General features: G+C 69.0%; 55 protein-coding genes (1 of these 55 only partly in view). 27 read left to right on the top strand and 28 right to left on the bottom strand.

Annotated elements, in window-relative coordinates; translation table 11 throughout:
- Nucleotides 1–273: 273 nt before the first annotated feature.
- Entirely contained in the window at nt 274–1143 is an 870-nt protein-coding gene (locus ACXRVZ_RS08075; protein ID WP_457423918.1) for a flagellin N-terminal helical domain-containing protein, read from the bottom strand.
- Between the two features lie 45 nt (nt 1144–1188).
- On the opposite strand from ACXRVZ_RS08075, the gene ACXRVZ_RS08080 reads away from it, so the two are divergent.
- Nucleotides 1189–1320 (top strand): hypothetical protein, encoded by a 132-nt coding sequence (locus ACXRVZ_RS08080; RefSeq protein ID WP_348009977.1) that lies wholly within the window; start codon nt 1189–1191, stop codon nt 1318–1320.
- Between the two features lie 56 nt (nt 1321–1376).
- On the opposite strand, the gene ACXRVZ_RS08085 is transcribed toward ACXRVZ_RS08080, so the two are convergent.
- Nucleotides 1377–2240: a flagellin N-terminal helical domain-containing protein gene (locus ACXRVZ_RS08085; protein WP_458232288.1), complete on the bottom strand. Its 864-nt coding sequence runs from the start codon at nt 2238–2240 to the stop codon at nt 1377–1379.
- Between the two features lie 439 nt (nt 2241–2679).
- Here ACXRVZ_RS08085 and ACXRVZ_RS08090 point away from each other — a divergent pair, with 439 nt between their 5' ends.
- The 14 genes from ACXRVZ_RS08090 (at nt 2680) to ACXRVZ_RS08155 (ending at nt 16110) form a co-directional block, all read left to right on the top strand.
- Nucleotides 2680–3162, top strand: coding sequence for a hypothetical protein (locus ACXRVZ_RS08090; RefSeq protein ID WP_457423914.1), 483 nt, complete (start codon nt 2680–2682; stop codon nt 3160–3162).
- Between the two features lie 217 nt (nt 3163–3379).
- Entirely contained in the window at nt 3380–3700 is a 321-nt protein-coding gene (flhD, locus tag ACXRVZ_RS08095) for a flagellar transcriptional regulator FlhD (RefSeq protein ID WP_457423912.1), read from the top strand.
- Between the two features lie 46 nt (nt 3701–3746).
- Entirely contained in the window at nt 3747–4283 is a 537-nt protein-coding gene (gene flhC, locus ACXRVZ_RS08100) for a flagellar transcriptional regulator FlhC (protein WP_457423910.1), read from the top strand.
- Between the two features lie 22 nt (nt 4284–4305).
- Nucleotides 4306–5067 (top strand): class I SAM-dependent methyltransferase, encoded by a 762-nt coding sequence (locus ACXRVZ_RS08105; RefSeq protein ID WP_457423908.1) that lies wholly within the window; start codon nt 4306–4308, stop codon nt 5065–5067.
- Nucleotides 5068–5157: 90 nt separating this feature from the next.
- Nucleotides 5158–6015 (top strand): flagellar motor stator protein MotA, encoded by an 858-nt coding sequence (gene motA / locus ACXRVZ_RS08110; protein ID WP_457423906.1) that lies wholly within the window; start codon nt 5158–5160, stop codon nt 6013–6015.
- 15 nt (nt 6016–6030) lie between these two features.
- Nucleotides 6031–6981, top strand: coding sequence for a flagellar motor protein MotB (gene motB, locus ACXRVZ_RS08115; protein WP_457423904.1), 951 nt, complete (start codon nt 6031–6033; stop codon nt 6979–6981).
- 54 nt (nt 6982–7035) lie between these two features.
- Entirely contained in the window at nt 7036–7428 is a 393-nt protein-coding gene (gene cheY / locus ACXRVZ_RS08120; protein WP_233371843.1) for a chemotaxis response regulator CheY, read from the top strand.
- 26 nt (nt 7429–7454) lie between these two features.
- Nucleotides 7455–8090: a protein phosphatase CheZ gene (locus ACXRVZ_RS08125; RefSeq protein ID WP_457423902.1), complete on the top strand. Its 636-nt coding sequence runs from the start codon at nt 7455–7457 to the stop codon at nt 8088–8090.
- Between the two features lie 194 nt (nt 8091–8284).
- Nucleotides 8285–9460 carry a flagellar biosynthesis protein FlhB gene (flhB, locus tag ACXRVZ_RS08130; protein WP_457423900.1) on the top strand — a complete coding sequence of 392 codons (1176 nt, stop codon included), beginning with the start codon at nt 8285–8287 and terminating at the stop codon, nt 9458–9460.
- The gene (flhA, locus tag ACXRVZ_RS08135; RefSeq protein ID WP_457423898.1) at nt 9457–11547 is read left to right on the top strand and encodes a flagellar biosynthesis protein FlhA; all 2091 of its coding nucleotides are present in this window, start codon (nt 9457–9459) and stop codon (nt 11545–11547) included. Before flhB ends, flhA begins: the two co-directional genes overlap by 4 nt.
- Nucleotides 11544–13199, top strand: coding sequence for a flagellar biosynthesis protein FlhF (flhF, locus tag ACXRVZ_RS08140; RefSeq protein WP_457423896.1), 1656 nt, complete (start codon nt 11544–11546; stop codon nt 13197–13199). The genes flhA and flhF overlap by 4 nt, the downstream gene beginning before the upstream one ends.
- Before the next feature lie 8 nt (nt 13200–13207).
- The gene (locus tag ACXRVZ_RS08145; RefSeq protein ID WP_457423894.1) at nt 13208–13987 is read left to right on the top strand and encodes a MinD/ParA family ATP-binding protein; all 780 of its coding nucleotides are present in this window, start codon (nt 13208–13210) and stop codon (nt 13985–13987) included.
- A gap of 20 nt (nt 13988–14007) precedes the next feature.
- Nucleotides 14008–14721 carry an RNA polymerase sigma factor FliA gene (locus ACXRVZ_RS08150; RefSeq protein ID WP_457423892.1) on the top strand — a complete coding sequence of 238 codons (714 nt, stop codon included), beginning with the start codon at nt 14008–14010 and terminating at the stop codon, nt 14719–14721.
- Nucleotides 14722–14763: 42 nt separating this feature from the next.
- The gene (locus ACXRVZ_RS08155) at nt 14764–16110 is read left to right on the top strand and encodes a methyl-accepting chemotaxis protein (RefSeq protein WP_457423890.1); all 1347 of its coding nucleotides are present in this window, start codon (nt 14764–14766) and stop codon (nt 16108–16110) included.
- On the opposite strand, the gene ACXRVZ_RS08160 is transcribed toward ACXRVZ_RS08155, so the two are convergent.
- Genes ACXRVZ_RS08160 through ACXRVZ_RS08175 form a run of 4 tightly spaced genes read right to left on the bottom strand, consistent with a single transcriptional unit; the run spans nt 16100 to nt 21218 of the window.
- Nucleotides 16100–16765 carry a substrate-binding periplasmic protein gene (locus tag ACXRVZ_RS08160; protein ID WP_457423888.1) on the bottom strand — a complete coding sequence of 222 codons (666 nt, stop codon included), beginning with the start codon at nt 16763–16765 and terminating at the stop codon, nt 16100–16102. The two genes, ACXRVZ_RS08155 and ACXRVZ_RS08160, sit on opposite strands and share 11 nt — an antisense overlap.
- Nucleotides 16762–18609 carry a GGDEF domain-containing protein gene (locus tag ACXRVZ_RS08165; protein WP_457423886.1) on the bottom strand — a complete coding sequence of 616 codons (1848 nt, stop codon included), beginning with the start codon at nt 18607–18609 and terminating at the stop codon, nt 16762–16764. Before ACXRVZ_RS08165 ends, ACXRVZ_RS08160 begins: the two co-directional genes overlap by 4 nt.
- 7 nt (nt 18610–18616) lie before the next feature.
- Nucleotides 18617–20839 carry a putative bifunctional diguanylate cyclase/phosphodiesterase gene (locus ACXRVZ_RS08170; RefSeq protein WP_457423884.1) on the bottom strand — a complete coding sequence of 741 codons (2223 nt, stop codon included), beginning with the start codon at nt 20837–20839 and terminating at the stop codon, nt 18617–18619.
- A 10-nt stretch (nt 20840–20849) separates the two neighbouring features.
- Nucleotides 20850–21218 (bottom strand): Hpt domain-containing protein, encoded by a 369-nt coding sequence (locus ACXRVZ_RS08175; RefSeq protein ID WP_457423882.1) that lies wholly within the window; start codon nt 21216–21218, stop codon nt 20850–20852.
- 143 nt (nt 21219–21361) lie between these two features.
- Here ACXRVZ_RS08175 and ACXRVZ_RS08180 point away from each other — a divergent pair, with 143 nt between their 5' ends.
- Nucleotides 21362–22690: a sensor histidine kinase gene (locus ACXRVZ_RS08180; protein WP_457423880.1), complete on the top strand. Its 1329-nt coding sequence runs from the start codon at nt 21362–21364 to the stop codon at nt 22688–22690.
- A 1-nt stretch (nt 22691) separates the two neighbouring features.
- On the opposite strand, the gene ACXRVZ_RS08185 is transcribed toward ACXRVZ_RS08180, so the two are convergent.
- The 7 genes from ACXRVZ_RS08185 to ACXRVZ_RS08215 form a co-directional block, all read right to left on the bottom strand.
- On the bottom strand, nt 22692–23291 hold the full coding sequence (locus tag ACXRVZ_RS08185; RefSeq protein WP_457423878.1) for a response regulator: 600 nt from the start codon (nt 23289–23291) through the stop codon (nt 22692–22694).
- Nucleotides 23292–23299: 8 nt separating this feature from the next.
- A complete protein-coding gene (locus ACXRVZ_RS08190) occupies nt 23300–25738 on the bottom strand; it encodes a PAS domain-containing protein (protein WP_457423876.1) in 2439 nt (812 codons plus the stop codon).
- 100 nt (nt 25739–25838) lie between these two features.
- Nucleotides 25839–27020, bottom strand: coding sequence for an EAL and HDOD domain-containing protein (locus tag ACXRVZ_RS08195; protein WP_457423874.1), 1182 nt, complete (start codon nt 27018–27020; stop codon nt 25839–25841).
- A 240-nt stretch (nt 27021–27260) separates the two neighbouring features.
- Nucleotides 27261–28562 carry a flagellar hook-associated protein FlgL gene (gene flgL, locus ACXRVZ_RS08200; RefSeq protein ID WP_457423872.1) on the bottom strand — a complete coding sequence of 434 codons (1302 nt, stop codon included), beginning with the start codon at nt 28560–28562 and terminating at the stop codon, nt 27261–27263.
- Between the two features lie 8 nt (nt 28563–28570).
- The gene (gene flgK / locus ACXRVZ_RS08205; RefSeq protein ID WP_457423870.1) at nt 28571–30550 is read right to left on the bottom strand and encodes a flagellar hook-associated protein FlgK; all 1980 of its coding nucleotides are present in this window, start codon (nt 30548–30550) and stop codon (nt 28571–28573) included.
- A gap of 20 nt (nt 30551–30570) precedes the next feature.
- A complete protein-coding gene (gene flgJ, locus ACXRVZ_RS08210) occupies nt 30571–31449 on the bottom strand; it encodes a flagellar assembly peptidoglycan hydrolase FlgJ (protein WP_457423868.1) in 879 nt (292 codons plus the stop codon).
- A 1-nt stretch (nt 31450) separates the two neighbouring features.
- Nucleotides 31451–32557, bottom strand: coding sequence for a flagellar basal body P-ring protein FlgI (locus ACXRVZ_RS08215; RefSeq protein ID WP_457423866.1), 1107 nt, complete (start codon nt 32555–32557; stop codon nt 31451–31453).
- 220 nt (nt 32558–32777) lie between these two features.
- Here ACXRVZ_RS08215 and ACXRVZ_RS08220 point away from each other — a divergent pair, with 220 nt between their 5' ends.
- From ACXRVZ_RS08220 to ACXRVZ_RS08255, 8 genes are all read left to right on the top strand, one after another.
- Complete coding sequence (locus ACXRVZ_RS08220; protein WP_457423864.1) at nt 32778–33179, top strand: hypothetical protein; 402 nt, start codon at nt 32778–32780, stop codon at nt 33177–33179.
- A gap of 382 nt (nt 33180–33561) precedes the next feature.
- On the top strand, nt 33562–34608 hold the full coding sequence (locus ACXRVZ_RS08225; RefSeq protein WP_457423862.1) for a glycosyltransferase: 1047 nt from the start codon (nt 33562–33564) through the stop codon (nt 34606–34608).
- Nucleotides 34609–34771: 163 nt separating this feature from the next.
- Nucleotides 34772–35695, top strand: coding sequence for a glucosamine inositolphosphorylceramide transferase family protein (locus ACXRVZ_RS08230; protein WP_457423860.1), 924 nt, complete (start codon nt 34772–34774; stop codon nt 35693–35695).
- A gap of 52 nt (nt 35696–35747) precedes the next feature.
- Nucleotides 35748–36167 (top strand): GntR family transcriptional regulator, encoded by a 420-nt coding sequence (locus ACXRVZ_RS08235; protein WP_457423858.1) that lies wholly within the window; start codon nt 35748–35750, stop codon nt 36165–36167.
- The gene (locus ACXRVZ_RS08240; RefSeq protein WP_457423856.1) at nt 36164–37006 is read left to right on the top strand and encodes an ABC transporter ATP-binding protein; all 843 of its coding nucleotides are present in this window, start codon (nt 36164–36166) and stop codon (nt 37004–37006) included. Before ACXRVZ_RS08235 ends, ACXRVZ_RS08240 begins: the two co-directional genes overlap by 4 nt.
- Nucleotides 37003–38340, top strand: a complete 1338-nt coding sequence (locus ACXRVZ_RS08245) for a hypothetical protein (protein WP_457423854.1) — start codon at nt 37003–37005, stop codon at nt 38338–38340. The genes ACXRVZ_RS08240 and ACXRVZ_RS08245 overlap by 4 nt, the downstream gene beginning before the upstream one ends.
- Nucleotides 38337–39698, top strand: coding sequence for a hypothetical protein (locus ACXRVZ_RS08250; RefSeq protein WP_457423852.1), 1362 nt, complete (start codon nt 38337–38339; stop codon nt 39696–39698). Before ACXRVZ_RS08245 ends, ACXRVZ_RS08250 begins: the two co-directional genes overlap by 4 nt.
- A 47-nt stretch (nt 39699–39745) precedes the next feature.
- The gene (locus ACXRVZ_RS08255) at nt 39746–41002 is read left to right on the top strand and encodes an amidohydrolase (protein ID WP_457423851.1); all 1257 of its coding nucleotides are present in this window, start codon (nt 39746–39748) and stop codon (nt 41000–41002) included.
- 3 nt (nt 41003–41005) lie between these two features.
- Here ACXRVZ_RS08255 and ACXRVZ_RS08260 read toward each other — a convergent pair whose 3' ends face one another.
- From ACXRVZ_RS08260 to flgB, 8 genes are all read right to left on the bottom strand, one after another.
- Nucleotides 41006–41731 (bottom strand): substrate-binding periplasmic protein, encoded by a 726-nt coding sequence (locus tag ACXRVZ_RS08260; RefSeq protein ID WP_457423849.1) that lies wholly within the window; start codon nt 41729–41731, stop codon nt 41006–41008.
- Between the two features lie 88 nt (nt 41732–41819).
- On the bottom strand, nt 41820–42488 hold the full coding sequence (locus ACXRVZ_RS08265; protein ID WP_457423847.1) for a flagellar basal body L-ring protein FlgH: 669 nt from the start codon (nt 42486–42488) through the stop codon (nt 41820–41822).
- A gap of 11 nt (nt 42489–42499) precedes the next feature.
- Nucleotides 42500–43282: a flagellar basal-body rod protein FlgG gene (flgG, locus tag ACXRVZ_RS08270; RefSeq protein ID WP_457423845.1), complete on the bottom strand. Its 783-nt coding sequence runs from the start codon at nt 43280–43282 to the stop codon at nt 42500–42502.
- Nucleotides 43283–43284: 2 nt separating this feature from the next.
- Nucleotides 43285–44010, bottom strand: coding sequence for a flagellar basal-body rod protein FlgF (gene flgF / locus ACXRVZ_RS08275; RefSeq protein ID WP_457423843.1), 726 nt, complete (start codon nt 44008–44010; stop codon nt 43285–43287).
- A gap of 25 nt (nt 44011–44035) precedes the next feature.
- Nucleotides 44036–45352 (bottom strand): flagellar hook protein FlgE, encoded by a 1317-nt coding sequence (flgE, locus tag ACXRVZ_RS08280; RefSeq protein WP_457423841.1) that lies wholly within the window; start codon nt 45350–45352, stop codon nt 44036–44038.
- A gap of 61 nt (nt 45353–45413) precedes the next feature.
- Nucleotides 45414–46055: a flagellar hook assembly protein FlgD gene (locus ACXRVZ_RS08285; RefSeq protein WP_457423839.1), complete on the bottom strand. Its 642-nt coding sequence runs from the start codon at nt 46053–46055 to the stop codon at nt 45414–45416.
- Nucleotides 46055–46471 carry a flagellar basal body rod protein FlgC gene (gene flgC / locus ACXRVZ_RS08290; RefSeq protein ID WP_457423837.1) on the bottom strand — a complete coding sequence of 139 codons (417 nt, stop codon included), beginning with the start codon at nt 46469–46471 and terminating at the stop codon, nt 46055–46057. The genes ACXRVZ_RS08285 and flgC overlap by 1 nt, the downstream gene beginning before the upstream one ends.
- Nucleotides 46472–46482: 11 nt before the next feature.
- Nucleotides 46483–46896 carry a flagellar basal body rod protein FlgB gene (flgB, locus tag ACXRVZ_RS08295; RefSeq protein WP_457423835.1) on the bottom strand — a complete coding sequence of 138 codons (414 nt, stop codon included), beginning with the start codon at nt 46894–46896 and terminating at the stop codon, nt 46483–46485.
- 146 nt (nt 46897–47042) lie between these two features.
- Here flgB and flgA point away from each other — a divergent pair, with 146 nt between their 5' ends.
- From flgA to ACXRVZ_RS08310, 3 genes are all read left to right on the top strand, one after another.
- Entirely contained in the window at nt 47043–47741 is a 699-nt protein-coding gene (flgA, locus tag ACXRVZ_RS08300; RefSeq protein WP_457423833.1) for a flagellar basal body P-ring formation chaperone FlgA, read from the top strand.
- A gap of 138 nt (nt 47742–47879) precedes the next feature.
- A complete protein-coding gene (gene flgM / locus ACXRVZ_RS08305; protein ID WP_457423831.1) occupies nt 47880–48209 on the top strand; it encodes a flagellar biosynthesis anti-sigma factor FlgM in 330 nt (109 codons plus the stop codon).
- A 4-nt stretch (nt 48210–48213) separates the two neighbouring features.
- Nucleotides 48214–48606, top strand: a complete 393-nt coding sequence (locus ACXRVZ_RS08310) for a hypothetical protein (RefSeq protein WP_457423829.1) — start codon at nt 48214–48216, stop codon at nt 48604–48606.
- A gap of 118 nt (nt 48607–48724) precedes the next feature.
- Here ACXRVZ_RS08310 and ACXRVZ_RS08315 read toward each other — a convergent pair whose 3' ends face one another.
- The 7 genes from ACXRVZ_RS08315 to ACXRVZ_RS08345 form a co-directional block, all read right to left on the bottom strand.
- Nucleotides 48725–49084 (bottom strand): hypothetical protein, encoded by a 360-nt coding sequence (locus ACXRVZ_RS08315; RefSeq protein ID WP_457423828.1) that lies wholly within the window; start codon nt 49082–49084, stop codon nt 48725–48727.
- 244 nt (nt 49085–49328) lie between these two features.
- A complete protein-coding gene (locus ACXRVZ_RS08320; RefSeq protein ID WP_457423826.1) occupies nt 49329–49760 on the bottom strand; it encodes a DUF1841 family protein in 432 nt (143 codons plus the stop codon).
- Nucleotides 49761–49787: 27 nt separating this feature from the next.
- A complete protein-coding gene (locus tag ACXRVZ_RS08325; RefSeq protein ID WP_457423824.1) occupies nt 49788–51068 on the bottom strand; it encodes an adenylosuccinate synthetase in 1281 nt (426 codons plus the stop codon).
- Complete coding sequence (locus ACXRVZ_RS08330; RefSeq protein WP_457423822.1) at nt 51061–52041, bottom strand: VWA domain-containing protein; 981 nt, start codon at nt 52039–52041, stop codon at nt 51061–51063. Before ACXRVZ_RS08330 ends, ACXRVZ_RS08325 begins: the two co-directional genes overlap by 8 nt.
- Before the next feature lie 24 nt (nt 52042–52065).
- Nucleotides 52066–53007 carry a protein kinase family protein gene (locus ACXRVZ_RS08335; RefSeq protein WP_457423820.1) on the bottom strand — a complete coding sequence of 314 codons (942 nt, stop codon included), beginning with the start codon at nt 53005–53007 and terminating at the stop codon, nt 52066–52068.
- Between the two features lie 60 nt (nt 53008–53067).
- Nucleotides 53068–53913: a hypothetical protein gene (locus tag ACXRVZ_RS08340; RefSeq protein WP_457423818.1), complete on the bottom strand. Its 846-nt coding sequence runs from the start codon at nt 53911–53913 to the stop codon at nt 53068–53070.
- Between the two features lie 114 nt (nt 53914–54027).
- A protein-coding gene (locus tag ACXRVZ_RS08345) for a hypothetical protein (protein ID WP_457423816.1) crosses the window boundary here: on the bottom strand, nt 54028–55083 show its 3' portion. It continues 513 nt past the right edge of the window; the window shows 1056 of its 1569 coding nt (coding positions 514–1569); its start codon lies beyond the right edge, outside the window; the stop codon is at nt 54028–54030.

A 55083-nucleotide genomic window follows, 5' to 3' on the forward strand; every position in this document is an offset into this window, starting at 1 on the left:
GGAGGCTGTCGGGCTTTGGGATGGGTGCGCGCCGGGGCGAGTTGCCATGCCAGACAAGGCGCAACCGCCGCCGTGGGGCCTCACCCCACAAGGTGGGTGCAACGCCGGATGGCGTGGCAAATCGCCCCGGCCCTTCGGGTTGGCCCGTCTTGGGGTCGCATGCGGCGCTGCAAATGCTCGCCGGGTGTGCAACCCGACTCCGCTTTGCGCCTTGCCTGCGGCCCCATGGCGGGCCAACGCGCACCCATCCCAAAGCCCGACAGCCTCCCTAGCTCAGCTGCGCAGCAGAGCCAGCACTTGCTGGGGCAACTGGTTGGCCTGCGCCACCATGGTGTTGCCGGCCTGTTGCAGGATCTGGGCGCGGCTCAGGTTGGCGGTTTCCTGGGCGAAGTCGGCGTCCATGATGCGGCTGCGCGAGGCGCTCTGGTTCTCCACCGCCACTTGCAGGTTGGAGATGACGGCGTCGAAGCGGTTCTGCGAGGCGCCGAGCGTGGCGCGCTCGCCGTTGACCTTGTCCAGGGCCGCGTCGATGTTGGTGATGACGGTGTCGATCGCGGTGCCGACGGCCGTGTTGTCGATGACGGCGCGGCCGGTGCCGGCGTTGTCCGTGCCGGCCACGATGGTGATCGCCGCATCGGTCGTCATGTCGGTGGTGACGATGTCGATGCGGTCATTGGCCGTCGTGTTGGCGCCGACCTGGAAGGTCTGGGTGCCAGCGTCCGACGTCGCCAGCACGGCCTTGCCGTTGAAAGTGGTGCCGCCGAGCACGCGCTGGATTTCCTTGGCCAGCTCGCCGAACTCCTTGTCGAGGGAATCCTTGTCGGCGTTCGTGTTGGTGGCATTGCGACCCTGGACAGCCAGTTCACGCATGCGCTGCAGCGCGTCGCCCACCTTGGACAGCGCGCCTTCAGCGGTCTGGGCCAACGAGATGCCGTCGTTGGCGTTGCGGATGGCGACTTGGGAGCCGCGCACCTGGGCGTTCATGCGCTCGGCGATGGACAGGCCGGCGGCGTCGTCCTTGGCCGAGTTGACACGCAGGCCGGAGGACAGACGCTGCATGGCGACTGCCAGCGACGATTGCGTCATCGCGGTGTTGCGCTGGGCATTCAGCGAGGCGAGGTTGGTGTTGATGACTTGGGGCATGGCTCAATCCTTTCGTTGACGGGGCGTCTGGTACGTAGTCCGCGAATGATTCGTGAACCCGTTGAGATGCTTATCGTCGGCACGATGGATCGACTTGAATCCTTTTTGCACGGCGCCTTGAAAAACGCCCTCCGTCGTGACGGAGTGGCGTTCAAGGTGCTTGTGCTGGTGGCGTGAGGATTTCTGTCTTCAGAGTGGACAGGTCACTCAGGGCCAGCGGTGCTGGCCCGGCGTCATCGAAGCAATGACAGGACCTGCGAAGGGATCTGATTCGCCTGGGCAATCATCGCGTTGCCAGCCTGCTGCAGGATGCTGGCGCGGCTCAGGTTGGCGGTTTCCTGGGCGAAGTCGGCATCGGTGATGCGGCTCTTGGCAGCGCTCTGGTTTTCCACCGAGATCTGCAGGTTGGAGATGACCTGGTCCATGCGGTTCTGGGCAGCACCCAGGTTGGCGCGCTCGGAGCTGACCGTGTTGATCGCGGTGTCGATGTTGCCGATGACGGTGTCGATCGTGGAGCCCGTGGCCGTGTTGTCGATCACTGCGCGACCAGCACCGGTGTTGTCGGTGCCGGCAACGGTCGTGATGTCCGTCGAGGTCGTCATGTTCGTCGTGATGACGTCGATTCGGTCGTTGCTGGTCACGTTGGCGCCGACCTGGAAGGTCTGGGTGCCGGAGTCGGTGGACAGGATGGCGCGGCCGTTGAAGGTCGTGCCGCCCAGCACGCGCTGGATTTCCTTGGACAGTTCACCGAATTCCTTGTCCAGCGAGTCCTTGTCGGCGTTGGTGTTGGTGGCGTTGCGGGCCTGCACCGCCAGTTCACGCATGCGTTGCAGCGAGTCGGTCACCTTGGCCAGTGCGCCTTCAGCCGTTTGCGACAGCGAGATGCCGTCGTTGGCGTTGCGGATGGCGACGTTGGAGCCGCGCACCTGAGCGTTGAGACGCTCGGAGATGGCGAGACCGGCGGCGTCATCCTTGGCGGAGTTGACGCGCAGACCTGAGGACAGGCGCTGCAGCGACGTGGCCAGGGAAGCCTGGGAGTTGGAGACATTGCGCTGCGCGTTCAGCGACAGCAGGTTGGTGTTGATGACCGAGGCCATGATTTGCTTCCTTTTGCTAGATATACCGGCAAGCCGCCGGACGAAGGACCCGAGTGCCCGGGTGCGGCACCCGTGCTTTTCCGCTCCAACGCGCTTGGGTAAGCGCGCCTTTGCGGCGACGCCCGACGCCAGTCAACCTCTGAAGCCGTGTCACCACCCGGGAGCGGAGTCACAACACTTCGGCCTTCTAGCCGGACCACGGTACTGAGATCAGCGCCGTTGAGTTGGCTATCGGTGTGGCGGCGATGTTTCTTAAGCTCGATTTGTCAAGGCCGTGATCTTTTGAATAAAAGGCGTTGCAACGGCTTGTTCGTTGGATCGACCCCCGGCGCGAAAAGCGCGCCGGAAAGCCCGGGCTTTTCAAGGGATCGGCAGGCGGGCCGGTTCCTAAAGTGCGGTTCATCCCGGCCGAACCCCTGCGCCGGTCCGGAGTTCCGCGATGCGTGCCCAATCCAACACCGCCAAGACCGCCCCGCGTACCCCGCGCGAAGGCCACCGCCCCGTCATCGTGCCCAGCAACGATCCCAAGATGCTGCTGGCGCGTGCCCGGAACGCGGCTTTTGCCGAAGCCTCCAAGGGCAACCTCGGCGGCGGGCTGGGTATGCTCTATGACGCGCTGCAGGACGAACCCATGAGCCACGAGCTGATGGCCGACATGGCGGCGCTGCTGCTGGCCGCCGGCAAGCTGGAGCACGCGGCGGCCTATGCAGACCGCGCGCTGCAGGCCAGCCCGCTGCACGGCCCCAGCCTCTACACGCTGGCCTTCGCGCTGTCGGGCCGGGGCGAGCTGGACCGGGCCTTTGGCGTGCTGACCGAGTTGCAGCGAGGCGCCGGCCGCGACAGCCTGCAGGCCGAGGCGCCCGAACTGGTGCCGGTCGCCATGATCGAGCTGGAACGCCTGCGCCGCCTTCGCACCGCCTGATTTCGCGACGCATTTCACACCCCGAGGCCCCGGCCAGCGCAAGCTGCCGGGGCCTCGGTGCTTCTGCCCGACGCCCGTGTAGGAGTTTGGATGACACGCCCTTCCTGCCAGCGTGACAGCGGGTACCGACGCAGCCTGATATCGCCGAAGAAGGCCGGTCAACACAATCCGTTTCACTGATCCGCAACACCCCTCTACCTCTGAAACGGAAGCCGCCATGAACACCGAACAAATGCTCGCCGAGATTCGTGAAGCCAATCTCTCCTACCTGATGCTGGCGCAGAGCCTGATCCGTTCGGACCGTGATCAGGCCCTGTACCGCCTGGGCATCAGCGAAGACACAGCCACCCTGATCGGCACGCTCAGCCCGGCCCAGATCATGAAGATCGCGGCCGGCAACACGCTGCTGTGCGCCTTCCGCATGAGCGACGACCTGGTGTGGGGCCTGCTGACCAACCACAGCAAGCCGGGCGCGAACGAGTCGGTGTCCCGTCTCCATGCTTCGATCCTGATGGCCGGCCGTCACGAGCACGCCTGATCGTCGTCTCGCCTGCCAACTAACTCACAGATTCCGAAAGCCCACCATGCGCGTCAAGAGCATCCTCACCGAAGCCAAGCAGATCGACCGTGCCGTTCAGCTGATCCACCTCGGTGCGCGCCTGCAGGTGCTGGAATCCGAAACCGACTTGTCATACGAGCGCCTGCTGCGCCTCTATAAAGAAGTGAGCGGCAAGTCGCCCAGCAAGGGCCAACTGCCCTTCTCGACCGACTGGTTCATGACCTGGCAGCCCAACATACACGCCAGCCTGTTCATGAACATCCATGAATACCTGAACAAGGCTGCGGAGATGGACGAGATCGACACCGTCATCAAGGCCTACCAGCTGTATCAGGAGCAGACCCAGGCCCAGGGCCTGGAAGCCATGTTGTCGGTCACCCGCGCCTGGCGCCTGGTGAAGTTCGTCGACAACGGCATGTTGACGCTGACCAAGTGCTCCAAGTGCAACGGTCATTTCGTCACCCACCCGCATGAAGTGGCGCGCCACTACGTCTGCGGCCTGTGCAACCCGCCCGCACGCGCCGGCAAGGGTCGCGCCCAGGGCTCCATTCAAATGCACTGACGCCAAGGCGACACTGTTCGCCATGTGGATCACCCGTTGGCCGCTACCGGCTCTGCTGAGCTGGTTGGCGGCCTGGTTCATTTATGCAGCCGCAATTGCTGCCGGCCTGGCCTCCGGCCCCGCGCTGGCGGTGGGTGCTGCTGTCGGCGCCGCGCTGGGCTGGCTGCACGACCAGCGCTGGCGACGGCTCATCATTGCGCTGGGCTTTCCCGTCTCCGTGCTGGCCCTGGGCTGGCAAGGCGGGCAGGGCGTGCTCGGCGGCCTGCTGTGGCTGGCGCCGCTGGCCCTGCTGTGGTGGCTCTACCCGCGGCGGACCTGGAGCGAGGCGCCGCTCTTCCCCACGCCGCGCCATGCGCTCGATGAATTGCCCAGGCTGGCGCCGCTGCCACCGGGCGCCCGCGTGCTGGACGCCGGCTGCGGCGTGGGCGACGGCCTGCGTGAACTGGTTCACATCTACCCGCTCGCCCGCGTCGAGGGCGTGGAGTGGAGCCGGCCGCTGGCGCTGCTGGCGCGCTGGCGGGTTCGCCGTGCCACCGTGCGCCAGGGCGACCTCTGGGCCGACGACTGGGCGCCGTTCGCACTGGTCTATGTGTTCCAGCGGCCCGAGTCCATGCCGCGCGTCTGGGCCAAGGCATGCACGGAGCTGGCGCCCGGCGCCTGGCTCGTCAGCCTGGACTTCGCCGTGCCCGACGTGAAGCCGGCGGCCAACTGGCAGCTGCCCAGCGGCCAGTTCGTGTGGCTTTACCGCCAGCAGGCTAATGCAGCGTCAAAGCTGCCCAATTGATGCGTTCACCAACCTTGCAGCGCGGCATACTTTCTTCAGCCCCCCGGCATCGGGCCGATAAGGCCTGAACACCCCCAAACCCCACAGCGCATGTTCGTCATCATTGGCTGGGCCATCTCGATGGTCTGCATCTTCGGCGTGTTCATCGCTCACGGCGGGAACATCGGCGTGATCCTGCACGCCTTGCCGTTCGAGATGATCACCATCTTCGGCGCGGCCATCGGCGCCTTCCTGGCCAACAACCAGATGAAGGTCGTCAAGGCCACGGCCGCCGGCCTGGGGCTGTGCTTCAAGGGCAGCAAATACAGCAAGGCCCGTTACATGGAGCTGCTGGCGCTGATGTACGACATCCTGCAGAAGGCGCGCAAGGAAGGCCTGATGTCCATCGAGAAGGACGTCGAGGAGCCGCACAGCTCGCCGCTGTTCCAGAAATACGCCGTGGTGGGCAACGACCACCACGTCACCGAATTCATCACCGACTACCTGCGCATGATGGTGTCGGGCAACCTGAACGCGCACGAGATCGAATCGCTGATGGACAGCGAGATCGAGACCCATCACCAGGAAGAGCATGCGGCGGTTGCCGCATTGCAGCGCCTGGCGGGCGGCCTGCCGGCCTTCGGCATCGTCGCCGCCGTGCTGGGCGTGGTGAACACCATGGGCTCGGTCGGCCAGCCGCCGGCGGTGCTGGGCGGCATGATCGGCTCGGCGCTGGTCGGCACCTTCCTGGGCATCCTGCTGGCCTACGGCTTTGCCGAGCCGCTGGCCGGCCTGCTGGAGCAGAAGGTGGAAGACGCCGGCAAGGAATTCCAATGCATCAAGACGACGCTGCTGGCCAGCATGCAGGGCTACGCCCCGCAGGTGGCCATCGAGTTCGGCCGCAAGGTGCTGTTCTCCGGCGACCGCCCGAGCTTCACCGAGCTCGAAGGCCACGTCAAAAAGAAATGACGACGGCGCACTGACATGGCGGGAGACGCAAAGAAACTTCAGCCCATCATCATCAAGAAGGTGAAGAAGGGCGGCCACTCGGCCCATGGCGGCGCGTGGAAGATTGCCTACGCCGACTTCGTGACGGCCATGATGGCCTTCTTCCTGCTCATGTGGCTGCTCGGCTCCACGACCGAGGGCGACAAGAAGGGCATTGCCGACTTCTTCCAGTCGCCGCTCAAGGTGGCCATGACGGGCGGCTCGGGCTCGGGCGACTCGTCCAGCGTCGTCAAGGGCGGCGGCAAGGACCTCACGCGCGAGACCGGCCAGGTTAAGGAAGGCGAGAGTGCCGCCAGGCGCGCCAGCTACACGCTGCGCGCCTTGAAGGAAGAACAGCGCAAGGCCGAGAAGTCGCGGCTGGAGCAGCTCAAGACCAAGGTCGAAGAGGTGCTGGCCGAGAACCCCAAGCTCGCTGCACTGGGCGGCCAGATCCGCCTGGATATGACCAAGGAAGGCCTGCGCATCCAGATCGTCGATGAGGGCAACCGGCCCATGTTCGACAGCGGCAGCGCCGTCGTGAAGCCGTACATGCGCGAGCTGCTGCGCGAGCTCGGCAACGTGCTGACCGAGGTGCCCAACCGCCTCACGGTCGAGGGCCACACCGACGCCCAGGCCTTCCCGGGTGGCGACAAGGGCTACAGCAACTGGGAGCTGTCGGCCGACCGCGCCAACGCATCGCGCCGCGAGCTGGTGGCGGGCGGGCTGTCGGAGGCCCGCATGCTGCGGGTGCAAGGTCTGGCCGCCAGCAAGCTGCTCGACGCCAAGGACCCCAATGGCGCCTTGAACCGGCGCATCAGCATCATCGTCATGAACCGTGACGCGGAGGACGCCGTGCTGAAGAATGTGGCTGAAGAGCCAGAGGCCGATGCGTCAGGCGCTGAGATCGGCAAAATGCCGCAAACTCCGCCGTCGACCCCGGCGCGCTAGAAACTAGACTGCGTGCTGACCTGAAATCCCCGCCTGCACAGAGAGAGGATCGCCATGAGCGCTGACATGAAATTCCTGGTCGTTGACGACTTCTCCACCATGCGCCGCATCGTTCGCGGTTTGCTCAAAGAGATCGGCTACAACAACTGCGAAGAGGCCGAAGACGGCGTCGAAGCGCTGAGCATGCTCAAGGGCGCCAAGTTCGATTTCGTCGTCAGCGACATCAACATGCCCAACATGACGGGCTTCGAGTTGCTGAAGGCCATCAAGGAAGACCCCAACCTCAAGCACCTGCCGGTGCTGATGGTCACCGCCGAGGCCCGCAAGGAAGACATCGTGCTGGCCGCCCAGTCGGGCGCCGCCGGCTACATCGTCAAGCCTTTCACCAAGGCGACGCTGGAAGAAAAAGTTCTGAAGATCATGCAGAAGCTGGCCGCTGCGGCCTGACAACAACCAATAAAAAGGGGACTGCCATGTCAATGGAACAGTTGGACAAGCTTGCCGGTAGTGCCGAGCCGCTGCTCGTCTCCCCCGAGGTCTTCCAGCAACTCGGCACGATCACGCGCACGCTGCACGACACCATGCAGCGCCTGGGCGTCATGCCCAAGCTGCAGGTGGCCACCGACGGCCTGCCAGACGCGCGCAGCCGCCTCAGCTACATCGCCGAGAAGACGGCGGCCGCTGCGGAGAAGGTGCTGAACTCGGTCGACCAGGCCAAGGCCGAGCACGCCGGCATCAGCCAGGCCACCAAGGAACTCGCCGCAGCAATAGTCGCCGACCCGGTCCGGGCGGTGGCCAGCGGTGCGGTGATGAACTTCGTCAAGGATGTCGAGGGCCGCACCCAGAGCATTGACAACCACCTGACCGACATCATGCTGGCGCAGGACTTCCATGACCTGACCGGCCAGGTGGTGGCCAAGGTCGTCAAGCTCGCCAACGACCTGGAAGACAGCCTCGTCAAGTTGCTGGTGCAGGTGGTTCCGCCCGAGCAGCGCGAGAAGGTCGACCCGACCATCTTGCAAGGCCCGGTCGTCAATGCCGAGGGCCGCACCGACGTCGTCACCAACCAGGGCGAGGTCGACGATCTGCTGGCAAGCCTCGGGTTCTGAGGCCCCAAGTCTTCTCCCTCCTGAAAAGCCGGCGCGTGCGCCGGCTTTTTGCTTTTCGGCACTCCTCCACGGCCCGCCGGCGATGCCGCGCCAGGGCTGGGAATAGCGGGCCAAGCACCCCGCTTTTCTCGCTCAAGTTTTAGGAGCCACCTCGAACAATTCGGTCCAGCGCCCCGACTGGGGCGAACCACGCCATGGCCGACCAAGACGCACAGGACCGCAACCTACCCGCCTCACCCAAAAAGATCGAAAGATCCCGGGCTGAAGGCCAGCTGCCGCGTTCGCGCGACCTGCCGCATTTCGTCATGATGGTGGCCGGCGGCGCGGTGCTCAGCGTGGGCGGGCCGCAGATCGTCGACAAGCTGAGTCGCATGATGAAGACCGGCCTGCACTTCGATGCCGCGCTGCTGGCCCGACCCGGCTTCATGGGCGAGCGCCTCGTCGAGATGACGCTGGCCTTCGCCCTCGTCATGGGCCCCATCGCCGCCGTGCTGGTGATTGCCGGCATTGCCGCCAACCTGGCCAGCGGCGGCTGGAACTGGACGTTGAAGCCCATCGCGCCCAAGTTCACGCACCTGAACCCGCTCACCGGGCTCGGCCGCCTCGTCAGCGGCCAGGGCCTGGGCACGGCGCTGAAGGCGGTGCTGCTGGCCCTGGTGCTGGGCATCGTCGGCGCCATGGTGCTGAAGGACCGCCTGGCGGCCTACGTGAGCATCATGTCCGTGCCGCTGCCGTCGGCCCTGGCCTATGCCGGCCAGCAGCTGATGGGGGCCCTGGGCTTGCTGGCCATTGCGCTGGCGCTGTTTGCCGCCATCGACGTGCCGCTGCAGCGCCAGCTCTGGCTGCGCCGCATGAAGATGACGCGCGAAGAGGCCAAGCAGGAAATGAAGGAGGTCGAGGGCAACCTCGAGATCAAGGCCAAGATGCGCGCCATCATGCGCGAGATGTCCAAGCGCCGCATGCTGGCCGCTGTGCCGCAGGCCGACCTGGTGGTCATGAACCCGACCCACTACGCCGTGGCACTGAAGTACGAGGAAGGCAAGATGGCCGCGCCCAAGGTCATCGCCAAGGGTGCCGACCTGCTGGCCATGAAGATTCGCGATCTGGCCAAGGAATCCAAGGTGCCGGTGCTGCAGCAGCCCGTGCTGGCCCGCGCCCTCTACGCCCACGCCAAGGTCGACCACGAGATCCCCGCCGCGCTGTTCGGCGCCGTGGCCCAGGTGCTGGCCTATGTCTACCAGCTGCGCGCCGCCATGGCCTCGCGCAACGTTGCCCGCCCAGATGTGCCGCACCCGCATGTGCCGCCTGAACTCGACCCGCACAACAAGCCAGGCTGGGCTCCCGAGCCTGACGAGGACTTTGCCGAATGAACCCCTTGATCCAGAAGCTGCAAGGCATGCTCGGCCCGCGGGCCGGCATCATCGCGGCGCTCGGCGCCCCGATCGCGGTGCTGCTGATCCTGTCCATGATGGTGCTGCCGCTGCCGCCCTTCGTGCTGGACCTGCTGTTCACCTTCAACATCGCGATGGCCGTCATGGTCATGATGGTGGCGGCCCACATGGTGCGGCCGCTGGACTTCGCCGCCTTCCCGAGCGTGCTGCTGCTCACCACGCTGATGCGCCTGTCGCTGAACGTCGCGTCCACGCGGGTTGTGCTGCTGGAAGGCCACACCGGCACGGGCGCGGCCGGCAAGGTCATCGAGGCCTTCGGCCACTTCCTGATCGGCGGCAACTTCGCGGTCGGCCTGATCGTGTTCGCCATCCTCGTCGTCATCAACTTCATCGTCGTGACGAAGGGCGCCGAGCGCATCGCCGAAGTCGGCGCACGTTTCACCTTGGATGCGATGCCCGGCAAGCAGATGGCCGTGGACGCCGACCTGAACGCCGGCCTCATCAACGAAGCCGAGGCCAAGCGCCGCCGCGCCGAGCTGGGCGACGAGGCTGACTTTTTCGGCTCCATGGACGGTGCCAGCAAGTTCGTCCGCGGCGACGCGGTGGCCGGCATGCTGATCCTGGCCATCAACATCGTCGGCGGCTTCATCATCGGCGTGGCCCAGCACGGCCTTTCCGCCGGCCAGGCGGCCGACAGCTACATCCTGCTGGCCGTCGGTGACGCGCTGGTGGCCCAGATCCCGGCCCTGCTGATCTCGGTCGCGGCGGCCATGGTCGTGTCGCGCGTGGGCACGGACAAGGACATCGGCAGCCAGATCGGCAAGCAGGTCTTCGGCTCGGCCAAGTCGCTGGCCATCACGGCCGGCGTCATCGGCGCGCTGGGCCTGATTCCTGGCATGCCGCACCTGGTGTTCCTGCTGATCGCCTCCGGCATGGGCTATCTGGCCTGGTGGCTGCGCAACAAGGAGCAGCAGCTCGAAGCCGCCAAGGCCGTCAAACCCATCATGCCCAGCAGCGAAGGCGCCGGCGAGGCGAGCTGGGAAGACCTGGTGCCGGTGGACACGCTGGGCCTGGAGGTCGGCTACCGCCTCATCACGCTGGTCGACAAGAGCAAGGAAGGCGACCTGCTGAGCCGCATCAAGGGCGTGCGCCGCAAGTTCGCGCAGGAGGTCGGCTTCCTGCCGCCGCCGGTGCACATCCGCGACAACCTGGAGCTGCGCCCCAGCCAGTACCGCATCTCGCTGCGCGGCGCCGTCGTCGGCGAGGCCGAGGCCTTCCCCGGCATGTGGCTGGCCATCAACCCGGGCCACGCGACGCAGAAGCTCATCGGCACCGCGACCACCGACCCCGCCTTCGGCCTGCCGGCGGTGTGGATCGAAGAACGCCAGCGCGAGATGGCCCAAATGAGCGGGTTTACGGTGGTTGATTGCTCGACTGTCGTGGCCACCCATCTTTCACACTTGATGCAAGTGCACGCGGCCAAGCTCCTGGGTCGCGTGGAAACGCAATCGCTGGTGGAACACCTCACCAAGCAGGCGCCTCAACTGATCGAAGACGTGATTCCCAAGATGGTCGGCATCGCCACACTGCAACGCGTTCTCCAGCTGCTGCTGGAGGAGGGCGTGCACATCCGCGACATGCGCTCCATCGTCGAATCCATCGCCGAGAACGCGGCCACCGTGACCGACCCGGCCGAGCTGGCCCGCCGCATCCGCACCCACATCGCGCCGGCCATCGTGCAGCAGATCTATGGCAGCGTGAAGGAGCTGGACGTCATCGCGCTGGAGCCCGAGCTGGAGCGTCTGGTGACCCAGGCCCTGAACTCACCGCATGGCGCCGCGCTCGACCCCGGCGTGGCCGACACGCTGGCCCGCAGCGCCGCCGAGAACGCCCAGAAGCAGGAAGACCGTGGCGTGCCCGCCGCCCTGCTGGTGCCCGACCTGATCCGAGCGCCCATGGCCCGCCTGCTCAAGCGCGCCGCGCCCCGCCTCAAGGTGCTGGGCCACAGCGAGATTCCTGAGACCCACACCATCCGCATCGGCTCCATCATCGGAGGCACAGCATGAACGTCCGCAAATTCACCGCTCGCACATCACGCGAGGCGCTCGCCCTGGTCAAACAGGCCTTTGGCGCAGACGCGGTGGTGCTGTCGAACAAATCGGTGCCGGAAGGCGTCGAGGTACTCGCCATGGCGCCGGAAGGCATGGGCCAGATCGAGCAGATGTCCCAGAGCGCGCCGCGCACCGTGGCCCGCCCGGCGGTGCAGCAGCCGCAGCAACCGTCGCCGCGCGCTCCCTTCACCGACCGCGCCCGCCAGGAGCCCAGCTTCGGCGCGCCCGAGGTGCAGAGCGACGTGGAGCAGCTGGCCATGAGCACGCTGAGCTTCCAGGACTATGTGCGCGAGCGCGTGCTGCGCCGCCGCCAGGCCGAGATGAGCGGCCAGCCCGATCCGGTCGCCGCACGCCCAGTTGCCGCACCGCAGCAGCCCGCAGCAACGTCGCTGGATGCCGCCCGCGCCCAACGCGAGCAACGCGCCGCCGAAGCGATGGCCGCGCTGGCGCCCAAGCGCGCTGCCGCACCAGCCCAGCCCCAAGCTCGGCAGCCGCGCCCCGCGCCGCCGGTGCTGCGCGACGAGATCCGCATCCCCACCGCCGCCACGGCCGCAGCCAGCCAGCAGCGCAGCGTGCCCCAGCTCAGCGGCATCGGCGCCGAGCCCCAGCCGCTGCCCGGCCAGCCCAACGCCAACCAGCGCAACCAGATGGACATGGCCTCCGAGCTGCGCCAGATGCGCGGCCTCATCGAGGAGCGCTTCTCCTCGCTGGCCTTCATGGAGAAGCTGCAGCGCCAGCCCGTGCAGGCCCGCCTGACGCAGAAGCTGCTGGAGCTGGGCTTCAGCCCGGCCCTGGTGCGCAAGCTGGCCGAGAGCTGCCCCTCCGACTTCAAGGCCGGCTCGCCGACCGACCCCGCCGATGAAACCGCCTGGGCCGCCCATGTGCTGTCGCGCAACCTGCAGACCGACGAGGCCGCCCCGGCCATCGAAGACCGTGGTGGCGTGTTCGCGTTGATCGGTTCCACCGGCGTCGGCAAGACGACGACGACCGCCAAGCTGGCCGCCCACTTCGCCACCAAGTACGGTGCCGGCCAGTTGGGCCTCATCACGCTGGACGCCTACCGCATCGGCGCCCACGAGCAGCTGCGCGCCTACGGCCGCATCCTCGGCGTGCCGGTCCACACCGCGCATGACCGCGCCTCGCTGGACGACCTGCTGGACCTGCTGGCCAACAAGAAGCTCGTGCTCATCGACACCGCCGGCATGGCCCAGCGCGACAGCCGCACGCAGGAGCTGCTGGAGATGCTGGCCCACCCCAGCATCAAGAAGCTGCTCGTCATCAATGCCGCCCAGCAGGGCGAGACGATTGAAGACGTCGTCTCCGCCTGGAAGGCCGCCGCCTGCGAAGGCGTGGTGCTGAGCAAGCTCGACGAAGCCGTCAAGCTCGCCCCGGCGCTGGACACACTGATCCGCCACAAGCTCAAGGTGCTGGGCGTGGCCAACGGCCAGCGCGTGCCGGAAGACTGGCACCGCCTGCCCAGCGTGGGCCTGGTGCAGCGCGCGCTCAAGGGCGCCGCCTCGGGGGCCTGGCGCATGGACAACACCGACGTGAACCTCATCTTTGCCGGTGCACCGCTGACCGACGCCGGCCTGCGCGCCATCCACTGAGGATGACGATGCTTCAAGATCAAGCCCACGGCCTGCGCCGCTTGTTCGCGGCGTCCAAGACGCGCTTCGTGCCCGTTGTCAGCAACCCGCGCGTGATGGGCGCCGGCGTGCTGCTCGAAGGCCTGTGCGCCGCCTTTGCCGAGCTCAACCTGCAAACGCTGGTGGTCGATGCCGGCGAGCATTCGCCGCAGCCGTCCGAGCTGGCGCAGGTGGACCTGTCCAACTGCATCGAGCGCCTGTCGCCCAAGGTCACGTATCTCGCCGCGCGCGGGCTGGCGCTGCGCTACATCAATGCCAACGGCTCGGCCGCCGCCTTCCTCGACGCTGTGGCCGCCGCCGCACCCGAGGCCGACGTCATCCTGCTGCACGCGCCGGCCGCCGAACTGGCTCGCATCGTCGCCCAGCGCGAGGTGCGCCCGCTGCTGCTGGCCGACACCGACCCGCATAGCGTGACGGAAGCCTATGCGGGCATGAAATGGCTCACACAACGCGCGGGGCTGATGGTCTACAGTCTCCTGATGGCCTGCCACCCCCAGCTGCGCGTGGCCACTCGCATCGCGCAACAGCTTCATTCCTGCGCCGACGGTTTCCTCGGCGCGGTGCTGCGTGACTGGGCCTGTCTGGACCCCCGCGCATCCCAACACGCGCCGCTCACGCCTGAGCTGCGCCACCTGGCCCGCGAGCTGCTGCTCGCCGCGCCTCCGGGAGCAGCGCTCGACGCCTCCTCCGACGCGACCCCGCTGCGCCCGGCGCGCACGATGTCCAACTCATTAATCGCAGCGCATTGATCTCGTCGCCGGAGTTCACCATGTACACGCCCAAAGGCCGCCTCGACAACAGCACGCTGATCAAGCAGTACAGCCCGCTGGTCCGACGCCTGGCGCATCAGATGATCGCCAAGCTGCCGGCCAATGTGGAGCTGGACGACCTGATCCAGGTCGGCCTGATCGGGCTGACCGACGCGCTGTCGCGCTTCGATATCGAACAGGGTGTGCAGTTCGAGACCTTCGCCACCCAGCGCATCCGCGGCGCCATGCTCGACGAGCTGCGCGGCGGCGACTGGATGAGCCGCGGCACGCGCCGCCAGCAACGCGAGATCGAGACGGCCGTGCACAAGGTCGAGCAACGCCTGGGCCGCGCGCCGCACGAGGCCGAGATCGCCGCCGAGATGGGCCTCACGCTGGCCGACTATCAGGACCTGCTCGGCAAGGTGCGCGGCACCCAACTGGTCTATCTGGAAGACATGTCGGGCGACGATGGCGACAACGACTACCTGGACCGCCACGTTGCCGATGACAACGCCAATCCGGTCGCCCAGCTGCAGGACCATCGCATGCGCGAGGCGCTGGTGGCCGCCATCAAGAACCTGCCCGAACGCGAGCAATTCGTGATGAGCATGTACTACGAGCACGACATGAATCTCAAGGAGATCGCGGCCGTGCTCAAGGTCACGGAGTCCCGCGTGTGCCAGTTGCACAGTCAGTCCATTGCAAGGTTGCGCGTTAAGCTGCGTGACTGGTAATTCGCGGGGCTGAGCCCCGCTAAAAGAGGCGGGGACAAACGCATGTTCGGATGGATCAAAGGTGGCGGCTCGGCTGCCGTGGTCTCGCACGAGGAGCCGGTCCGACGCGATGACAGCGCAGCACTGAACGTCGTCAAGCGGCTCGCCCGTTCCATCTCCAACGTTGGCAAGGATGCCGCCGAAGTGCGCGGTGCGCTTGAAGACACCCAACGCGTCGTGCAGATGCAGGGTCAGGCCATGCAGGCCCTGGCCCAGCAGCTCGCGCAGATCGGCCAGGCCCAGACGGCCATCGCGACCGCCACCGCCCAAAGCGCCGCCGCCGTGCAGCGCGCGCGCGGAGCGCTTGGCGTTGTCGGCGGCGAGGTCGTCGGCATGGCGGCCACGCTGGCCCAGGTGTCCGACGCGGCCGCCGAGATCACCAAGATTTCCCTGCAGACCCGGCTCGTCGCCTTCAACGCGGCCGTCGAGGCCAAGCACGCCGGTGACGCCGGCCGCGGCTTTGCCGTGGTGGCCGAGGCCGTCAAGGCGCTGGCCGGCCAGGTCGAGGGCTCGTCCAAGGCCATCATCAAGGCGATCACGAGCCTGCAGGAGCGCATCGACCGCTTCAGCACCGAGCTGACCGAGAACGGGAAGAAGCCCAGCCAGATCCACGCCGCCTTCCACGAGGTCGAGGAGGACGTGCAGCGCATCGCCGCATCCGCCGCCGAGAGCGGCCAGCAGATGAGCCTGCTCAACGAGCGCGCCCATGAGCTGGAGCGCGAGGTGTCGGAGGCCAGCCACGGCCTCAAGGTCGCCTTCGACGGCAGCGATCGTTTCCTGCGCATGTCGGAGGAACTCATCGAGCAGATCGCCGAGAGCGGCGTCGAGGTCGATGACATGCCCTTCATCCGCGCCGCCCAGGCCGCCGCAGCGGAGATCAGCGAGTTGCTGGAAGACGCGCTGCGCAACGGCCAGATCGGCCAGGCCGACTTGTTCGACGAGAGCTACCGCGCCGTCGACGGCACCAACCCGCAGCAGCACACGACGCGCTTCTGCCAGCTCACCGACAAGCTCTTTCCCAGTGTGCAGGAGAAGACGCTGGCCTTCAGCGACAAGATCGTCTTCTGCATCTCGGCCGACCGCAACGGCTACATCGCCACGCACAACCGCAAGTACTGCCAGCCGCAGCGCCCGGGCGACACGGTCTGGAACACGGCCAACAGCCGCTACCGCCGCATCTTCAACGACCGCACCGGCCTGGCGTCGGCGCGCAACACCCGGCCCTTCCTGCTGCAGACCTACCGCCGCGACATGGGTGGCGGCCGCTTCGTACTGCTGAAGGAAGCCACGGCGCCCATCGTCGTCAACGGCCGCCATTGGGGTGGCCTGCGGTTGGCCTTCAATTTCTGACCGAGCGGCGGATCTCGCGGTTCAGCAGCGCCAGCCAGGCCTCGGCCTGAGGATGCTGCTTGGCGATGCCCATGTGCGTCGTCTTCACTTCCAGCGGCGGGGCCTGCCAGCGGATGTCGTCGACCGAACGGGGCTGTGTCGCGAGCAGGTACTCCAGGCTCGCGCGCTCCGAGAACACCGCGTCGACGCGACGGCGCCGCAGCATCTCCAGCCCGGGGCGTGGGTCCACCAGTTCATACAGCTGGTAGCGGCCGTCGGCCAATGTGGGCGGCAGGTAGGAGCCACGCTGGTAGGCCACCGTTGCATCGGGCGGCAGCGGCGTGTCGCGGTCGCCGCGCACGAAGAAGCCCAGCTCCATGCGCGCCACCGGCAGCGAGTACAGGAACAGGGCGTCGCGCTCCTCGTTGCGCCACAGCGTCAGCAGCAGGCAGTCGCCCGCCTTGGCCATCGCGAAGGCCCGCACCCATGGCACATGCAGCGCCTGCACGCTCAGGCCACCGGCTTCGAAAGCGCGTCGCGCGAGCGCCGTCATGCTGCCGCCGTCGGGCAGCGCCGCGCTGACATACGGCGGGAAGTCGGTCACGCACAGCGGCACGGGCGCCTGTGCCGCGGCGACGCCGGCGGTGCAGGCCAGCAGCGCTGTCCATCGCTTCACTCGGCGATGCAAGCCCGGTTCTTGCCCGTGTGCTTGGCCTCGTACAGCGCCACGTCGGCGCGATCCAGCGCGGCCTCCAGCGTCTCGCCGGCGCGGTAGAGCGTCACGCCGGCCGAGAAGGTCACGAAGACGTCCTTGCCCTCATGGTTGAACAGCGCCGATGACAGCGAGCGCTGCAGGCGCACCAGCACGGCCTGGGCTTCGTCCAGCGGCGTGTTGGGCAGCATCAGCACGAACTCCTCGCCGCCGTAGCGCGCCACCATGTCGCCGGGCCGCAGCGAGGCCTGTGTGCGCTCGGCCAGCGACTTCAGCGCGATGTCGCCGGCATGGTGGCCCAGGCTGTCGTTGAGCTTCTTGAAGTTGTCGATGTCCAGCAAGGCCAGCGCCACGCGGGTGGCATCGCGCTCGGACTTGGCCTGTTCCAGACGGAAGGCCTGGATGAGGCCGCGGCGGTTGGCCACCTGGGTGAGCTGGTCGGTGTGGACCTCGTCGGACAGCCGGCGCAGCTCGCCCTCGAGCTCGTCCACGCGCTGCGTCAACGCGGCGGCGCGGTCATGTTCCAGGGTCAGGCGCTGCTGCGTCTGGGCGACCAGGCCTTGCACGCTGCGGCTCTCCTCGACCATCTCGCGCACCGTGCCGGTCAGGCTCTCCAGCGAGTCGGCCTGCTCAATGGCCTCGGCATAGCGGCCGACGCTGGTCTGGAAGCGGTCGGTGTGCTGGCCCAGCTCGCCCAGCTCGCTCAGCATGCGCTGGATCAGGCCCTTGAGCGAGTCACGCGCCTTGGAGCGCTCGTTGCGCAGCGTGCGCTGGCGCTCACGGGTGCCGCTCAGCAGTTCGGACACCGTGCGCACGCCCCGGCCCGACAGGCCTTGCGCCAGCGTCTGGTTCATCGCCTCGGCCTGGCCGCGCGCCCAGGAGTCGTCCTCGGCCAGGTCGACGAGGCTGCCGCTCAGCTCGCGGCACAGGCCGCCGAGTTCGTCGAAGAGATGGCGGCGGTGGTCCAGCAGGTGGCGGGCGCGCAGGCACAGCGCGGCCATCTGCGAGGCGCGCTCGGGGCTGGCGCCACCGGCTTTCAGCTCTGCCTGGGCGGCGTCCAGCTCGCGCAACAACACATCCGCCGGTGTGGCCTCGGTCTGCGGTGAACGCAACGCATGGCGCACGGTGCTGTTGAGTTCGTTGCCGATGTCGACCCAATGCGGGCTGCTGTCGACGGGCGCTGGCGTATCGCGCAAGCCGGTGCGGCTCAGCTCGCCGAAGCCCGTGCTCTCACGGAAGCCCGTCTCGGCAAATGCGCTGTCGACGAAGAACTGGCTGGGTGTGCTGCCATCGTCGTCCGTCTCGACCTCGCTGCCGTCGCCGTCCTTGTCCCAGCTGGCAATCAGCTGCGACAGGCGCTTGACGAGCTTGGTTGCATCGCTGCGGCCCAACTCCAGCACGCGGTTGATGCCGTCCTTCTTGCGCGCCAGCGTCCAGTGCTTGCCGCCACGCTCCAGGCCGCGCACGAGGCGCTCTATGGCATGGACCAGCGCCTCGGCCTGAGCGCCCGGGCCGGCCGTGTCGAGCAGCTTGTCGACCTGGCGCTGCAGTTCGTCGTAGCGTTGCTCGCGCAGAGACGCCTGCAGCTCCTGGCGCGGCGCGCCCGACGGCAAGGCGAGGCTGATGAGCTTGGACATCAGCTGCTGCGCACGCTCGGGTACGGCGCCGTTCGCGGCTGATGCGGGCTCGCTGCCGGCTTCGATGGCGTAGGCGCGCGAGTAGTTTTCGGGGGTCGGTTCCAGCCGGGCCTGGGCGAGACGTTGCAGCGCAGCCTTGGCCAACTGCGCCGGGGGCAGAGTCGAGCGCATGGCTGGCTTAGCGCTGACCGCGAGTCGTCACGTCGGTGCTGCCGTCGGCCTGCGTGATCCAGGGCGCCTTGCGTGGCAGCACGGTCTGGGCGATCCAGCGCTCCAGTTCATCGGGCGGCAGCGCCTTGCTGAACAGGAAGCCCTGCATCAGCGAGCAGCCCAGGCGGTGCAGCACCTCCATCTGCCGCAGCGTCTCCACGCCCTCGGCGATGACGCGCAGGCCCAGGGCCCGCGCCAGCGCAATGATGGCGGTGACGACGGCCGAGCTCTGCGGCGTGATGCCCAGATCGCGCACGAAGGTGCGGTCGATCTTCACTTCCGAGATCGGCAGCGTGGTCAGGTAGGCGAGGGACGAGTAGCCGGTGCCGAAGTCGTCGATGGAGATTTCCACGCCCACTTCGTTCAGCCGGTGCAGAGACGGGATGACGTTCTGCAAGTCCTTCATCAGGTTGTTCTCGGTGATCTCGAGCTGGATGGAGCGGTGCGGCACGCCATAGGCGCTGACGCACTGGTGGATGTGCTCGACGAGATCGGTGCGCTCGAACAAGCGGCTGGGCAGGTTGACGGCGATGGAGTCGGCAAAACCGAACTGCAGCGACCACAGCTTGGCCTGGCGCGCGGCTTCCTTCAGCGCCCACTCGGACAGCGGCACGATGAGGCCGGTTTCCTCGGCCAGCGGGATGAAGTCGGCCGGCGGCACCAGCACGTTGCCGCGCTGCCAGCGCATCAGCGCCTCGGCGCCCACCATGCGGGCGGCGCGCACGTCGATCTTGGGCTGGTAATGCAGCACGATCTCGTTGCGCTCCAGCGCCTTGTGCAGCGCGCTTTCCAGCTCCAGCTTCTGCTTGCCGTGACCGGCCAGTTGCGGCGAGTAGATGGCCGAGGCATTGCGGCCCTGGCTCTTGACCGCGTACATGGCCACGTCGGAATTGCGCAGCAGGTCGGCCATGGTCTGGCCGTCGCGCGGGTAGATGGCGATGCCGACGCTGGCCGTGACGAAGCATTCCTGGCCGCCGACGAAGATGGGTTCGCGCAGCGCGTCCAGCACGCGGTCGGCGACGCGCTCGGCGTCGCGCTCGTCGGCCACTTCGGGCAGCAGGGCCACGAACTCATCGCCGCCCAGGCGCCCGACGGCTTCCAGGCCGCGGTGGCTGCGGTTGCCCAGGCCTTCGAGCACGCCCTCCATGATCTGGTCGGAATGGCGCACGCAGCTGCGCAGGCGCCGGCCGACCTCGATGAGCAGTTCGTCGCCGGCGGCGTGGCCCAGGGTGTCGTTGATGACCTTGAAACGGTCCAGGTCGATCAGCAGCAGGCCGACCTCGTGGCCGCTGCGGCGTGCGCTCTCGATGGCGCGCTCGACACGCCAGATCAGCTGGCGGCGGTTGGGCAGGCCGGTGAGGGCGTCGAAGTGGGCGAGCTGGCGGATGCGGTCCTCGGCTTGGCGGCGGTCGGTCACGTCCTGCAGGATGCCGGTGTAGCCGCTGACGCCGCCCTGCTCGTTGAACTCCGGCTCGGCCTCGACGTGCACGACGCGCTGGCGGCCGTCGGGCAGCGTCAGCGGCAGGTCGGTGATGAGCACCGAGGTGTGGGCGATGACGTCGCGCAGCAGGCGCAGGAAGACGTGTCGGTCGTCGGCCGGCACCATGCGCATGACGCTGATGAAGTCCAGTCGGTCCTGGGGGCCGCGGCCGAAGACGCGCAGGCCTTCGGCGGAGATGGTGAAGCTGCCGGAGAGGTCGCGCCGCCACTCGAAGCTGCCCATGCGGGCCAGATCCTGGGCGCGCGCCAGCTTGGCCTTGCTGCGCTCCAGCTCGTGCCGGGTGCGCGAGCTGCGCAGCAGGTAGCGCAGGCGGCCGTCCAGCAGGCTCCATTGCGGTGACTTGACGAAGAAATCCGTCGCACCGGCCTGGTAGGCACGGTTGATGGAGGCCTCGTCGTCCAGGCCGGTCAGCATCAGCACGGGCAGGGACTCGAAGCCCGGCGTGGCGCGCAGCAGCGCGCAGGTCTCGAAGCCGTCCAGCTCGGGCATCAGCGCATCCAGCACGACGACGTCGGGTGCGCGCACGGAGAGCTGGGCCAGCGCCTCGCTGCCGCTGGCAGCCTCGGTGACATCGAAGCCGCGCTCGCGCAGGGCCGCAGCGGTCAGCAGCAGGTTGACCTCATCGTCGTCGACGAGCAGCACGCGGGGCCGCGATGGCAGGTCGTCGAGGGCTTGACCAGTGGGCTGCATGGGCTGGGCTTCAGAGCAGCGCGGCGAGCGCCGTGCGTACCTGTTGGATGTCTTGGAGCATAGCGTCCAACTGTTCGGAAAGGCCCTCGCTGCGACCCTCGCGGGCCAGCGTTTCGATGTCGGCGCAACGCGCAGCCAGCGCCGTCGCGCCCAGGCTCGCCGACGAGGACTTCAGCGTGTGGCTGACATGGCGGACGACGCTGAGGTCGAGAGTGTCACCTTCACGGGCGCTGGCCAGGTCGGGCAGCAGGCGGTCCAGCGAGCTGGAGAAGGCCGCCACGACACGCTCCAGCAGCTTGTTGCCGCCGCTCGGGTCGAGCTCGCGCAGGCGTCGGATCGCCTCGGGGTCGAGCAGGTCAGCGGGTGCGGAGGCAGTCATGAGTGGCGAGGCGCTGGGTAGCACTGCAAATGTAGCTTGGGCGGGTAGGGGGCGCGCCGCGACTAAATGCACAGATTTGGCGTCGTGCACACGGTGGTGCATATGCACCTGGGCGCGCAGAAGCGCTGCCTACAATGACTCGCATGAAGAGCCTCAGTGACGACAGCGCGCCCTCGCGCCGCCTGGAGCGGCGGCTGCCGATGCGGCTGCTGGTGCTGGGTCTGGCCGGGGTGGCGCTGCTGATGCTGGTGCTCGGCACCCTGGTGGTGCTGGCCCTCATGCGGGTCTGGGGCGGCGAAGTCGGCCTGGTGCACGCGGCGCTGGTGCTGACGGCTTTCTTCACCGGAGTCATGGTGCTGGTGGCGGCGGCGCTGGGCTGGCATGCCGGCGTGCGTCTGACGCGCCAGCGCCTGACCGAACCGCTGCGCGAGGCGCGCCAGCAATTGCTGATGCAGGCCCAGCTGCAGCGCGACTGGCAGTGGGCCACCGACGCGACGCACCGCCTCGTGCGCTGGCAGGCGCCGCAGGGCGCGCCGGCATCAAGTTGGATGGGCGCCGGTGCAGGCACGCAGCTGCTGTGGGAACGCTTCGCGCCGGCCGAGCCCGCAGCGCAGCTGCGCGAGCGGCTGCACGCCCACCAGTCCTTTGCCGAGCTGGAGCTGGCCGCCGTCGACGGCGATGCGCACTGGTGCCTGCGCGGCCTGCCCTGCATCGACTCGCACGGTCATTTCGCAGGCTATGTCGGCACGGCGCGACCGCCCGAGGCAGCGCCGCCGCCTGCGGCCGCGCCGGCCCAGCCCGATCTGGCGGCCGAGCATGAGTCGTTCAGCTACACGGTCTCCCACGACCTGCGCGCGCCGCTGCGTGTCGTGGAGGGCTTTGCGCGCATCCTGAAAGAGGACTACGGCGGCCGTCTGGACCGTGTCGGCAACGACCATCTCGACCGCGTCATGAGTGCCAGCGCGCGCATGAACAGCATGATCGACGCGCTGCTGTCGCTCAGCCAGCTGTCGACGCGGCCGCTGGCGCGCCAGCCGGTCAACCTGTCGCAGCAGGCCGGCTATGTGATGGAAGAGCTCAAGCGCAGCGCGCCGCAGCGCGAGCTGGTGCTGGACATCGAGCCCGACCTGACGGTGCAGGGCGACCCGACGCTGCTGCGCATGGTGCTGGAGAACCTGCTGGGCAATGCCTGGAAGTACAGCGCCAAGGCGCCCTGCACCGAGATCCGTTTCGGCAGCGTCCAACAGGATGGGCGGCGCGTGCTGGTGGTGTCGGACAACGGCGCAGGCTTTGACATGCGCTTTGCCGAGCGCCTCTTCGGCGTCTTCCAGCGTCTGCACAGCGCCAGCGACTTTCCCGGCACGGGGGTGGGCCTGGCGCTGGTGCGCCGTATCGTGCGGCGGCACGGCGGCGACATCTGGGCCGAGTCAGCAGTAGGCGAAGGTTCGCGCTTCTATTTCACCTTGAGCTGATTCAGGCGCGCTGGCCCGGTCGGGCCAGCAACTCCACGGCATCGACGATGCGCCGCGCCTGCTCGGGCACGCTGTGGCCATCGGCCGCAGCCAGGCTCATCAGCCGCGTCAGGGCTTCGTCGCGCGGCAGCGAATAGCGGTGCATCAGCACACCGACAGCCATGGCCGTCGGATCCAGCAGGGCGGGCAGTTCGGACGGTGGCGCGGCTGGCGCTGCGGCAGGCGTGGGCACGGGGGCCGAGCGCGCGAACGCTGCCTCCACGGCGGGCACGATCTGGGAGATGTCCAGCGGCTTGACGAGGTAGGCGACGGCGCCCAGCTCCTTGACCTTGGCCACCGTCGCCTCGTCGGCGAAGGCGGACAGGAACATGAACGGCGTCTGCAGGAACTCGCGCAGATAGGCGGCGACGTCGAAGCCGGTCAGGCCTTCCATGCGGATGTCGAGCAGGGCCAGCTCGGGCCGGTGCTCACGGGCGAGCAGGATGGCGTCGTCGCCGTTGTCGGCGTCTATGACCTCGAAGCCGGCCTGCGTGAGCCCGTAACTCAGCGTCGCCAGCACCAATCTGTCGTCATCGACGACCAGAATCTTGCCCTTGCTCACCGCGCCCCTCAGAAATTTGGTTTTGTCGCCGGATTGTGAACCACGCTCGGTGGAATCAGTTCCAGCCGGCAAACGACGTCCTCGCCCTGCTGTTCCAGGCTCAGGATGGCGCTGCGCCGCGGCAGCAGCGCGCGCACCAGGCCCAGGCCCGAGACGCCGCTCTTGACGTTCTGCAGCGCGAAGCCTTCGGGCAGGCGGCCGGTGTTGACGATTTCGACCGTCACGCCGGTCGGGTCGCAGATGAGCTGGCAGCGCACCTGGGCCTCGTTGCCATGCTTGAGCGCGTTGCCCAGCAGCTCGTTGAGGCTGAGCGCGATGGGAATGGCCTCGGCCTCGGGCAGGCACCAGTCGTCCATCAGTGCGCCGCCCTCGGCTGCGCTGGTGATGACGCGGCCCTGCATGCGCTGCACCGAGCCGACGATGGCGTCGAACACGCGCTTGAGCAGCAGCGGGCCGGTGGCGCCCACCTGAAGGCCGTAGACCTGGGCGATGGCCTGCACCTGGCCCACGGCCTCCTTCAGCACCCCGGCGACCTCGGGCCGGCGTACCGCGATCTGCTGCAGCAGGCCCGCCACGCCTTGCAGGTTGTTCTTGATGCGGTGGTGCACCTCGCGCACCAGCAGCTCGCGCTGCGAGATGGCGGCCTGCAGGCGGGCCTGCTCGGCGGCGCGCTGATCGGTGACGTCGCTGGCCACCATCAGCAGCAGCTCCGGCGAGTCGTTGCCGGCGGCCAGGTGCAGCAGGCGCGCGTCCCAGATGCGCGTGGCCGGGCCGGCGGGGACGTGGTATTCGCGCTGCACCACGGTCTGCGACTCCAGCGCCTCGCGCATGTCGGCCGCGACTTTCGCGCCCTGCTCGGCGCCGAACAGCTGCACCGGCGTGCCGCCCAGCAGCGCGGCTTCCGGGCGGCCGGCCAGCATGGCGGCGGCGTGGTTGAGCTTGACGATGCGCAGGCTCTGCGCCTCGTGCAGCGTGATGGCCAGCGGCGCGCCTTCAATGATGCGGGCCAGGGACGCCTGCGCCAGGCGGCTCTGCGCCTCGGCCTGGCGGCGGCGGTCGATGTCGAGCAGCGCGTAGGTGGTCTGGATCTGGCCCTGCTCGCGCGGCGTCTGCACCGCGTTGCCGATGACCCAGAACTCGCGCCCGTCGCGCCCGCGCAGCCGGCACTCGAACACGTCGGCGCCCGGCTCGGCGTGGAAGGCGTGCTCGTTGTCCTCGGGTGCCAGCACGCCCATGGGCTGGCCCAGCACGTCGTCCAGCTCGCAGCCAAACATGCGCCGCGCCGAGCGGTTCATCCATTCGATGCCCTCGGGGCCGACGGTGACGATGCCCACCAGCACCGAGTCCAGCACGGCGCGTTCACTCTCGGCGCGCAGCAGCAGCGCGTTCTCGGCCTGGGCCTGGGCGGTCACGTCCAGCGTGACGACCGAGGTGGAGCGCCGCCCGCCGGCCAGCAGGCCCGGTGCCACGCGGGTCAGCAACCAGCGCCGGCCCAGCTCGGGGTGGCGCACGGCGTAGCGCACCTCGACCGCATCGCCCTTCTTGAGCGCCCGCTGCAGGCGCTCGAACTCGGGCAGCGAGGCGGGCTCGACGATGTCGCGGTTGATGCCCTGCAGCGAGGCCACCGGCTGCTTGGTGCCGGTCTTGAAGGGCGAGCCCTTGCGATGCGGCTTGAGCCAGCCAGCCTCGGGCTGGAAGGTGGCCAAGCCCACGGCGGCCGTGTCCATCAGCGCGTCGAGCTGCTGGTGGGCCAGGTCACGCTCGTGCAAGGTGCTGTGGTCCTCCAGCTGGGCCAGCAGCAGCGCACGGCCGTCGTTGCGCCACAGCCGCAGCCGCGCCTGCAGCCAGCGGTGGTGGCCTTGCGGGTCGACGAACTCGGCCTCCATGACGAGGGGCGGGTCCTGCAGGCGCTGGGCCGTCAGCGCCGGCAGCGGCGCGCCGCGGTGCCAGCCCAGCAGGGCCTGCAGCAGGTCCGGCAGATCGTTCAGATGGCGTGGCGAGCCGGGGCAGAGGGCGTCGAAGGCGGCGTTGCGGCGCAGCAGTGCGCCGCTGCCGGCATCGGCCAGTGCCGCCGGCTGGGGCGACAGGGCCAGCCATTCGACCAGCGGCGGCTCACCGCTTTCGGCAGCGCTCAGGCGCGCGTGCAGCAGCCAGTTGGGGCGGTCGCGCAGCAGGTGCAGCGTCGCGCGCTGGCCGTCGGCGAGCTTGAGCGGCGGCGCAGGCGGTGGCGCGCGGCCCGCGTCTATGGCCCGCGCCGCCTCGCGCAGCCACGTCTCCAGCCGGCTGCCGGCGGCCTGGCGCAGCAAGCGCCAGCCCTCGGCGGCGTCACCGCCCAGCCACTCGCGTGCGGCCGGGTTGGCGCGCAGCGCGGACAGGTCGGCCCGCAGCGTCAGCACCGGGTCGCCGACGAGGTCGAGCAGCGTGGCGGAGGCGGGCGAGCCGAACATGGTTCAGCCCTGCGCGAGCCGGCTCACTGGTGCACCCTTCGGCCTGCGGCCTGTCCCGCCAGGCGGGAGCGAGCTTGCTCGGGGCGGCCCGGCGCGGCGCTCATTCGAGCTGGGTCGCCTTGTTCAGCGCGCGCAGCACGCAGGCGTTGATCTCACCGGCGCTCAGCATCAGCGCATCGGCGCGCTCGCGGTAGTCGAACACGCTCTCGGACTCGATGGCGCGCACCAGTTCCAGATAGGGCAGGAAGGGGCCGGTCTCGTCGACGAGGGCCTGGCGCACGCGTTCGGGCACGGGGATCGACTGCAGCAGCTTGTCGAAGGGTGATTTCAGCATGTGGTCCAGCAGCGAGAACAGGCCGCAGATGAACATCTCGTCGCGCTGCTCGCGTTCGCTCATGCCCTGGGCCAGTTCTTCCATCAGCAGGCCGCGGCGCACCGCGCCGAACATGATGGGGCGCATGCTGTGGTCCTTGCTGGCCGTCGTCAGCAGCAGGGCCAGCCAGCGCTTCAGGCGGGCATAGCCCAGCAGCATGATGGCGTGGCGGAAGCTGGACACCTCGACCGGCAGGCCGAAGGCGGCGGAGTTCATGTAGCGCAGCAGCTTGAAGGCCAGGCTGGGGTCGCGCTTGAGGGTCTGCTCCAGGCGCTCGACGTCCTCGCCTTCGTCGACGCGGGACATCAGCTCCATGATGACTTGCAGGTCGGCCGCGATCTCGGTCTTGGTACCACTGGTGGGCTCGTAGGGGCCGTCCATGGTCCAGCCGATGACGTTGTGGGCGCCGGCCTTGAAGGCGGCCTCCACCGCTTCGGCGCCGCGGATGCCGGCGCAGACCAGCTCGGTGCCGGCCGGCGCCGTCTGGCCGGGCTCCAGCACGACCTGTTTGAAGACGGCGGCGACGGCAGCGGGCAGCGGCTCATTGGGCAGGCCCTTGAGCAGGCCGCGATGGCCGGCGCCCTTGAGCGCGGCTATTGCCGAGGCGTGGGCGGGGTCGGCGGCGATGAAGGCGGGCACCTCGATCTGGGAGGGCTCGGCCGGCGGCTGGGCCAGCAGGGCGGTCAGCAGGGCTTCACCCTGGGGGCTGATGAGGGCGCCGCCGTTGGGAAAGGTGGCGCTCAGCGCGGCCAGCAACTCGGCGTGGTCGGGCTTGGCGTCGGGCCGCAGCGGCACCAGCGTGAGCCGCGTGCCGGCGATGGCGCGCTGGCGGTCGATGACGGGCGAGTAGCCGAGGGCGATGCCGGGCAGGATGGCGTGATCGAGGGCGGCAGGGGCGTTGTCGGACATGGCGCGGCGCGGGGGGCGAGGAATGCGGCAGTCTGCCACGCCCATTCACCGGCCGTGCCGTCAATTCGTGACAGCTTCACGCGCCGCCGCTGGTATTCGGGCCGAGCGCCGGGCCGCTCCCAAGCCGGCCCGCCTGGCGATGTGCGAGCGGGGCCTTCCCCGCGAGCATCGCCGTCCCCACGGGGGACCGACTAGGCTTGCCCGCGTTCAGCGGCGCAAGACTGGGCGAGGGGCTCCATCTCACCCGGTGATGTACTGGAACAGCGACATCTTCTGCACCATGGCGTAGGTCTTCAGCGCCGTTTCATAGCCGGTCTGCTGGTTCTGGAAGTCCGAGATGCCCTTGACCATGTCCAGGTCTTCGGCGGCGCTCTTCTCGGCTTCGCTGTACTGCTTGAGCGCGGCCAAGCGGGTCTCGGTGCCGTCGAGGTTGTTCAGCCGCTCGCCGACCTGGCTGCGCGCGCTTTGCAGATTGCCCATGACGGCGTCGAGGTTGCGGATGGCGACGGCGTTGGCCTGCGTGACCTGGTTGCGCGTGCGCTGCGGTGTGTTGAGGTCGACGATGGCCTTGTCGAGGGCGTCGAAGAGCTTGAGGCTGCGTGCGGAACCGGCCACCGCGAAGGCGTCGCCGTCGACGGGTGTGCCCGACACGATCAGCGCCATGCCGTCGGCCACGATGGCCTCGCCGGGCTTGAAGCTGCCGCTGGCGACGACGCCGCCGGTGTCCTGGTCGGTCAGCGAGTAGGTCTGGCTGGGCGAGGTGCCGGCCACGTCGATGCGGTAGTTGTGGCCGGTCAGCAGCGAGGGGTCGACGACGCGGCCGCTGTCGATCCAGCCTGAGGCCGGCTTGCCCGACACCGGGTTGAGCAGCGCCACGGGCGCGCCGGCCGCCGCGCTCGCGCCCGGGTCGATCAGCTGCACGGTGGGCTTGCCGGTGACGGGGTCGGGCAGCACGGCGCTGGGCGCGGTCTCGAAGCTGCCGTTGCCGCTGGACGACTGCTCCCAGGCGCTGCGGCCGTCGATGGTGAGCTGGAAGTTGTCGAGGTTGCCGGTCTGGATGGTGCCGGACACGCCGACGTAGGACACGCCGCCGGACTGGTCCAGGAAGGGCGGGCTGGACGAGCCCTGGCCCGAGAACAGGTAGCCGCCGGAGCCGTCGGGCCGGTTGGCGATGGAGAGCAACTGGTCGCGTATGCCTTGCAGCTTGTTCGCCAGGCCCTGGCGCTCCGCGTCCGAGTAGGTGGCGTTGCCGGCGGAGACCATGGTCTCGCGGGCCTGCTGAAGCAGCTCGTTGGCGTCGCCCAGCGCCGACTCGGCCAGCGTCATGCTGTTGCGGCTGGCTTCCAGCGCGCGCTGGTTGGCCTCGACGCGGCCGATGGAGGCCAGCGCCCGCTCGGCACGCGCGGCGCCGGTGGGGTCGTCGCTGGCCAGGGCGATGCGCTTGCCCGAGGTGAGCTGCTCCTGCTGGTTCTGCAGCGCGCTCTGGCGGCGCTGCAGGTTGGCGATGGAGGCGTCGTAGAGGTTGGCGGTGGAAAGTCTCATGAGTCCCTCTATCGAGCAGCGATGCGCATCAGTTCGTCGAACAAGGTCTGCGCCGTCTGCAGCACCTTGGCGGCGGCCTGGTAGCTCTGCTGGAACTGCATCAGCCGCGAGGCTTCCTCGTCGAGGTTGACGCCGGCCTGGCCGGAGCGGTTGGTCTCGGCGTCGGTGGCGACGGTGGTGGAGACGCCGGACAGGTAGGTCGCGCTCTGCACGCGCGAGCCGATTTCGCTCATGGAGCTGGCGTAGGCGTCATTGATGGTCGAGCCGGCCGTCACGCTGCCGTCCGGTAGCAGCTGGCGGCCGACGAAGGCCTCGCTCTGGATGTTCAGGAAGGCCTTGGCGTTGCCGTTGTTCGTCGCGGTGTAGATGGTCTTTTCGAGCGTGATCTGGTCGCCCTCGCGCGGCACGCCGTTGGTACGCAGCTCGAAGCCCAGATCAATGCCGGCCGCCGGCTGGTTGCCTATGGCCTGGCCGGCGCTCCAGTTGCCGTTGAACACGCTGCCGTCGGCCAGCGTCAGCGTGTAGGGCACGGTCCTGGTGGTGGCGTCGGGCGTGCCGAAGGCGATGGTGATGGGCGCCTGGTTGGCGTCCACGTTGCTGTTGACGGCGTAGACGCTGTCGATGGTGAGCGTGCCGGTGTTGTTGACGGAGGCGGAGGCCGTCAGCGGCGATGCGGCGGCGATGCCGTTGGGGCTGTCCAGCACACGGCGCATCTCGACGGCAGCGGCGCCCACCGGCTCGATGAGGAAGCTCTCGCCAGGCACCGGTGCCGACGGGGTGAAGCTGATCTGGAAGCCGTCGATGGTGTCGCCGTCGTTGACCGTGCGCACCAAGCCGTCGGTCATCCGCGTCAGCTCGTAGCTGCCGGGGGCGCTGGAGGTCAGCTTGTAGCTGCTGGCCTGCAGCTGGCCGGCATTGACGATGGTGGCCGCCACGCCGCTGGCAAAGGCGCCGCTGGCATCGCGCGTGTTGCTGGCAGCTGCCAGCACGCGCGGTGCCGCGACGTTGAAGATCTGGGCGCCCTGGCCGGGCGGGTTGGACAGGTCCAGGCCGAGGGCGTTCTGATCGTTGACGCGGATGCCGATGGAGGCTGCCAACTGGCCGAGCATGTTGCGGGCGTCCTGCAGGTCCTTGTTCTGGAAGGCAAGCAGGGCGCTCATGGAGCCGCCGGTCAGCACGCTTTCGTCCAGCGCGCGGTTGAAGCCGCCTTCATTGAGGGACAGCACGGCGCGCTGGGCATCGTAGGGGTCGGCCGAGACCTGCAGCGCCGAGGCCTGGTTGCCCAGCACCAGGCGCTGGCCGCCGCCGATGAAGACGCCCACGGTGTCGTCGTCGGCCGGCAGCGTCGTCACCGAGACATATTCGCCCAGTTGGGAGATCAGGCGTTCGCGCTGGTCCAGCAGGTCGTTGGGCGCATGACCGGTGCCGCGTGACTTGGCGACCTGCTCGTTGACGTTGGCGATCTGCTTGGCGAGCTGGTTGACGACGGTGACTGAGGCCTTGAGGTCACTGACGACGCCGGCCTGCAGGTCGGTGAGCTGCTGGCCGCCGTTGGAGAAGCGCACGGCCAGTTCGCTGGCGCGGCCCAGGGCCACCTGGCGGGCCGAGGGGTCGCTGGGGCGGCTGGTCACGTCGACCATGGCGTTGAGGAACTGACTGGCCGCGTAGCCCAGGCCGTCGGTGCCGGGCGGGAAGACCTTTTCCATGCGCGCCAGCTGCTCGGCGCGCGTCGCATCGGCCGAGGCGGTGGACTTGGCGGTGGAGGCCTCCTTGGTCAGGAACTCGTTGTGCGAGCGCACGACGGTCTGCACGTCCACGCCCTTGCCGAAGAAGCCCGCGCCCGTGTACTGGCCGGCCGAGGTCGTCAGCACGACGGACTGGCGCGAATAGCCGACCGTGTTGGCGTTGGCGATGTTCTGGCCGATGGTCTGCAATGCCGCCTGGTTGGCGAACATCGCGCGGGCGCCGAGGGAGAGCAGGCTGGCCATCGTCTACGTCTCTTTTGTCGTCAGGCCAGGGTGCTCTGCACGCGCTGGGTGGTTTGAATCGTCCGGGCCAGCTTCTCGGCATAGGCCGGGTCGGTGGCATAGCCGGCCTGCTGCAGGCCGCGCGCAAAGCCGGCGGCGTTGCCGCTCTGGGCCTGCGCCACGACCTTGGCATAGCGGTCGTTGCTGCCGATCAGGCGGGCGTAGTCCTTGAAGGCTTCGTCGTAGCTGCCGTAGGCGCGGAACTTGGCCGTTACCTTGACGGCCTGGCCGTTGATGACCTCGGTGGTCTTCACGTCGACGGTCTTGCCCGTCCAGCCCGGCGTGGCCTTGATGCCGAAGACGTTGTGGCTCTTGCTGCCATCGACGCCGGTGATTTCGCGCTTGCCCCAGCCACTCTCGTGGGCGGCCTGGGCCACCATGAAGCTGGCCGGGATGCCGGTGGCGGCGGACGCCGACTTCGCCGCGGCGTCGTGCTTCTGGATGAAGCTCTGCACGTGGTTCGGGATGCCCTTGTTGGCCAGCGCCGGCAGCGCCTGGGCCAGCGTCGTCTGGCTGGCCTTCTTCACGCTCTCGGGCGACAGGTCCTGGATGCCCATCTGGCGCTGCAGCTGCTTCTGGATGGCCTCGGACAGGCCGCCCGGCAGGCCGCTCATCTTGCCGGCGAACTGGGTGTCCAGCATCTCGGTGCCGAGCTGGGTCGCGCTGTTGTCCAGCATGCCGCTGGACAGCGTGGACGCGCGCATGCTCTTCATCACCTCCTGCATGAAGAGCGATTCGAACTGTTTCGCCGTCTCGCGGATGCTGGCCTTGGGGTCGCGCGCGGCCTGGGCCTTGAGCCCATTCAGCGCGTCGACGCTGCCGAGGCTCTGGCCGGAGACGGATTGGAAACTGTTGGCCATTTCAGATCACCTCAAGCTCGGCGTTCAAAGCGCCCGCGCTCTTCATGGCCTGCAGGATGGCGAGCAGATCCTGGGGCGTGGCGCCGAGCGAGTTCAGTGCCTTGACGACGTCCGACAGCCGCGCGCCGGCCGGCAGCTGGATGAGGCTGCCGGGCTCCTGGCGGATGGAGATGTCGGCCTTCTCGGTGACCACCGTCTGGCCGCTGGACAGCGCATTGGGCTGGCTGATGACGGGCGTGGAGCTGATCGTCACCGACAGGCTGCCGTGCGCTACCGCGCAGGACGACAGCGTGACCGCCTGGTTCATGACGATGGAGCCGGTGCGCGCATTGATGACGATGCGGGCGGCCGGGGAGGCCAGGTCGATGGCGAGGTTCTCGACATCGGCCAGGAAGCCGACACGCTCGTCCGGCGTGGTGGGGGCGCGCACGCGCACGACGCGGCCATCCAGCGCCTGGGCAATGCCAGCGCCCTTGGCCTTGTTGATGGCCTGGGCCACGGCGCGGGCGGTGGCGTAGTCGCTGCTGTTCAGGTCGAGCTGGATGCTGTCGCCCTGGGCCAGCGGTGTGGGCACCGAGCGCTCGACGAGGGCGCCTGCCGGGATGCGGCCGGCGCTGAGGTGGTTGATCTGTACCTTGGAGCCGCCTGCGGAGGCGCCGGCGCCGCCCACCACCAGGTTGCCCTGGGCGATGGCGTAGATCTGGCCGTCTGCGCCGCGCAGCGGTGTGGCGATCAGCGTGCCGCCGCGCAGGCTCTTGGCATTGCCGATGGACGAGACATTGATGTCCAGCTGCTGGCCAGGCTGCGCGAAGGGTGGCAGGGACGCCGTCACCATGACCGCAGCGATGTTGCGCGGCTGCATGGTCACGCCCTGGGGCAGGATGACGCCGAACTGCTGCAGCATGGCCGCCAGGCTCTGGCCGGTGAAGGGCGCCTGCGTCGTCTGGTCGCCAGTGCCGTCCAGGCCCACGATGAGGCCGTAGCCCGTCAAGGGGTTGGAGCGCACGCCGGCCACGGAGGCGACTTCCTTGATGCGGGCGGCTTGCACCGGTGCGACCGGGGCCAGCACGACGGCCAGGGCGAGGAGGATGACTTGCAGGTACTTCACTCGGCAGATTCTGCGGATGCTTGAGCCCGCGAAGCCGCAGAAAAGGGCGGTCAGCGCCGGCCTTTTCCAAACCGTCAGCGTCGGCCGCAGGAAGGGGAGGGAATTTTTACGCTGTAAGGCCGGCCGCCGCCGCGCGACCACTGGCCACCTGTGAAGCACTGAGGCGCCCAGTCGGCACAGCGATCTTTCCTATCTACCCCCCATTTCCTGGAGACCCGAGATGAAGAACCGCTTTTCCCTGCTGCCCCTCGTGCTGGCCACCGCCCTCAGCGCCATCGCCCTGCCCAGCACCGCCCAAGGCCTGACGCGCGAGCAGGTCAAGATGGACCGCGACACCTTTCTGGCGCTGATGCGCTGGGATGAGCTCACCAGCATGTGGGTGCTCAAGTCCGGCATGGAGCCGCCCAAGGGCGTCATGTCGCGCGCCGAGGTGCTGGCCATGCGCGACCAGTTCCTGCGCATGAACGTCTATGACGACACCGTCGGCAGCTGGGTGCCGTTGAAGGCGGCACGCGAGATGAGCACGCTGACGCGCGAGCAGGTCAACATGGAGACGCAGCGCTTCCTGATGATGTACCGCTACGACGAGTCGCGTAACGAGTGGATCAGCCGCGCACGCTGAAGCGCCGCGCTCCGGCGCCAAGGCGCCGCTCCCAAAGCCGCCCGACCGCCCGGTCCGGCGGCTTTCTTGCTGCAAGCTTGGGCTCAGGTCGGAAAGCGCTCGGCGTGAGATTCTGTCAATCCCAACTCCAGCCTCGCGCTGCGGTGTGGTGGGTGCCGGGACGGCAGCCTAAGATCAGCAAGCGGCCTACAGGTTTTCCCGCGGATCACGTGTTTTGCGGTCGTTTACCCCAGTTTGCCCCGTGTAACACTGACTTCGGCGAAGGCGAATGACAGGTTTCTGAATGTGTCTGTCAGTAAAGTTTTATTTACTGATCCGCCACATTTCGTTTGCCAGACCTGCCATGCCTCCGCCTTTCGAACCGCTGACCCTGGTTCATGTCGTGTTTTCGTCCCGTATCGCGGGCGGTGAGCGGCATTGCGTCGACCTCGCCAACGCCCAGGCCGCCCTCGGCCACCGTGTCCATGTCATCGGCTCGGCCGGTTCCGCCGTGGCCGGCGCGCTGGCACCGAACGTGCGTTTTCATGGCCTGAAGCTGCCGCTGCTGCGCGGCTGGCGCGTCGCCGCGCTGGCTCGCCGGTTGGGCGCCGATGTCTGCCACGGCCACCTGGGCCCCGCCTGCAAGGCCGTCGCCCATGCCCGCCGCGTGGCGCGCATCGGCACGCTTCATGTGGGCTACAAGGCCCATCACCATGCGCGGCTGGACGGCCTCGTCTGCGTCAACCGCGCCCAGCATGACAGCCTCCCGGGCAGCCGCGAAGCCCTGGCCAGCGTCATCTACAACTGGGCGCCGGAGCGCGATGCCAGGGCCGCAGCACGCCACACCGATTTGCGTGCCGAGCTCGGCCTGGTGCCCGGCCAGCTGCTGGTGGGCAGCGTCGGCCGCCTGCATGTCAGCAAGGGCATGGACCTGCTGATCGCGGGCTTCAAGGCCCACGCGCCGGCCGACGCCGTGCTGGCCATCCTGGGCGAAGGCCCGGACGAAGCCGCGTTGAAGCAGCTGGCCGCCGGCGATGCACGCATTCGCCTGCTGGGCTTCCGCAGCGATGTCGACCAGGCGCTGAAGTCCTTCGACCTGTTCGTGTCGCCGTCCCGAGAGGAAGCCTTCCCGCTGGCCATCCTGGAGGCCATGCGCGCCGGCCGGCCGGTGCTGTCCACGGCGACGCAAGGCCCGCGCGAGATGCTGGCGGGCCAGCCCGCCCGCCTCGTGCCGGTGGGCGACGCCGACCTGCTCGGTCGCGCCATCGCCGAGGAGCTGGCCGGTCTGCGCGCCATGCCTGCCGGCGCCCGGGGCGTCAGCTACGCGACCGCCACCTATGACCGCAGCAACGCGGTGGCCCGCACGCTGGGCTTCTACCGCGATGTGATGCTGCATCAGGACGCCCAGGCACAACGCTTCGAGGATGAGGAAGAAGCGATCATTGCCTAGGAGAAGGTGCGAACGGCCTCCCCACGCCCGCTCATTCCGCCGCAACGCCGCCACTCTGCGTTACAAATGCTCGCCGTAGCTCGAGCTACGGCTCCGCTTTGCGCCTTGATTGGCGCCGCCGCGACGGCCTGCTCGGTCGCGTGGAACCCGTCCACACCTTCTCATGATCAAAAGGCCCCGCACCGACTTTTGGCAAGTCGGCATCGTTCCGCTGCCCCTGCAAGACATTGATGCCAGCACGCTGAGCGCCGCCCGCGAGCGCATCACCTGGCTGCCCGAGGCTGGCCCGTGGCGCTATCTGGCCGACCCTTTCGGCCTGGTGCGGGGCGACGCGCTGCATGTCTTCGTCGAAGCCTTCGATTACCGCACCAAGCGCGCCAACATCGAGCGCCATGAGTTCGCGCTGGCCGACCTGAGCTGGCGTGGCCAGGCGACGGTGCTGGACAAGCCCTTTCACCTGTCCTACCCGCAGGTCTTCGAGCATGGCGGCGAGACCTGGATGGTGCCGGAGAGCTACCAGGCCGGCGAGATCGCCCTCTACCGCGCGAGCGACGCCTCGCTGAACCACTGGCAGCGCGAATGCGCGCTGCTGGGCGGCCTGCCGGGCGCGGACGCCTCCCTCATCGAGCATGACGGGCGCTGGTGGATGTTCTACACGCTGGTAGGCCCGAACGCGCGTGACCAGCGCGAGCTGCACGCTGCCCATGCACCGGCGCTGACCGGGCCGTGGACGCCGCTGGCCGGCAACCCGGTCCGCGTCAGCCGCGACGGCGCGCGGCCGGCGGGCCGGCCCTTCATCGCCCGCGACGGCGTGCTGGCGCTGCCGGTGCAGGACAGTTCCGCCGGCTACGGCAGCGCCACGCGGCTGCTGCGCTTCCCGGTCCTGACGCTCGAGCGCGTCGTCATCGAGGCCGGCACCGAGCGCCTGACGGGCGACCTCGTCAGCAGCAGCCACACCGCCGGCCTGCACACGCTGAACGGTTGCGGCGACGCCTTCACGCTCATCGACGTGAAGCGCATCGACCGTTCGCGCGGCCGGCAGTGGCTGGACTTCAAGCGCCGCTTGAGACGACTGCTCAAGGGCTGACCAGCAAGAAAAGGCTTGTCATGTGTATTGTGTGAGTAATACACTGATACGCATGCCCAGCCCCCAGGCCTTCTTCGACATCCAGCCGCAGCTCGCCACGCCCATCTACCGCCAGGTGGTGGAGCAGGTACAGCGGCTGGTCGCGGGCGGCCAGCTCGGGCCTGGGGACGAACTGCCCAGCGTGCGCGCCGTGGCCGAACGGCATGCGATCAACCCCATGACCGTCAGCAAGGCCTACAGCCTGCTGGAGGCGGAAGGGCTGCTGGAGCGTCGCCGCGGCGTGGGCATGGTGGTGGCCGCGCGAGCCCAGCCTGCGGCGGCCGGCAGCGACTTGCTGGCCTTGCTCGAACCCGCCGTCCAGGCGCTGGCCCGGCAGGCCCGGCAGCTCGGCATTCCGCCCGACCAGGCCGTCGAGGCCCTGGCGCGCGCCCTCCGAACCGACGTTCATTCCGACGAACAGGACAAGTCATGACTCTCGCCATCGAGGCCCGCCAGCTCACCCTCCACATCCCCGACGGCCAGTGGAGCGTCGCCCGTCGCTATGCGCTGGGCCCCATCGACCTGCAAATCCCGGAGGGCGCGGTCGTCGGCCTTGTCGGTCGCAACGGCGCCGGGAAGAGCACGCTGATGCGCTGCCTGCTGGGCCTGGCCACACCGGACGAAGGCGAGGCGCGGCTGCTGGGTGAGCCCAGCCTGGCGTTGACCGACGCGGTGCGGGAGCGCCTGGGCTACGCCGCGCAGACGCCCGACCTCTTCCCACGCCTGAACGGCAGGGAGCATCTGGACGAGATGGCCGCCGTCTATGCCAACGTGGACCTGCCCAGCGCCGTCACGCTGGCGGCGCGGCTGGACTTGCCGCTCGGCAAGCGGGCCGATGCGCTGTCGCTGGGCGACCAGCAGAAGCTGGCCGTCGTGATGGCCCTGGCCCACGACCCCGACCTGCTGCTGCTGGACGAGCCGGTGGCCAGCCTGGACCCCATCTCGCGGCGCGACTTCATGCGCGCGCTGTTCGCGCTGCGCCGCAAGGCCACGCCGCGCACGGTGCTGGTGTCCAGCCACCTGCTCAGTGACCTGGAGCGGGTGGTGAGCCACGTGCTGTTCCTGCGCGACGGCAAGGTGCAGCTCTTCATCGAGTGGGACGAGGCGATGGAATACCTGCGCTGCGTGCCGGCGCGCCTGCCCGACCCGCTCAGCCTGCACTGGAGCGCCGCGCAGGGCGGCCGCGCGCTGGTGGACAGCCGCCGCTGCCCCGAGGCCGCCGGCGAGCCGGGCCTGAGCATGGAAGACCTGCTGGAGGTGCTGAACACATGAATGCGCTTGCCAACCCGGCGCGCCCGGCTCGCGACAAGGCGCCGCCGCCGAACGATCAGCTGGTGGCCACCCGCCTGCTGCCGGCCTGCGTCAGCGCGCTGATGCTGCTGCCGACCGGCCTGGCGCTGGACTCTTCCGATGTCATGGGCCTGGCCGTGGCGCTGCTGTGGGCACAGGCGTTGCTGCTGGCGTTCGGCGCTGCCCTTCTGGCGGCGGCAGCGCATGAGCGTCTTGGCCCCTGGGAAAGCCGCGCCGCGCCTGCCGCCGGGCGCGAGCGGGTCCGCGCACGGCTGACGCGTGAGCTGGCGCGCCTCGGAGCCATCGGACTCTCTGGGCCGCTGGTTTTTGCCGCCGTGCTGGACTGGCAACTCGGTGAACTGCGGATGCTGCCCGGCGTGGTCGCCCTGCTGTGCGCCAGCCTGTGCGGCGGCCTAGTGCTGAGCCTGAGCTGGCGCGGCCGCGCGCCGCGGCTGCTGGCGTTGCCGGCACTGCTGCTGCTGGCCTCGCTGGCCCGGCCCACGGTCATCGAGGCCGTCGGCCGCGGCGACCCGTGGCTGTCGTTGCCGATCCTCGGCTGCACCGCGTTGCTGTGGCGTGCGCTGCTGTCGCCCCGCGCGTTGGCCGTCTGCGCGCCGCCCTGGCCGCAGCTGCAACCGCTGGCCTGGGGGCGGCGGGCTTGGTCGCGCCGCTGGCGCACCGCGCCCTATCGCAGCGGCACGGGCAAGTTCCTGGGGTCCGACTCCGCGCCGCACTGGCAGATGGCTTTGGTGCCGCTGTGGTTCCAGAGCGCCTCCCGCAGCGAGTGGCTGCATTGGGGGCAGGCCTACGACCACGTCTATGCGATCGCGGGCTATGGCCTGTGGCTGATGTTGATGGGCATCTTCGCCGGTGCATCCCTGATCGCGCCGGCGCTGCACTGGCGTCATCGGCTCGCCCCCGGCAGCCCGACAGCGGCGCGCTGGGCCCGCCGCCTGGTGTTCGGGTCGATGCTGATGTATGGCGGCATCTTCGGGCTGTCGCTGGCGTTGACGGTCGCGGGTGAGGCGGGCAGCGCCCGCATCGTCGCATCGGGCCTGGGCGACGTGCTGCTGGCGAGCAGCTTCGCCGCCTGGCAGCGTGGCCGCCGCGGCGCGGTGAAGGAAGGCCTGTGGATCCTGGCCGGCTTGAGCCTGGGCGGCGCGGGCGTGCTCGCGCTACTGGACGGGCTCGGCGTGACGCCGCAGCGCGGCCCTGTCTGGCTGGCCGTGCAGCTGACGCTGATCGTGCCTTTCACGTGGGCGGCCGTGCGCGCCTGGTCGCGGCAGGACCTCAACGCCGTGGCGGGCAAGCCATGAAAGCCTCACTGGTGACACCGCTGGACGAGGCCGCGCCGGGCGTCGACCTGCCGCTCGCGGCGCGGCTGCTGTCCGGCATGACAAGCGCCATCGCAGCCCTGCTGGCCGTCGTGCATCTGGAGCATTTCCTGCACGGGACTGGCGCCCTGGTCGGGCTGCTGTACGGGCAGGCCACGCTGCTGGTGCTGGTGGCCAGCGGCCTGGCCGCGACGACGCACGAGTGGCTCAGCCACTGGGAGGCCCGCGTGGCACCCGAGCGCTCCCGCGCCCGGGTCCGGTCCGAGCTGCTGCGGACGCTGGCACTCACGGCCGCCGTCGGTCTCGCCGGCCCCTTGCTGCTGGCGGCCGTGGTGGGCTGGCAGGGTGGCGACGCGCGCCCGCTGGCTGGCACGCTGGCGGTGCTGGCCGCGGCGTTCTGCGCCGGGTTCTGCGTGGTGAGCGCCTGGCAGGGGCGGGCGGCGCGCTGGCTGCTGTTGCCCGGGTTCGCGGCGCTGACGCTGCTGGTGCTGCCCGGGACCATCGCTTCGCTCTGCGAGGACGGCGGGCTGGCCCTGCTGACCATCGCGCTCGCCGCCTCGGCCGCGTGGCACTGCATGCTGGCCGGCGGGGCGCTGGTCGTGAAGGCGCGGCCCCTGCCACGCCCGAGCCTGCGGCCGTGGTGGCGCCGCGCCGGTGCACAGCGTGGCTGGGTCTCGGTCAGCTACCAGCAGCCGTGGAAGACGATGAGCGGCGAGACGCGCAAGGGCAATGCCTGGATCGTGCTGGTCTGGCTGCCGCAGTTCCTTGCGCAGGCGTCGGCGCTGCGTTTCCTGGCCTGGGGCGAGGCCTATACCCACGCCTACGCCGCGCCGGTCTACGGCCTCTGGCTGATGTTCGTGGCCGCTTCCGCCTTCGGCTCGCTCATCGCGCCCCGGCTGCACTGGCGCCGCCGGCTTGCACCGCACGGCCAGCAGCCGCAGCGCTGGGCGCGCCGTCTCGTGCTGGGCTCCATGCTGGCCGGCACCGTGGTGTTCAGCCTGGGCATCGCGCTGGCCATGCTGGTGAACGGGCTGACATCGCGCCCGCTCTACCTGAGCGCCTGGCCGTCGGGCATGGGCGACGTGCTGCTGGCGACGGCTTTCGGCGCCTGGCTGCGCGGCCGCTACGAGAGGCAGGCCGCCACCTGGATGCTGATGGTCGGCCTGGGCCTGGCCGCTGCGGTCGTCGTGGCGGCGCTGCCGCTGCTGACTCTGCCTCTGTTCGGCGTGCTGCCGCAGCGCGGCGCCGTGTGGCTGCTGCTGCAGCTGGCGCTTGTCCTACCGCTCACCCGCGCGGCCATCCGGGCTTGGGCGCAGCGCGATCTGAACCTGATGGGCTGAGGTCGGCGTCATACTGGCGCCATCTCGCACCCGAGGTTTGATCGCCCATGCCGTTGCAGCAGGACATCGACGCGGCCAGCGCCGCGCTGGAGGCCCAGGTCATCGCCTGGCGGCGTGACCTGCATGCCCACCCCGAGCTCGGCAACCGCGAGTTCCGCACCGCCGGCATCGTCGCCGAGCACCTGCGCTCGCTGGGCTTCGACGACGTCAAGACCGGCGTGGCCCACACCGGCGTCGTCGGCCTGCTGAAGGGCGGCAAGCCCGGCGGCGTGGTCGCATTGCGGGCCGACATGGACGGCCTGCCGGTCACCGAGGAAGTCGAGCTGCCCTTCGCCTCCAAGGCCCGCGCGGTCTGGAACGGCGAGGAGGTGGGCGTCATGCATGCCTGCGGGCATGACTGTCACGTCGCCATCCTGATGGGCGTGGCGACCATCCTGGCCGGCCTGCGCGCCGACATTCCAGGCAGCGTGAAGTTCATCTTCCAGCCCGCCGAGGAGATGCCGCCCGTGGGTGAGGAGGGCGGCGCGGCGCTGATGATCAAGGAGGGCGCGCTGGAGAACCCGACGCCGGGTGCCATCTTCGGCCTGCACGTCACGTCGCGTCAGCATGCCGGCGTCATCGGCTATCGGCCGGGGCCGACCATGGCCAGCAGCGACTACTTCAAGATCACCGTTCAGGGCAAGCAGACGCACGGCGCCGCGCCCTGGCTGGGTGTGGACCCCATCGTCACCTCGGCGCAGATCGTGCTGGGCCTGCAGACCATCGTCAGCCGCACGCTGGACCTGAACCGCGAGCCGGCGGTCGTCACCATCGGCGCCATCAAGGGCGGCGTGCGCGAGAACATCATCCCGGACTCGGTGGAGATGCGCGGCACCATCCGCAGCTTCGACGAGGGCATGCGCGACGCCATCCACGAGCGCATCACGACACTGGCCGAAGGCATCTCCGCCGCGTCGCGGGCGACCTGCAAGGTCTGCATCACGAAGAACTACCCAGTCACGCGCAACGACCCCGTGCTGACCGAGCAGATGGTGCCGACGCTGACGCGCGTGGCCAGCACAGGCCCGCGCCCGGTGGGCATCGAGGTGGTGCCCAAGGCGACCGGTGCGGAAGACTTCTCGTTCTTCCAGCGCATCATCCCGGGCCTGTTCTTCTTCGTCGGCGTGACGCCGCCGGAGATTGAACCAAGCAAGGCCTACTCCAACCATTCGCCGCGCTTCATCGTCGATGAGCGCGGGCTGGAGGTGGGCGTGCGGGCGCTGGCGCACCTGGCGGTGGACTATCTTGCCGCCATCAAGGCCTGACGATCAAGGCATGAGCAGCGAGCCCCAGGCCGCGTTGCGCAGCCGGGCGGATTCGCCGCTGTCTTCCATCTCGCGCAGCACCGCCGTCAGGCGCGGCAGCAGCTCGCCGTGCCGCTGGTGCAGCATTGCGAACAGCGGCGTGACGTGGAAGGGCTGGGGCAGACGCACCAGGCCGGCCGAGGGCTCGGGCCCCAGTTCGGGCAGGCCGGCGGCAGAGGTCAGCACGGCGACGTCGATGACCTCGGCGCGCAACAGTTTCAGCAGATCGTCGCGCGTGCTGGCCTCGACCTTGCGCGGCGCGTCGGCCAGCCAGTTCTCCAGCAGCACGATGCCACGCGGGTAGCCCACGCGCAGAGCCATCAGCGCCGCCTCGTCGCGCGGGCGCGTGCCGCCCTGGCGCACGTAGCCCAGCACCTGCACGGTGGCGATGGGCACGGGCACCAGCAGCAGCTCGGGGTGCTTCAGCGCCAACTGGCGGATGCGCAGCGCCTCGCCGTCCAGCTGGCCCTGCAGGGTCATGGGCAGCGAGCGGCGCAGCGGCAGGGCGTCGAACTGCAGTTCCAGCCCCAGGCGCTCGAAGGCGCGGCGCAGGATGGCGCGGCCCATGGGCGCGAGGCCGGTCTGATCGTTGCTGTCGGTGGCAAAGCGCAGCGGCGCGGCCTGGGCCAGCCCCGGCGCGAGTAGCCCCAACAACGTCGCAGCGACTCTCCTGCGTTGCCATCCCCTCATGGCTGCCAACCTTCTGCTTTGCTCTGACGGCTCCCTTCGGCCGATATTAGCCAGCATGGCGGCGGGACAACCCGCCGCAGGCCGCGGATCAGCTCGGCGCGATGTTCAGGAAGAAGCGCGACAGCCAGCCCACCGAATGCGCATCGGCTGTGGCACCGCGGCCGCGCTGCTCGATGCGCACATTGGCCACCGACGTGGACGGCACCGCATTGCCCTGGGCAATCATGCGCGGGTCGACCTGGCCGGAAAAGCGCAGTACGTCGACGTTTCGGTTCACGCCGATCTGCTTCTCGCCGCTGATCATCAGGTGGCCGTTGGGCAGCACGCCGGTGACGACGGCCGTGATGGCGCCGGTGAACTCATTGGTGTTCTGGTTGCTGCCCTTGCCCTTGTTGTCGTTGGCCGAGCCGGCTGTGGCCGTGGCGCGGCTGAAGGCCTTGGGCGAGATGCCGGGCACGGCGCTGATCTCGGCCGACAGGCTGCCGGTCTTGCTCAGCTCGCTGGTGCTGGTCTGCGAGGCCGACACGCGCTCGGTGATGTTGACGATCAGCGTGTCGCCGACGAGGCGGGCGCGGTGGTCCTCGAACAGCGGGCGGTAGCTGGCGGCCTGGTAGATGGAGCCGTTGGTGGCGGCATAAGGCTGCACCGGCGGCAGGTTGACGACCGGCGTGTGCGCCAGCTCCACCTGGGGCTGCGGGTAGGGCGCGGCGCAGCCGGCGAGCAGAGCAGCGGTGGCGATGAGGGCGAGGGTCTTCATGGCGGACTGCCTTAGATCTGGGCGAGCTTCTGCAGCATCTGGTCGGACGTCTGCACGGCCTTGGAGTTCAGCTCGTAGGCGCGCTGGGTCTGGATCATCTGCACCAGCTCCTCGACGACGTTGACGTTGGACGTTTCCACGAAGCCCTGTTGCAGTGCGCCTATGCCGTTGTTGTTGGGCGCGCCGGTGTTGGGCGTGCCGCTGGCGGCGGTTTCGGCGAAGAGGTTCTGGCCCTTGGGGTCCAGGCCGGCCGGGTTCACGAAGGTGGCGAGCTGCAGCTGGCCAACGGTCTGCGCCGTGGCCTGGCCCGGCAGCGTGACGCTGACGGTGCCGTCGTTGCCGATGGTCAGGCTCTGCGCGTTGGCGGGAATGGTGACGCCGGGCAGCAGCGTGTAGCCGTTGTTGGTGACCATCTGGCCGTTGGCGTTGAGCTGGAACGAACCGTCCCGGGTGTATGCCGTCGTGCCGTCGGGCTGCTGGATCTGGAAGAAGCCGTCGCCCTTGATGGCCAGGTCCAGGTTGTTGCTGGTCTGCTGCAGATTGCCCTGCGTGTAGATGCGCGCCGTGGCCACCGGGCGCACGCCCAGACCCACCTGCAGGCCGGTGGGCAGCGTGGTCTGCTCGGTGCTGTTGGCGCCGGCCTGGCGCATGTTCTGGTAGATCAGGTCCTCGAACACCGCGTGCGAACGCTTGTAGCCATTGGTGGCCACGTTGGCGAGGTTGTTGGAGATGTTGTCCAGCTGGGTCTGCTGGGCTTCCATGCCGGTCTTGGCAATCCAGAGCGAGCGCATCATGGTCAGGTACTCCCTAAAAGTTTGGCGGACTGCTGACCTTGGGTCTGGGCGATCTGCATGAGCTTCATCTGCTGCTCGAATTGGCGGCCGGCGGCAATCATGGCGACCATGGTCTCGACGGCGCTGACGTTGGAGCCTTCCAGCGCGCCGTCCTGCAAGCGGGCGGCGGGGTCGGCAGGCAGGTCACCGTCGGCGGCGCGGAACAGGCCGTCGTCACCGCGTGTCAGCGGCGTCTCGGACGTGACCAGCTTGAGCCTTCCCACCGTCGTCGGCTTCTGGTTGGGCGACTTGGCACTGACGGTGCCGTCGCTGCCGATGGCGACTTCGCTGTTCTGCGGGATGTTGATCGGCCCGCCGTCGCCGAGCGCCGGCATGCCGTTGCGCATGACGAGGATGCCTTCGGCGTTCACGTCCAGCGAGCCGGCGCGCGTGTAGGCCTCGGTGCCGTCGTTGCTCTGCACGGCCAGCCAGGCCTTGCCCTGCATGGCGACGTCGAGGTTGCGGCCGGTCGGTGTGAGCGGCCCCTGCGCGTCGTTGTAGCCAATGGTGGTTTCCAGCGCGAAGGCGCGCGTGGAGGCGCCATCGCCACGCACCGGCACGGCGCGAAAGGCCTGCAGCTCGGCGCGAAAGCCGTTGGTCGTGACGTTGGCGAGGTTGTGCGAGAGCACGTCCTGCCGCTGCATGGCCGCCTTGGCGCCGGCCATCGAGAGGTAGATCATGCGGTCCATCGCGCGTCCTCAGCCGTGGTCGTGATCAGCGCAGGTTGACGATGGTCTGCAGGACCTGATCCTGCGTCTTGATCGTCTGCGCATTGGCCTGGTAGGCACGCTGGGCCGTCACCATGTTGACGAGCTCGGCGGTCAGGTCGACGTTGCTTTCCTCCAGCGCGCCGGACTGCAATGCGCCCATGTTGCCGTCGCCCGGCACGCCGACGACCGCGTCGCCCGAAGCGACGGTGCGGATCCAGACGTTGCCGCCCATGGTCTGCAGGCCTTGCGGGTTGCGGAAGTTGGCCAGCTCGACCTGGCCGGCCGGCTTGCTCTGGCCGTTGGAGTAGCGCGCCTGGATGATGCCGTTGTTGGCCACCGTGATGCCGGTCAGCTGGCCCGGGGCGTAGCCGTCCTGGGACAGGTTGGTCACGGCGAAGCTGCTGCCGTTCTCGGTGGCACCGGTCATGTCCAGCTGGATGTTGGGAATGGCCAGCGTTGTGTAGCCACGCGCGCTGGTGCCGGCCGGCACGCTCATGCTGATTGGCGCGGTCGGGATGGTCGGCGAGCCGCCGGTGGACGGGAAGGTGAGGGTGGTGAAGGGCGTCGTCGGGTTGCCGAAGGCGTCCAGCGCGATTGCCGCACCGGCGGAATCGGTGTCGAAGGGCGTGCCGTTGGCGGTGGCGTAGACGTTCCAGGTGTCGCTGCCGTCGGCGGCGGGCGCGGCCTTCTGGAAGTAGAAGGTCACGGCCACGTCCTGGCCCTTGGCGTCGTAGACGGTCATGGACGTGGCGTTGTTGTAGGTCGTGCTGTCCGACAGGTCCATGCCCGTGCCCGTGCCGCCGCCCGGCGCGGTGGCGACCAGGCGCGAATCGAGGTTGAACTCCATCTTCACTTCGGACGAGACCGCCGGCGGGATGCCGCCCGTGGGCAGCTGCAGCGGCTGGGCCGTGCCCGGCTGGATGACGCCGGCGCCGTTGGCCGGGTAGCCCATCAGCTTGAGCTGGTCGTTGTTGACGATGAAGCCGTCCTTGCTGATCTTGAACTGGCCGTTGCGGGTGTAGCGCGTCGGGTTGGCGCCGTCGCTGACCTGGAAGAAGCCGCCGCCGTTGATGGCGAGGTCCATCGGGTTCTCGGTCGTCGAGATGTTGCCCTGCGTGAACTGCTGGGCGACGGACTGCAGGCTGGTGCCGATGCCGACCTGGTTGGAGCCGGCGCCGTTCAGCGCGGCGGCATAGACGTCGGAGAACTCGGCCCGCGAGCCCTTGGAGCCGAACGTGCCCGAGTTGGCGATGTTGTTGCCGATGACGTCCAGGTTCTTGGAGGCGGCGTTGAGCCCGGAAAGGCCTTGCTGGAAGCTCATGAGGGAGTCCTTGCTGTCGTGCGGGTAAAAATTCGATTGACGGCCGAGAGGGCCATCAAGGTCAGTTGACGGCCGAGACGGACGTGTAGTCCACGGGGCCGAGGCGTTCGAGATTGAGCTTGAGGCTGCCGCCCTCGCTGTAGACGGCGTTGACCTTGTCGTAGGCGTAGGTCGTCGACGCCACGGGGGCGGTGCCATTGGTGGCGGTGATGCGGTACTTGACCTCGCTGCCCTCGGCCACCAGCGTGCCGGCGTTCCAGCTGAAGGTCTGGCGGCCCGAGCCCTGGGCGCCAAGCTGCTGGGTGTCGATGACGTTGCCGGCGGGGCCGAGGATCTCGAGCTTCACGTTCTTGGCCGCGCCGTCCAGCTCGTAGCTGCCCTCGGCCACGCCGGAGTTGACCTCGATCTTGTCGCTCGGCACGCTGACCTCGCGGCCCACCAGCGAGATCGACTGCAGCGCCTGCATCTGCCCGAGCTGGCCGCCCAGGCTCTTGATGCTGGTGTCCAGCGTGGACAGGCTCGTCACCTGCTGGATCTGCGCCATCTGGCTGGTCACCTGGGCGTTGTCCATCGGGTTGAGCGGGTCCTGGTTGTTCATCTGTGCGACGAGCAGCTTCAGGAAACGGTCCTGGGTCTCGGCGGCGTTCTTGGCCGAGACGGTCGGCGTGCCCGTCGAGCTGCCGTTGAGTGCGGTGATGTCCATCAGCTTTGGCCCAGTTGCAGCGTCTTGAGCAGCAGGTTCTTGGCCGTGCCCATGACTTCGATGTTGTTCTGATAGGAGCGCGAGGCCGAGATCATGTTGACCATCTCTTCCACCGGGTTCACGTTGGAATAGGTCACATAGCCCTCGGCGTCGGCCTGCGGATGCTTGGGGTCGTGCACGCGCCGGCCGGGCGTCTGGTCTTCGCTGATGTTGCTCACGCGCACGCCGGCGTTGCCGCCATCGTTGCCCGCGCCCAGCAGTTGGGTCTGGAAGACGACCTGGCGCGCCTTGTAGGCCTGGCCGTCGGGGCCGGCCACCGTGTCGGCGTTGGCCAGGTTGCTGGCCACCACGTTGAGGCGCTGGCTCTGCGCGCTGACCGCGCTGCCCGACACATGAAAGATCTGGAACATCGACATGGCTTACCCCTTCAACCCTGGTTGTGCGACTTCATCGCATCCAGCGTCGTGCGCACGGACCCGCTGATGAAGCGCAGCGTCGCCTCGTACTTCACCGCGTTGTCGGCAAAGCTCGCGCGTTCGCGGTCCATGTCGACGCCGTTGCCGTCCAGGCTGGTCTGGGACTGCAGCGCGTACTGCTTGCCGCTCTCGCCGCGCGCGCCGGCCAGCGGGGCCAGGTGGGCGCGCTGTGTGGTGGTCATGGCGCCGGCCGTGCCGACTTCGCCGGTGGCCTCCCTCAGCGCCTGGGCGAAATTGATGTCGCGGGCCTGGTAGCCCGGCGTGTCGGCGTTGGCGATGTTGCTGGCGAGCAGGCGCTGGCGCTCCGACCGCAGCGTCAGGGCCTGGGTCTGGAAGTTCAGCGTGTCGGTGAGTCGGTTCAACATCTGGGGCCTCTTTCGAGGAGCGAAGCGGGAATGGCTCCTTGCACAAATTGTCTGGAGCAGCGCCGAAAACATGAGCGGGATTAGCGGCAGCAAAGCAGCTCATTTCCGACCTAGAGAGCGCCACCCCCATCTCTAGAGTTGCGGCCATGCTGCGTCGAATTGCGTTCCTGTTGTGCTGGGCCCTGGCCGGGCTGCCCGCCCACGCTCAGACCGTCCTGGACCCCGCACTCATCGAGCGCGTGCGCCAGCTCGCCGAGGCCGCCGCCCGCGCCACCGCGCCGCCCGGCACCCGCGTCGCCGTCGAGATCGGCGCGCTGGACGCCCGCCTGCGCCTGGCGCCCTGCCAGCAGGTCCAGCCCTATCTGCCGCCCGGCGTGTCCGCCTGGGGCCGCAGCCGCATCGGCCTGCGCTGCACCGACGGCATCGCCCGCTGGAATGTCACGCTGCCCGTTCGCGTGGCGGTCTTCGGCCGCGTCGTCGTCGTGAACGCGCCGCTGCCGGCCGGCGTGAATCTGTCTCAAGAACAGCTGGCGATGGCCGATATCGACATCGCAGCCGAACCCGGCGCCGTCTTCACCGACCCGGTCTTGCTGATCGGGCGCACCCTCGCCCGGCCGCTTGCCGCAGCCGACGCGGTGCGCGCGCCGGCGCTGAAGTCCCGCCAGTGGTTTGCGGCTGGCGAGACGGTGCAGGTGCTTGCCGTCGGCCCCGGCTTTTCCGTCGCGTCGGAAGCCCAGGCCATGAGCGCCGGCATCGAGGGCCAGGAGGTCAGGGTGCGTTTCGAGAGTGGCCGCGTCGCCAGCGGCCGAGCCGTTGGCGAGCGAAAAGTGGAGCTGCTGCTGTGAGCAAACCACCACGAATCGGGGGAACTGCCGGGAAAAACCCGCCAATTCCCGCTCAAGTTCCTAGGCCAGGGACCGATACAAGAGGAAACTCCCCCTGCAATGCCCCAGCGGGGTTCGCCCCGCACCCTGGAGAAGCTCATGAAGATCGGTAACAGCCCCAGCCCTGAAGGCACAGCCAGCCCGCCCAAGGCCGAGCAGCGCTCCGCCGCGCGCAAGCCTGAGGTCACGACCGAAACCGCCCGCACCGCCGCCCCCGCCCCGGCGCCGAGTGCCCAGGTCGCCATTTCCAATGCCGCCAAGCTGGCCGCCAGCGGCGGTTCGGACGACGGCAGCTTCGACACCGCCAAGGTCCAGCGCATCTCCCAGGCCATCTCCGAGGGCAAGTTCACGATCAATGCCAACGCAATTGCGGACAAGCTGGTCGCGAATGCGCAAGAATTGCTGAGCGCACGCGCCAACAAACACTGATCCCATGACCGCCACGCCCACGTCCACTCCGCTGAGCCCCGAACTCGAACAGCCCCTGCTGGCCGTCGAGGCGGCGCTGAACCAGCTCGGTGACGCGCTGGCCCGCCGCGATGCGGCCGCCATCGAGCTGCACTCGGCCGAGTTGCACCAACACCTCGCCCGCGCCGTGCAGAGCTTCACCGAAGCCGCCCGCACCGGCAGCGTGCCCGCCGCGCTGCGCAACCGCCTCGTGCGTGCCGGCGGCCTGCTGGCCGCGCAGCGCGAGACGCTGGCCCGCGGCAACGCCTCGCTGGACCGCGCGCTGGACGTGCTCATCCCCAGCGAACCCACCGGCCTCTACGGCGCCGGCGGCAAGGCCGAACGCCGCAGCGTCGGCGGCGGCAGCTACACGGCCTGAACACCCCCGCTTACTGAAAAGCCACCTCGCGAGGTGGCTTTTTTGCGTCCGCTCGACTGACGAGCGGGCAAAAGAAAAGCGGCCCCTGAGGGCCGCCTGTCGTTGCGCGGAACGCGGCTTACCTGGCGGCCAGGGCGGTGGCGCGGCGTGCGACCGTAGCCGGGAAATCGCCCAGCTCGCGCGCAGCGTTCTCGCCATGGTCGGCGGCCAGCGCTGCAGTCTGCTCGACTTGCAGCTCGGTCGCCTTGACCGTCAGGATGGCCTGGCGGGGCAGCTTGGCGGTCACGGTGGCGGAGGAGGCCTTGGCGGCGGCCGGCGTCGTCACTTCGACACCCTTCTCGCCCTGGATGGCAGCCAGTTCGCCGCTGTTGCGGGCGGCCACGAGGTCGGCGATGACGGCTTCACGGCTGGTCTGGGCGGAGGCGGCACCGGCAGCGATCAGCAGGGCGGTGGCGAAGACGGTAGACAGCTTGCTCATGATGATTTCCTTCAAGTTCCTTGGGCGGAGCGTTCCGCCCGGTTTGCTTGGGCATCGCGACCGCGGTGTCCATGGGCTGAACTCTAGGCAGGACGTCTCGGTAGAAACACCAGGTGCAAAGCAATGTGTCGTTTGCAAATTACAAACAATCAATATTTGGAAACTTCGTTGTGCCGATAAACGACGCAATCACGGATGCTCCGGCAGCCTGCCGGGTGATCGCGCAGTCAGCGGCTGTCTGCGCTCAGCGAGTCGCCGCCTGGCGCACCTTGTCCAGGTAGGCGTGGCCGTCCGGCGGCAGGCCGCTGCGCTGCGAGGCCCAGATCATTTCGCCCAGAGCCTCCATGGCCACGTGATGCGCTTCGTGGCGCGAATTGCGCCGAGCGCTCAGCAGGTCGACGGCCTGGCGTATGCCCGAGGGTTGGTCGATGGCGTGCTGTTCGGTGATCGTCAGGTGCATGGACAGGTGCAGGAAGGGGTTGGTGCGGCCTTCCTCGACCGTGTAGACCTTCTCCAGCGCGCCGGCTTCGTCGGCCAGGTCCTCGTGGTACTCCGGGTGCTCGGCGATCCAGTCGGCCGCGATGGCTTCCATCGGGATCAGCGGCGCGCCATCGCGCCATTTGCGGTAGGTGGCGCAAAAGAAGCGCCGGACTTCGAGCTGGGACGGGGCAAACATGGCCGCAATTGTCGCCGTCGGGCGAAATCAGCCGGGCGGTGGGCCCATCCAGGTGACGTGCTCGTGCGTAGCTCCGTCGGAGCAGGCCGCCACGCGCGTGCCGGTGGCCTGCTGCAGCCGCTCCAGCAGCGTGTCGCGGTCCAGCAGGCCGGGTTCGTAGACCGGCGTCACGTCGGTCAGAGCCCCTGAAGGCAAGGTCTCCACCGTGCTGCCATCCGCCGTGCGGTAGCCAGAGCACCATCGCAAGCCGGCCGGTACGTTGAGCAATGCGTCCAGGTGGCTGACGAGCAGGCCGTCCAGCGGCCCGCAGGCTGTGGCGGCGTGGTGCAGCAGCAGGCCGTCCGGGTGGCCTCGGCGAAAGCGGCCCTGCCAGCCATCGTCCCTGTTGTGCGGCTCGGGCAGGCGGTCCAGGTCGGCGTCCCACGTGGGCAGCGGGCCGGCGCCGTGGCGGGTCAGGTAGCTGCGCACGATGCCGTAGCGACGCAGCGGTGAGCCCAGCCCCAGATCCGCCAGCACGTCCTGCGCGGCGGCGGGCGTGACGCGGCTCCAGGTCGTGTGCGGGTGAAAGCCGTGGTCTTCGTCCAGCAGCACGCCTTGGGCGCCTTCAAGGACGACGCTGCCGGGCTGGTTCAGCCGCTGGGCGATGGCCTCGGGCGAGCGACCGGGCGCGAGTCGCCAGGCTTCATGGGCCTGGACCAGCCAGCGCTCGGCCAGACCGTCGTCGTGCAGCGCCGCCCAATCGCCCTGAGCGGGCGGGCAGGGTGGCTGCGGCCACTGGCTGCGCAGCCAGGCCTGTTGATCCCGCAGGCGAGCCAGGGCGCGCGCCGGCTGGGCCAGGTCGGCATACCGCAGGCCGAGCTCGGGCCGGTCCAGCGACAAGGCCACCGTCTCACCAAAACCCACGCCGCAGCTGCCGTGCGCCGCCGCGCCGCGTGCCCATTCGCGCAGGCGGCCGGCGGCTTGCAGGAAGGGCGTGGTGACGCGACAGCGGGCGTCTATCAGCAGCCGCGCCCAGGCGTCTTGCACGCCCAGCGCGATCAGCGCGCGCGCCTCCTGCAGCAGCGCGCCGGGGTGGACGACGACGGGCTCGGCCAGCACCGTCGCCACGCCGGGCACGAAACTGCCGGCGCCCCACTGCGAGAAGGTGTGGTGGCGCCCATCCGGCAGCACGACGTTGTGGCCTGCCTGCGCGCCGCCGTTGAAGCGCACCACCGTGTGGGCGCCGCTGGCGCGCACCCAGGCGTCGACGAACTTGCCCTTGCCGGCGTCGCCGAAGCCGAGGTCGACGAGGGCGATGAATTCACCCAAACAGCTTCTTCCACCAGCCGCTGGCCGGTGCCGCCGCTGGCCGCGCACCGGGTCGCAGCGGCAGGCCCACCGCGCCGGGCTTGAGCAGCTCGGCATAGGGCCGCAGCGAGCGCACGACGGCGCTGACGCGCTCGCGGCTCAGGCCCTGGCCGCTGAGCGCCTGGGCGGCGGCGTCGAGGTCGGCGAGGCGCCCTTCGGTGAGGCCCACCAGCGCGGCCGCCACATGGCAGGTGTCGTCGGGCGACTCCATGCAGATGACGTGATCGCCCAGCAGGTCGCGCCAGCGCGGCTCGCAGCCTTGGCGGCGCTTCAAGTCCGGGATCAGGAAGAACAGGTGGTACTGCTCGGCCGCCGCAGCGATGGCCTCCTCGATGGGAATGTCCTCGTCCAGCTTGTCGCCCAGCAGCGCGTCCACCTGGTGGCGCGACACGGCGGGGTAAGGCAGCTCGTCACCCGTCATGAACAGGTAGCCGCGCCGACGGCGCTTGACCCAGTTGTCCATGTCGGTGTGCTGGGCCAGCAGGTAGAAGGCCAGCTCGTAGCTCTCCGAGCCGGTGCCGCCGCCACCGCCTTCGAGGAAGCTCCAGGTCAGCCACTGGTCGATGAGTTCGGCGGTGGACTCGAACTGGCCGACCTGCAGCGGCGCGTTGTCCGATGTGGCGTCGCCGATGGCCATAAAGAGCACCTGCGGGTCAGGGATGGCGCAGGCGCCGAGCAGGTCCATGAACTGCGGCAGGTCGCGCTGGGCCAGGTTGCGCGGGATGTCGCCCATGGAGCCTGTCACGTCCAGCGCGAAGACGATGCCCAGCGCGTTGGGGTGGTCGGCGCTGTCACGCGACTCGCGCATGGACAGGCCGCGCGGGTTCATCAGCGGGTGGCAGCCGCTTTGCTTGAAGACCTCGTTGGCGCTCAGGTTGGCGCGGTCGGCCAGCAAGGCTGCATGTGCGGCGTGCGAGTAGTTGCCGTGTCCCATTGGGTCTCCCTGTTGATGTTGATGTCAGGCTTTGTGGGGGTCGAAAGGCACGAAGCGCGGCGGGCCGAAGTCTGCCAGCGCGGCGGCGCTGAGTTGGCGGGTCAGGCCGTCGGCGCCTTCGTCGCGACACCAGTCGCGGTCGTCGCTGGCGCGGTGCAGCAGTTGGGCCAGAGCAGGCGGGCAACGCGCGGGCAGCTCGGGTGCCGTGTCGCTCTTGCCTGCCAGCGCGGCGCGCATCGCCCAGGCCGATTGCTGCAAGTCGATGGCCGGGTCGGCGCCCTGGGCAGCGCGGCCCCAGCCGACGAGGTTGACGCCGTGGTCGGCCGGGTGGATGAGCCAGTGCTCAGGGCGCAGATCGCCGTGGCACCAGCCCTGCGCGTGCAGATAGCCCAGCAGCTCCAGCACGCGCCGCCACAGCCAGACGGCGTGGCGGGCATCGGCGATGCCGGCCGGGTTGAAGGCCAGCACGTCGGCCAGGCTGCCCCAGAAGCCGGGCCAGGCGCGCAGGGCCAGCGCGGCGTGTTCGGCCGTCGGCCCTTGCGACAGCGGCTGCGGCAGGCGCAGCGAGAAGTAGGCGCTGCCCGCCGCCGTCAGGCCCTGCAGGCGGCGCAGCGTCTCGGCCTCGCGGGCCAGCGCGTCGTTGGCATCCGGCGGCGCGAGCTTGAGCACCGCGCGCAGCCGGGCGGGGCCGTGGCGCTCGGCCAGCCAGGCCTCGCTGTGTGCACCCCGGCCCAGCGGTTCCAGCAGGCGGTAGTCGGCGCCGCGCAGCGTCAGCCACTCGCCGCTGCCGGCCGGGCGGGCGTGGGCGCGGCGCCAGGCAGCTTGGAAGTCGGCACGCTCCACCCAGCGCGTGTTGAGCGTGATGACGGCCTTGCAGTAGCTGCAGTTCACGGTGCGCCACAGCGCCTGGCGCGGCAGGCTGCCGCCGCATTGCGGGCAGATCAGGCTGCGGTGCGCCGCCGTCATCTGGCGGTGAACGAGGGACAGGTCATGCCGCCATTTTGTGGCGGCACGGCCGGGCGTCGATCAGGGCTTGCGCCAGCGCCCCCACAGCATCAGCAGGCCGCCCAGCATCAGCAGGCCCGCAGCCGGCTCGGGCACCGGTGTGGCGAAGTCGTAGCCGCTGGCGCCGACGGTGTTGAGCCCGGCGACTGATGGCACCAGCTGGTAGCCGGCCGAGTGGGCGAAATCGGTCTCGACGTAGCGGCCCAGCGTGGCGTAGTCGCTGACCGAGGCGCCGACCGCGAGCATGCCGACGACGAAGATGGTGTGGCCGACCTCGGTGTTCAGCGTGAGCTGGTAGTTGCCCGGCGCGTCGCGGCTGGCGTCCCAACTGCGGTACAGGGTCTCGCGGCTGGTCAGGTCGCCCAGCCGCACTTCGGCCACGCCGTAGGCGGACAGGTAGCCGCCGATCTCGAAGCTGGGATTGGACAGGTGGCCGTCGATTTGGAAGTTGACCGTGTAGCTGACCGGCGTGCCCACGGCCAGCCCGGCGCCGCCGACGACGATGCTGTCGTAGAACTGGCTCTGCACGCTGGCGCCGGCATAGCCGTAGTTGACGCGGTGGCCGCCCAGGTCGCAGCAGTAGGGGAAGGTGCCGGAGGCGAAGGCGCGCAGCAGGCCGACATGGCCCTCGAAGCGGCCGATGCCGTGGCCGCCGGCATAGCTGGCAATCTCGTGCATGTGCTGCATCTGCGCCAGCTTGGGGTCGTCGCGCAGGTCCAGCGTGGGCGCGAAGCGCTGCTCGCCGTCGCCTGGTGCCAGGAAGCTGGTGGCGTGCACGTTCATGTTGACGAGGAGCTGCGAGTCGATGGCGGCGGCCGGCAGGCTGGCGGCCAGGAGCAATGACAAGGCAAAGGCGCGGGCGGGCATGGGAGCTCCCTGGGTCAACGCCAACAGCGGCGCATCTCCACACACGCAATTCGGCGGAACAACCGGCCACCTCAAGTTAGGGGAGCGCAGGACAGCCCGCCCGCTGGCTCCCGCTCACTTGAGGAAGTAGTCGATGAAGACATCCGTGGCGCGCACGCCCGCCGCGTCGGCCGCTGCCGGGACCTGTTCCGTCTCATCGGAGATCACGACCCGTTGCTGTGCGCTCTTGCCCAGTGCCTTGAAGAGCGCTGGCGCAGGCATCTCCCAGCCCTTGCTGCCCTGGTTCTGCGCGGTCGCCTTGTCGAGCGCAATGAAGGCGGTGAGCTTGTCACTCGTCATCAGCGCCAGGCCGCCGACGTCGAGCGTCGCGTTGTGGCTGCAGTGGTGGCCGACCTTGTAAAAGACGGTGCGGCGCAGCAGGTCGTGCGCAGGCAGGGGGCTGCCGTTGCCGGGCAGCTTGAACGAGAGGTCGGCCCACGACAACCAACTGCCCACCTGGGCGTCGGCCACGAAGAGCAGGACTTCTTCGGTGGCGACGAACTCGAAGGCCAGCACGAGGCTAGTGTTGTTGGTGTCGTTGTCCAGGTCCAGGCCGAGCTGCCCGAAGGCGCCCAGCCAGTCCTCGTCAACGCGGCGCCATGCGGCCTGCGGGTCGTCGTAGGCGGTGGCCGCGCCGCCCATGAAGGTGTTGAAGAGCGGGTTGGCGGCGGGCTGCGACCCGGCGGTCGCGGGCAGCCGGCGCGGGATGCAGTGCTCGTCGGCGAAGGGCCGGCATTTCCGGGCGGCGTCGTCGCTGCTGTTGGCAAAGGCCGCGGCCAGGGTTTCCAGGCCAAGGTCGCCGGTGGCGCCGAGGTGGAAGATGGTGTGGTCGCGCTTCATCTGTTCGGTCACGGCGCTGGTCTTGAGCAGCAGCGGGTCCAGGGGCGGGCCGAGCACGTAGACGCGCACGCCGTCAACGCCGTCCAGCTCGAAGGGCGTGCCGCCGGGCTTCAGGAAGCGCAGGTCGCCGGCGTCCTTGCCGCGCTGCTTGAGGTAGTCCATGGCCTGGGCCACGGTGCGGTCGCCGACGGAATCGTCATCGGCGCCGAAAGCGAGCAGCTCGTTCAGGCCGGTCAGCGCCGCCGGGCACGCTGCCGGGTTGGCGCCGAGCACCTTCAGCAGCGTGTCGCG

The sequence above is a fragment of the Roseateles sp. P5_E8 genome, from assembly GCF_054177665.1.

Bases quoted from the DNA above. Each gene is read 5' to 3' on its own strand.
- ACXRVZ_RS08175 (WP_457423882.1), bottom strand. From the start codon at position 21,218: ATGACTGCCTCCGCACCCGCTGACCTGCTCGACCCCGAGGCGATCCGA.
- flgE (WP_457423841.1), bottom strand. From the start codon at position 45,352: ATGAGCTTCCAGCAAGGCCTTTCCGGGCTCAACGCCGCCTCCAAGAAC.
- ACXRVZ_RS08125 (WP_457423902.1), top strand. From the start codon at position 7,455: ATGTCAATGGAACAGTTGGACAAGCTTGCCGGTAGTGCCGAGCCGCTG.
- ACXRVZ_RS08265 (WP_457423847.1), bottom strand. From the start codon at position 42,488: ATGAAGACCCTCGCCCTCATCGCCACCGCTGCTCTGCTCGCCGGCTGC.
- cheY (WP_233371843.1), top strand. From the start codon at position 7,036: ATGAGCGCTGACATGAAATTCCTGGTCGTTGACGACTTCTCCACCATG.
- motA (WP_457423906.1), top strand. From the start codon at position 5,158: ATGTTCGTCATCATTGGCTGGGCCATCTCGATGGTCTGCATCTTCGGC.
- ACXRVZ_RS08080 (WP_348009977.1), top strand. From the start codon at position 1,189: ATGATTCGTGAACCCGTTGAGATGCTTATCGTCGGCACGATGGATCGA.
- motB (WP_457423904.1), top strand. From the start codon at position 6,031: ATGGCGGGAGACGCAAAGAAACTTCAGCCCATCATCATCAAGAAGGTG.
- flgF (WP_457423843.1), bottom strand. From the start codon at position 44,010: ATGGACCGCATGATCTACCTCTCGATGGCCGGCGCCAAGGCGGCCATG.
- ACXRVZ_RS08150 (WP_457423892.1), top strand. From the start codon at position 14,008: ATGTACACGCCCAAAGGCCGCCTCGACAACAGCACGCTGATCAAGCAG.
- ACXRVZ_RS08155 (WP_457423890.1), top strand. From the start codon at position 14,764: ATGTTCGGATGGATCAAAGGTGGCGGCTCGGCTGCCGTGGTCTCGCAC.
- ACXRVZ_RS08320 (WP_457423826.1), bottom strand. From the start codon at position 49,760: ATGTTTGCCCCGTCCCAGCTCGAAGTCCGGCGCTTCTTTTGCGCCACC.
- ACXRVZ_RS08220 (WP_457423864.1), top strand. From the start codon at position 32,778: ATGAAGAACCGCTTTTCCCTGCTGCCCCTCGTGCTGGCCACCGCCCTC.
- flgK (WP_457423870.1), bottom strand. From the start codon at position 30,550: ATGGCCAGCCTGCTCTCCCTCGGCGCCCGCGCGATGTTCGCCAACCAG.
- ACXRVZ_RS08165 (WP_457423886.1), bottom strand. From the start codon at position 18,609: ATGCGCTCGACTCTGCCCCCGGCGCAGTTGGCCAAGGCTGCGCTGCAA.
- ACXRVZ_RS08230 (WP_457423860.1), top strand. From the start codon at position 34,772: ATGATCAAAAGGCCCCGCACCGACTTTTGGCAAGTCGGCATCGTTCCG.
- flgM (WP_457423831.1), top strand. From the start codon at position 47,880: ATGAAGATCGGTAACAGCCCCAGCCCTGAAGGCACAGCCAGCCCGCCC.
- ACXRVZ_RS08245 (WP_457423854.1), top strand. From the start codon at position 37,003: ATGAATGCGCTTGCCAACCCGGCGCGCCCGGCTCGCGACAAGGCGCCG.
- ACXRVZ_RS08180 (WP_457423880.1), top strand. From the start codon at position 21,362: ATGAAGAGCCTCAGTGACGACAGCGCGCCCTCGCGCCGCCTGGAGCGG.
- ACXRVZ_RS08335 (WP_457423820.1), bottom strand. From the start codon at position 53,007: ATGACGGCGGCGCACCGCAGCCTGATCTGCCCGCAATGCGGCGGCAGC.
- ACXRVZ_RS08315 (WP_457423828.1), bottom strand. From the start codon at position 49,084: ATGAGCAAGCTGTCTACCGTCTTCGCCACCGCCCTGCTGATCGCTGCC.
- ACXRVZ_RS08105 (WP_457423908.1), top strand. From the start codon at position 4,306: ATGTGGATCACCCGTTGGCCGCTACCGGCTCTGCTGAGCTGGTTGGCG.
- ACXRVZ_RS08240 (WP_457423856.1), top strand. From the start codon at position 36,164: ATGACTCTCGCCATCGAGGCCCGCCAGCTCACCCTCCACATCCCCGAC.
- ACXRVZ_RS08145 (WP_457423894.1), top strand. From the start codon at position 13,208: ATGCTTCAAGATCAAGCCCACGGCCTGCGCCGCTTGTTCGCGGCGTCC.
- ACXRVZ_RS08250 (WP_457423852.1), top strand. From the start codon at position 38,337: ATGAAAGCCTCACTGGTGACACCGCTGGACGAGGCCGCGCCGGGCGTC.
- flgG (WP_457423845.1), bottom strand. From the start codon at position 43,282: ATGATGCGCTCGCTCTGGATTGCCAAGACCGGCATGGAAGCCCAGCAG.
- flhF (WP_457423896.1), top strand. From the start codon at position 11,544: ATGAACGTCCGCAAATTCACCGCTCGCACATCACGCGAGGCGCTCGCC.
- ACXRVZ_RS08310 (WP_457423829.1), top strand. From the start codon at position 48,214: ATGACCGCCACGCCCACGTCCACTCCGCTGAGCCCCGAACTCGAACAG.
- ACXRVZ_RS08340 (WP_457423818.1), bottom strand. From the start codon at position 53,913: ATGCCCGCCCGCGCCTTTGCCTTGTCATTGCTCCTGGCCGCCAGCCTG.
- flgA (WP_457423833.1), top strand. From the start codon at position 47,043: ATGCTGCGTCGAATTGCGTTCCTGTTGTGCTGGGCCCTGGCCGGGCTG.
- flgC (WP_457423837.1), bottom strand. From the start codon at position 46,471: ATGTCGATGTTCCAGATCTTTCATGTGTCGGGCAGCGCGGTCAGCGCG.
- ACXRVZ_RS08285 (WP_457423839.1), bottom strand. From the start codon at position 46,055: ATGGACATCACCGCACTCAACGGCAGCTCGACGGGCACGCCGACCGTC.
- ACXRVZ_RS08195 (WP_457423874.1), bottom strand. From the start codon at position 27,020: ATGTCCGACAACGCCCCTGCCGCCCTCGATCACGCCATCCTGCCCGGC.
- flhA (WP_457423898.1), top strand. From the start codon at position 9,457: ATGAACCCCTTGATCCAGAAGCTGCAAGGCATGCTCGGCCCGCGGGCC.
- flgJ (WP_457423868.1), bottom strand. From the start codon at position 31,449: ATGGCCAACAGTTTCCAATCCGTCTCCGGCCAGAGCCTCGGCAGCGTC.
- ACXRVZ_RS08170 (WP_457423884.1), bottom strand. From the start codon at position 20,839: ATGCAGCCCACTGGTCAAGCCCTCGACGACCTGCCATCGCGGCCCCGC.
- flgL (WP_457423872.1), bottom strand. From the start codon at position 28,562: ATGAGACTTTCCACCGCCAACCTCTACGACGCCTCCATCGCCAACCTG.
- ACXRVZ_RS08085 (WP_458232288.1), bottom strand. From the start codon at position 2,240: ATGGCCTCGGTCATCAACACCAACCTGCTGTCGCTGAACGCGCAGCGC.
- ACXRVZ_RS08075 (WP_457423918.1), bottom strand. From the start codon at position 1,143: ATGCCCCAAGTCATCAACACCAACCTCGCCTCGCTGAATGCCCAGCGC.
- flhB (WP_457423900.1), top strand. From the start codon at position 8,285: ATGGCCGACCAAGACGCACAGGACCGCAACCTACCCGCCTCACCCAAA.
- ACXRVZ_RS08330 (WP_457423822.1), bottom strand. From the start codon at position 52,041: ATGGGACACGGCAACTACTCGCACGCCGCACATGCAGCCTTGCTGGCC.
- flhD (WP_457423912.1), top strand. From the start codon at position 3,380: ATGAACACCGAACAAATGCTCGCCGAGATTCGTGAAGCCAATCTCTCC.
- flgB (WP_457423835.1), bottom strand. From the start codon at position 46,896: ATGTTGAACCGACTCACCGACACGCTGAACTTCCAGACCCAGGCCCTG.
- ACXRVZ_RS08090 (WP_457423914.1), top strand. From the start codon at position 2,680: ATGCGTGCCCAATCCAACACCGCCAAGACCGCCCCGCGTACCCCGCGC.
- ACXRVZ_RS08235 (WP_457423858.1), top strand. From the start codon at position 35,748: ATGCCCAGCCCCCAGGCCTTCTTCGACATCCAGCCGCAGCTCGCCACG.
- ACXRVZ_RS08255 (WP_457423851.1), top strand. From the start codon at position 39,746: ATGCCGTTGCAGCAGGACATCGACGCGGCCAGCGCCGCGCTGGAGGCC.
- flhC (WP_457423910.1), top strand. From the start codon at position 3,747: ATGCGCGTCAAGAGCATCCTCACCGAAGCCAAGCAGATCGACCGTGCC.
- ACXRVZ_RS08260 (WP_457423849.1), bottom strand. From the start codon at position 41,731: ATGAGGGGATGGCAACGCAGGAGAGTCGCTGCGACGTTGTTGGGGCTA.
- ACXRVZ_RS08190 (WP_457423876.1), bottom strand. From the start codon at position 25,738: ATGTTCGGCTCGCCCGCCTCCGCCACGCTGCTCGACCTCGTCGGCGAC.